The sequence below is a fragment of the Streptomyces cavernae genome (genome assembly GCF_004023625.1).
GTDB classification, from domain to species: Bacteria; Actinomycetota; Actinomycetes; order Streptomycetales; family Streptomycetaceae; genus Streptomyces; species Streptomyces cavernae.
On record NZ_RPDJ01000016.1, the window covers coordinates 172,110 to 227,091 of the forward strand.

Below are 54,982 nucleotides of genomic sequence, written 5' to 3' on the forward strand. Positions count from 1 at the left end.
GGAACTGGTTCCAGCTGCTCACGATGGCGAGGACGGACACCGTGCCGAGCGCTGGCCGGGCCAGCGGCAGCAGGATGCGCCAGAAGAACCCGAAGCGTGAGCAGCCGTCGAGGGTGGCCGCCTCCTCCAGCTCACCGGGGATCTCCCGGAAGAAGCCGCGCAGGATGATGATCGTCACCGGCAGGCCGAAAGCGGCCTCGGGGAGGATCACACCCCATGGGTTGTCCAGCAGCCCGAAGGTGCGCAGGAGGATGAACAGCGGCAGGATCGCCACCGCGAAGGGGAACATCAGCCCCATCGTGAACAGGGTGAACACCACCTCGCGGCCGCGGAAGGCGAAGCGCGCGAGGGCGAACGCCGCGAGCGCCGCCGTCGCCACCGTGAGCACGGTCGCGGCCACGGCGATGACCGCGCTGCTGCCCAGGGACCGCCAGAAGTCCGACGAGCCGAGCAGGGAGGTGTAGTTGGAGGTCACCCAGGGCGAGGGCAGCCCGAAGGTGTTGCCGGAGAGCTGCTTGGTGGACTTGAAGCCTGAGACGAGGGCGTACAGCAGTGGGGTGACCATGAAGACGCCGATCAGCCAGAGCACCGCGTACACGGGCAGGGTGCGCAGTCTCCGGCGCCGCCGCACGCTCTTCGGTACGGCCGGCTCGGAGTTCCGTCGCACCCGGGCCCGCCCGGCCGTCGGCGCGCTCATCGGTTGGCTCGCATGGTGGTGACGGCTCCTTCGGTGTCACGGCGCAGGACGAATCGCTGGTAGGCGAGGGCGAAGACCAGGCTGATCAGGAACATCACGACGCTGATGGCGCTGGCGTAGCCCATCTGGAAGCGCTTGAAGCCGTACTGGACCATGCTGACCGCCATCGTCTCCGAGGCGTGGTCGGGCCCGCCGGCGGTGGTCACCCAGACCATGTCGAAGAGCTGGATGGCGTAGATGACGGACAGGAACACGCTGATCCGCAGGGTGGGTGCGAGCAGCGGCAGCGTGATGTGGCGGAAGCGCTGCCAGGATCCCGCGCCGTCGATGCGCGCCGCCTCGTGCAGCACCGCCGGGATGCCCTGCAGGCCCGCCAGGTACAGCATCATGTGGAAGCCGAAGTACTTCCAGGTCATGACGAGGAAGAGCGTGGGCAGAACGGTGTCCCGGCCGGCGAACCAGTCCCCGCCGAGGCCGCCGAGGCCGACCGCGTCGAGGACCTTGTCTGCGAGCCCGTCCCCGGGCGCGAAGATCATGCCGAACAGCACGCCCGTGATGACCTCGGAGAGGATGTACGGCGCGAAGAACAGCATCCGGTAGACGGCCCGGCCGCGCAGCTTCTGGTTGAGCAGCACGGCCACGGCCAGGGCGAAGGGCAGTTGGAGGACGACGGAGAGGCCGATGAGCAGCCCTCCGCGCCACAGGTCCCCGAGGAAGACGGGGTCCTTGAATAGACGGGTGTAGTTGTCGAAGCCCACGGCGTCCGTCAGCGAACCGAATCCGCCCCAGTTGAAGAAGCTGATGTAACCGGCGTAACCCATCGGCACCAGCACCAGCAGCCCGAACAGGGTGAGTGCGGGCACCGTGAAGACGAAGGCCGACAGCCAGTCGCGCACTCGGTGCAGGACCGGCGCACGGGCGGGCCCGCCGGTGGGCACGGCGGGGTCGCCCGGGGACCTGCCGGTGCCCCACACGTGCTTCGTCGACGCCTTCGCGGAGGACGAAGGCGTCGAAGGCGTCAACGGTGTCGAAGACGTCGAGGGTGTCGAGGTCGGGTGCGTCATCGGCGACCGCTAGCTCTGCTCGCTCTTGGCCACCTGAGTGACCGAACGCGTCACCTGTTCGGGCGACTTGGAGCCCGCGATGAGCGCGGCCACGCTGTCGTTGATCTCCTGGCCGACGGCGGGGGCGTAGGCCTGGTCGAGGTAGAGCTGGAAGCCGGTGGCCTTGTTCAACTCGTCCGACACGGCGGTGAGGTTGGGGTCGGTCAGTGCGCCGCGCGCGCCCTTGGAGACGGGTATCAGTCCGGTCTCCTTGACGAGCTTCTCGGCGAACTGCTTCTCGGCGAAGAACTTCAGGAACTCCAACGCGGCGTCGGGCGCGCCCTTGCGCACCGCGTGACCGCCGCCCCCGCCGAACACCTCGGTGAGCGCGCCCTTTCCGCCCTCGACGGCGGGGAAGGGGAAGAAGCCGAGGTCGTCGCCGAGACCCTTCCCGGCGTCGTTCTCGACGACCGGCGCCCACTGGCCCATCAGCTCCATGGCCGCCTTGCCGTTGCCCATGGCGGCCGCCTGGCCGCTGGGCGTGGAGTAGGCCGCGCCCAGGAACCCCTTCTGGAAGGGGTTGAGTTTGACGAGGTCCTTGAGGTGCTGTCCGGCCGTGACGAAGCCCTCGGCGGTGAAGTCGGCGTCCTCGGCGGCCTTCCGCATCGCGTCGAGTCCGGCGACGCGCATCGAGAGGTACGCCCAGTAGTACATGCCGGGCCACTTCTCCTTGCCGGCCAGGGCGATGGGCGTGATCCCGGCGTCCTTGAGGGCTCCCACCGCATCGAGGTAGGCGGACCAGGTGGTGGGCGGGGAGGCGATGCCGGCCTTCTTGAAGAGCGCCTTGTTGTACCAGAAGCCGACCATGCCGATGTCGAAGGGAACGGCGTACGTCCTGTCGTCGAACCGGTAGGCCGTCAGGGACGCCGGCACGTAGTCGGCGGTCCAGGAGGAGACCTTGTCCGTGAGGTCCTCGACCAGTCCGGCGTCGATCTGCTGCTTGAGTACGCCGCCGCCCCAGGTGTGGTAGATGTCCGGCAGCTTCCCCGAGGTGGTCAGCGCGGTCATCTTCGACTTGTACGCCTCGTTCTCCAACGTGACGATCTTGATCGTCACATCGGGGTGCGCGGCCTCGAACTCCCTGGCGCGTTGCGCCCACAGTTTCTTCGCGGGCTGGGTGGTGGTGATGTTCCACCATTCGACGGTGGTCTTGCCGGAGCTGTTGCCGCTGTCGGAGGAGCCGCACGCGCTGAGCGCGGTCGCCCCCAGTCCGGCCGCCGCTGAGGCCGCCAGCAACCGGCGGCGGGAGAGAGAGGTGGTGCTCAACGCTAGAGAAGTGCTGCCCAACGCCTGCATCGCACACCTTCCGGAAGAGGGCCGAAAATTATCGGTTCAGTGCGCTCGGAAAGTACGGGTGCGAGACAGGCGTGTCAACGCTCTTAACAAATACTTCGGCCGGGACCTCAGGAAAGCGCCGCCGAACTCGCCCGCACCACGAGTTCGGTGGCCAGCTCGACACGGCGGGACGCCGGCTCCTCACCGGCCGCGAGCTGCAGCACCGTACGGGTGGCCAGCCTGCCCATGTCCGCCAGGGGCTGGCGCACGGTCGTCAGCGGGGGCGCGGACCAGCGCACCTCCGGCAGGTCGTCGAAGCCCACCACGCTCATGTCCTCGGGGACCCTGAGGCCGCGGCGGCGCAGCGCCTCGATCGCGCCGAGCGCCATCTGGTCGCTGGCGGCGAACACCGCGGTCGGCGGTTCGGCCAGGTCCAGCAGGACGCCCGCACCCTCGAAGCCGGACGCGTGGTAGAAGTCCCCGGGCACGGTCAGGGCCTCGTCGACGGCGAGGCCGGCGCCCTCGAGTGCGGCGCGGTAGCCGTCGAGCCGCGCCCGTGAGCACAGCAGCCGCTGGGGACCGGCGATGAAGCCGATCCTGCGGTGACCGAGACCGAGCAGATGGTCCGTGGCTGCCATCCCGCCGGCCCAGTTGGTGGCGCCGACGGTCGGCACGTCCAGGGACGGGGAGCCGGCCGGGTCGACCACGACGAGGGGCACGCCCAGGCGGCGCAGCTCCTCGTGCAGCCGGGGTTCGAGGACGGAGGTCACGAGGATCACCCCGTCCGAGGCGCGGGCGCGCAGGTTCTCCATCCACTGCAGCGCCGGGCGCGAGGCGCCGTGGATGGCGGACACCACCGTGCCCACGCCCGAGGCGTGCGCGACGTCCTCGACCCCGCGGATGATCTCCACGGCCCAGGGGCTGTCCAGGTCGTTGAAGACGAGGTCGATGAGGGCCGCCCGGGAACGGTCCGCGGGCTGCTTGCGCCGGTAGCCGTGCCGGCGCAGCAGGTCCTCGACCCGGGCCCGGGTCTCCGGCGACACGTCGGATCGGCCATTGACCACGCGGGACACCGTGGGCACCGAGACTCCCGCCTGTCGGGCGATCTCGGTGATGGTCACCTTGTTCGTCTCCTTGTTCCTGACGCCGCCGCCGGCGCTCTCCCGGGCCACGCGCCCACCTCCGTTGCCGAAACCTTGCAAAAACCTTCCGGAAAACCCGGGTTGGCGTGAAGGCTACAGGGGACCGGCACGGTCCAGGGTTGGCTCAGCCCAGGGCGCGGTCCAGATTGAAGGCCGCGCTGATCAGGGCCAGATGGGTGAAGGCCTGGGGGAAGTTGCCCTGCTGCTCGCCGGTCCGGCTGACCTCCTCCGCGTACAGACCGAGGTGGTTGGCGTAGGTGAGCATCTTCTCGAAGGCGAGACGGGCCTCGTCGACCCGCCCGGCCCGGGTCAGCGCCTCGACGTACCAGAACGAGCAGATGGAGAAGGTTCCCTCGTCGCCGTGCAGGCCGTCCGGGCTGGCCTCGGGGTCGTAGCGGTAGACGAGGGAGTCGGACACCAACTCCTGGGTGAGCGCGTCGAGCGTGGACAGCCACTTGGGGTCGGTGGGCGAGATGAACTTGGCCAGCGGCATCATCAGCACGGCGGCGTCGAGGACGCTGCCGTCCTCGTACTGCACGAACGCCCCGCGGTCGGCGGACCAGCCGCGGGTCATGATCCGCCGGTAGATCGTGTCGCGGGCCTGGCGCCAGCGCGGGAGCTCCGCCGGCAGGCCGCGCCGGTGAGCCATCCGGACGGCGCGCTCGATGGCCACCCAGCACATCAGCCGCGAGTACAGGAAGTCCTTGCGGCCGCCGCGGGTCTCCCAGATGCCTTCGTCGGGCTGGTCCCAGTGTTCGCGCACCCAGTCCACCAGTGCGCAGACGTCGTCCCACTGGTCGCTCGAGATGGGCTGGGCCCATTTGTCGTAGAGGTAGATCGAGTCGATGAGCGCGCCGTAGATGTCGAGCTGGAGCTGGCCGGCGGCGTCGTTGCCGACCCGGACCGGTGCGGAGCCCCGGTGGCCTTCCAGATGGTCGAGCTCGCGCTCGGGCAGGTCGGTTCGGCCGTCGATGCCGTACATGATCTGCAGCGGACCGGACGGGCCGCCGTCGCCGGGGCTGATGTGCCGGGCCAGGAACCCCATGAACGCCTCGGCCTCACCGGTGAAGCCCAGCCGCAGCAGCGCGTACACGCAGAACGCGGCGTCGCGGACCCATACGTAGCGGTAGTCCCAGTTGCGCTCGCCGCCGATCTGCTCGGGCAGGCTCGTCGTGGGCGCTGCCACGATCGCACCGGTGGGGGCGTAGGTGAGGAGCTTCAGGGTGAGCGCGGAGCGGTGCACCATCTCCCGCCACCGGCCGCGGTAACGGGAGGCGGACAGCCAGTGCCGCCAGTACGCCACCGTCGCCGTGAACTCCCGCTCGGCCTCGGCGCGGGCGCATCCGCGGGGCGCCACATCACCGCCGACCTGGTCGAGCGCGAACACCGCGGCCTCGCCCTCGGCCAGCTTGAACTCGGCCCGGACGTCGGCACCGTCGCACTCCACGGGCACCGTGGAGGTCAGCGCGAGCGTCAGCCGGGCGGATTCGAAGACCGCGACGTCGCCGGTGATCCGCAGGGTGTGCGGGTCGGCCCCGTAGGCGAAGCGGGGCGCGACGCGCACCCGGAACGGAAGGGTGCCGCGGACGCACAGCACCCGCCGGATCAGCCGGTGTCTCCCGGCCTCGTTCCCGCTCGCGCCCTTCGTGCTGCCGCCGGTGCCGCCCTCGCCGGTCACCGGCATGAAGTCCTGGACCTCGCCCACGCCGTCCTCGGTGAAGAACCGGGTGATCAGGACGTTGGTGTCGGGGAAGTAGAACTGTTTGGTCCGCGCGGGAACGGCCGCCGCCAGCTCGAAGCAGCCACCGCGCTCGGCGTCGAGGAGGGAGGCGAAGACGCTCGGCGCGTCGAAGGAAGGACAGCAGTACCAGTCGATCGTGCCGTTGCTGCCCACCAGGGCCACCGTCCGCAGATCACCGACGAGCCCGTGCTCGGCGATGGGCAGGTACGCGGTCGACTCCGCCATGGCAGCACCCTTTGTCAGGAGGCTCGGCTCGCCTGCGGGCGAGGGGCGGTTCCGGCCCCCGCCCGCCGACGTGTTTCCAGGTTACGGCCGCCGCGCCGGCTCAGCCCACGCCCGAGGCGGACTCCTCGCCCGAGCCGGGCTCCTCACCCAGCGACTCGAACCGCCACCGGTGCACCGCCCGCGTCACCAGATCCCCGGCCGGTTCCGGGAGTTCGGGGAGATCGGCGTCGTACGGCGCGTCCCACCAGGTGAGGACGAGGACCCGGTCCTGCGGAGCCCGCAGGGTCTCCCGGCGCAGGGGCCGCGCCGGGAGTCGCTGTGCCCGGGCCCAGGCCAGCAGCTCCTCGCCACGACCCGCGACCGCCCGTGCCTCCCACATCAGCGCGACGGTCACGAGTACAGGTTCTCCTTCGAGACCTCGTGCACATGGTCATGGGCGGCGGCCGTACCGGGCACATGCGGGTCCGTCACCGGCAGCGAGGAGTCCGCCGACAGGTCCCAGTCCGACGCGGCCCGCCCCCGGGCCACCATCTCCGCGCCCAGAGCCGCGACCATGGCGCCGTTGTCCGTGCACAGCTTGGGCCTCGGCACGCGGAGCCGGATCCCGGCCGCCTCGCAGCGCTCCTGGGCGAGGGCGCGCAGCCGGGAGTTGGCGGCCACACCGCCGCCGATCATCAGATGGTCGACGCCCTCGTCACGGCAGGCGCGCACGGCCTTGCGGGTCAGCACGTCCACCACCGCCTCCTGGAAGGAGGCCGCCACATCACGCACGGGTACCTCCTCACCCGCCGCGCGCTTGGCCTCGATCCAGCGGGCGACCGCGGTCTTCAGGCCGGAGAAGGAGAAGTCGTACACCGGGTCGCGCGGACCGGTCAGACCGCGTGGGAAGGCGATCGCGGCCGGGTCGCCCTCGCGCGCGTACCGGTCGATGACGGGACCGCCCGGGAAGCCGAGGTCGAGCACCCGCGCGATCTTGTCGAAGGCCTCGCCCGCGGCGTCGTCGATGGTCGAGCCCAGGGGCCGGACATCGGCGGTGATGTCCGTCGACAGCAGGAGGGAGGAGTGGCCGCCGGAGACCAGCAACGCCATCGTCGGCTCGGGCAGCGCGCCGTGCTCCAGCTGGTCCACACAGATGTGCGAGGCGAGGTGGTTGACGCCGTAGAGCGGCTTGCCCAGCGCGTACGCGTACGCCTTCGCCGCGGAGACGCCCACCAGCAGCGCGCCGGCCAGTCCGGGACCCGCGGTGACGGCGATCCCGTCCAGGTCGCGGGCGCTCACCCCCGCCTCCTTCAGCGCCCGGTCGATGGTGGGCACCATCGCCTCCAGGTGCGCACGGGACGCGACCTCCGGGACCACGCCACCGAACCGGGCGTGCTCGTCGACGCTGGAGGCGACCGCGTCGGCCAGCAGCGTGGTACCGCGGACGACGCCGACCCCGGTCTCGTCGCAGGAGGTCTCGATGCCGAGCACGAGAGGCTCATCGCGTGAGTCAGCCATGGATCTCTGTTCCTTGTGTTCCTTGTACGCCGTCGAGTCGGTCGGACGGGCCGGTCAGACGCATCACCAGGGCGTCCACGTTCCCCGGCTGGTAGTAGCCGCGGCGGAACCCGATGGGCTCGAAGCCGAAGCGCTCGTACAGCTTCTGCGCCCGGATGTTGTCGACGCGGCACTCGAGCATGACCTCGGCGCATTCGAAGGCGCTCGCGGCCCGCAGCAGTTCGGTGAGCAGCAGCGAACCGAGGCCCGTGCTCCAGTGGTCGCGGGCGACGGCGATGGTCTGGATGTCCCCCAGGTCGCCGGCCGCGGCGAGGCCCGCGTAGCCGACTATCCGTTGTTCGGAGGTCTCGGCCACCACATACCGCCGGGTCGCCTCGGGCCCGCGCGCGTGGGCCAGCTCGGACCAGAACATCCCGCGCGACCAGGCGTCCTCGGGGAAGAGATCCTTCTCCAGTTCCAGTACGGGATCGATGTCCCACCAGCGCATCTCGCGCAGTAGCACGGTCACTTCGGGGTGACCACCTTGTAGTTCTTGGGTACCTGGGCGTCCGGGCGGCGCAGATACAGGGGCCGGGGCGGTTCGAGTTCCTCGCCGCGCGCCAGCTTCTCGGCGGCGAGCGAGGCGAGCGCGGCGGCCGAGACGTGCTCGGGCTCGTGCGCGTTCGGGAAGGTGGCGGGGTAGAGCAGCGCTCCGGCGCCGACCGCGGGCAGATGGCCGACGTCCAGGTCCCCGGGGCGGTCGACGGCGGGGTCCGTGGCACGGGTCCTGCGGTCCTTGTACCGCGCCCAGTACACCTCCTTGCGCCGTGCGTCCGTCGCCACCACGAACGGTCCGTCGAGCCCGGAGGCGTAGGCGAGTCCGTCCAGGGTGCACAGACCGTGCACCGGTACCCCGAGCGCGAGCCCGAAGGTGTCGGCGGTCATCAGTCCGACACGCAGGCCGGTGTACGGGCCGGGGCCGATCCCGGCCACGATGCCGGTGACGGCGTCGAGCCGCAGCCCGGCCTCGGCGAGCACCCGGTCGACGGCGGGCAACAGCAGTTCCCCGTGCCGACGCGCGTCCACCTGACTCGACGAGGCGACGACGTTCGTCCCGTCGTGCAGGGCGACGGTCACGGCGGGGGTGGCGGTATCCAGAGCGAGCAAGAGCACGCGAACAGCCTACGGCGGTTCGGCCGGGGGCACTGTCGCCCCGGTCAGCCGGGTCCGTGCTGCTACCGTCACATCAATGACGTCATGTCCTTGACGTCCGGCAGCGAGAGGTGGCGCACAAGGTGGCTCGGAGCAGCTCGGGATTCGTGGCCGGGCTCACCGCGGCGGCGATCGCCGCAGTCGGATTCCTCGCCTACCAGGCGCAGGCGAGCGTGCCGGAGAACCTGGGCAAGCCGCAGCCGTCGAAGTCCCCTGCGGCCGTGAAGTCGAAGAAGCCCGGGAACGGTGCGCAGGCCACGGCGCTGCCCGGTCGCTCCGGCACGGGTGAGCGGGTGGTGTACTCGCTGGACGCGGACCGGGTCTGGCTGGTGGACGCCGGCGACAAGGTACGACGCACGTTCGAGGTGACCCCCGGAACCGTCGACCCGGCACCGGCCGCCTACGCCGTCACCTCCCGGTCCGACGCCATCACCGGATCGGACGGGGTGGCGGTCGAGCACGTGGTGCTGTTCGCCAGGGTGGACGGCGTACCGGTCGGCTTCAGCGCTGCGGTGAACGGCTCGACGCAGGCCCCGGACAGCACGAAGAAGCTGGGCGGAATCCGGGAGTCCCGCGCGGACGGCAACGCGATGTGGGAGTTCGCGCCGGTCGGCCGAAAGGTCGTAGTCGTCCCCTGACCCCGGGCTCACGCCCCTGTGGGAGGCACACTCCGGGGAGGCACCGCCGGGGCCCCATGCGCACCACCGATGCCCCGCGGGCACCGCCGACGCCCCACGGGCAGGCACCGCCGACGCCCCACGGCACCACCGACGCCCCACGGGCAGGCACCGCCGACGCCCCACGGCACCACCGACGCCCCACGGGCAGGCACCGCCGACGCCCCACGGCACCACCGACGCCCCACGGGCAGGCACCGCCGACGCCCCACGGCACCGCCGACGCCCCACGGGCAGGCACCGCCGACGCCCCACGGCACCGCCGACGCCCCACGGCACCACCGACGCCCCACGGGCAGGCACCACCGGACCGGGCTGGCACACACCTCCGTGGTCACTGCCCGATCGGCCCCGGCAGATGATGCGCGACGCCCACTGTGATTCGCCCCCTCCGCCCCTACCCGTCCCGTTCCCGGGGGCTGCGGCCCCCGGACCCAGGCTGTCGGCCTGAAGGGCCTCGTCCTCAAACGCCGGACAGCCTGAAACACCTTTCACGCGGCCTGTCGGCGTTCCTCCCGGACGACCGGTGGAGCCGGTGGGCGGGGTGGGGTGGAGACCGCGTTCGCGGCGGCGCACGACGCCAGCAGTTCGCTCATCGACACCTTGCGGGGACCCGCCGCAGCCCGCTTCTCGTCACGGTCTGGTGTCGACATGGCCGCCTCCTCGGGCTCCGGGAGCAGACGTGGTTAGGTAGACCTAACCACGCACTGCGTCCATGTGACCATGCCGAACGCGCCCGGCGCAACATTTTCCCGACGTCTTGTCGGAATGTTGGGGCGAATGTACGAACGCACGTATGACGCGGGCGGAAGCCGCGCTGATCAGGCGGAAAGCACCGAAAGGTCGACGGACGCCCAGCGTTCCCCGAACCCCGCGAGCCGGACCTGCCGCACCTCGTCGTCGGTGTCGCCCGTGGCGCGGTGGATGAGCACCTGCAACCGGTCCTCGGACAGTTCCTCGACCTTGCCCTCGCCCCACTCGACCACGATCACGGACTCGGGCAACGAGACGTCGAGGTCCAGGTCCTCCATCTCGTCCAGTCCGCCGCTGAGCCGGTAGGCGTCCACGTGCACCAGCGGCGGCCCGTCGCCGAGCGAGGGGTGGACCCGGGCGATCACGAACGTCGGCGAGGTCACCGCCCCCCGCACACCGAGCCCCTCGCCGAGCCCCCGCGTCAGCGTCGTCTTGCCCGCGCCCAGCTCACCGGTGAGCATCACCAGGTCGCCCGCGCGCAGCAGCTTGGCGAGCCGACGGCCCAGCTCGGTCATCTGGTCGGGAGAGCTGACGGTGATCTCAGCCCGGCTGTGCAGTGCTGCTTCCATAGCGACCAACGGTAGCCCCTGCCGGGACGGCTCCCACCCGGGTGAGCAGGTCGGCGAGCCGGTCGGTGACGACCTCCGGGTGCTCCAGCATCACCAGGTGCCCGGCGTCCGGTACGAGCACCAGTTCGGCGTCCGGAAGCAGGTCCGCGATCACCTCGCTGTGCTCGCTCGGCGTCACCAGGTCCCCGACCCCGGCCAGCACCAGCACCGGCAGCTCGGCGAAGCGCGCCAGCGCCTCCGTCTTGTCGTGGTCGTTGAAGGCCGGGTAGAACTCGGCGACCACGTCGATGGGCGTCGCCTCGATCATCCGCTCGGCGAACCGCTCGATCGCGGGATCGACGTCCTTGGACGCGAACGAGTACCGCTTGATGATCCCCGCGAACAGGTCGGAGGTGGCCCGCCGGCCGCGCTCCACCAGTTCGGCCCGCTGCCCCAGCGCCCTCAGCACTCCCGGGAGGACCCGCCGTACGGCGTTGACGCCCGCGACAGGCAGTCCGAAGTTGACCTCGCCGAGCCTGCCGGAGGAGGTGCCGACCAGGGCGACGCCGACGACCCGCTCCCCGACCAGCTCCGGGTACTGGTCGGCCAGCGCCATCACCGTCATGCCGCCCATCGAGTGCCCCACGAGCACGAGCGGCCCCTCGGGCGCCGCCGCGTCGATCACGGCCTTCAGGTCGCGCCCGAGCTGGTCGATGGTGACGGGGATGTCGTCCTGGTGCTGGGCGACACCGCGCCCGGAGCGGCCGTGGCTGCGCTGGTCCCAGTGCACGGTCCGGACGACCCCGCGCAGGGCGGCGCGCTGGAAGTGCCAGGAGTCCTGGTTGAGGCAGTAGCCGTGGCTGAAGACGACGGTGACCGGCGCGGGCGCCTTGCGGCCGAAGAGCCGGCGGCGGCGCGGGGCGAGGGGCGCGGTGTCCGTCTCCACCTCGTCGACCTCGTAGTACAGCTCCGTGCCGTCGTCGGCGTACGCCTTTCCGGGCATTCCGCGCAGCGCGCCGTACGGGCCGGTGGAGTCGAGGGCCAGGCGGGCCTTTCTGCGCATGCCGCGCCCCACGGTGAGCCGCTCGATGGCGACCCCGGCGGCGGCGCCCGCGGCGACCACGCCTATCGCCGCGCCGGCGATGCCCGCGATGCGCCAGCTCCCCGCGCCCGGGGCGCTGGACGCGGCCGAGGCCGCGGCGGCGGCCCGGGCGCCGGAGAAGGCCGCGGCCGCCTCCCGGGCGGTGGAGACGGCCGAGGCCGCGGCCCCGGCCGCATCCGCGACCGCCTCCGCGCTGGTCTCGCTCATTGCCGCTCCTCTTCGCCGGTTTCCCGGGGCCTTCGCTCCCGGCTGGTCGTTGGTCGTGGTCGTTCCTTCGCGCGTGTTGCCGCGCGTCCTGTCGTCCGCTGCTTTCTTCTGCCGCCGTCGTCCGCCACCGTCGTGTGCCGCCGCGGTTCGCTGTGCGGCACACCTTTCGGTTACCCGTCTTGTTCCGTATTCACGTAGACGCGCGGCACTCGGGTTCCGATGCGGGTGACGATTTCATAGGCGATCGTGCCCGCCGCCTGGGCCCAGTCCTCGGCGGTCGGCTCGCCCCGGTCGCCGGGTCCGAAGAGGACGGCCTCGGCGCCCGCCGCCGGTTCGTCCCCGCCGAGGTCGACCACGAACTGGTCCATGGCGACCCGGCCCGCCGCCGTCCGCCATTTACCGCCGATGAGCACGGGGCCGGTGCCGGAGGCGTGGCGCGGGATGCCGTCGGCGTAGCCCACCGGGACCAGGCCGAGGGTGGTGTCGCCGGCGGTGACGTAGTGATGGCCGTAGCTGACGCCGTGGCCCGCCGGGACATGCTTGACCTGGGCGAGCGACGCGATGAGCGACATCACCGGGCGCAGTCCGAAGTCGGCCGGGGAGCCGATCTCCGCGCTCGGCGAGACGCCGTACACCGAGATGCCGGTGCGCACCAGGTCGAAGTGGGTCTCAGGGAGGGTGAGCGTGGCCGGGGAGTTGGCGATGTGCCGCACCTCGGGGCGTACGCCCTGGTCCTCGGCGTACGTCACCATCTCGCGGAAGCGCGTGAGCTGAGCGGCGATGGAGGGATGGCCCGGCTCGTCGGCGCAGGCGAAGTGCGACCAGAGGCCGGTGACCCGCACCAGCCCGTCGCGCTCGGCCGCCAGGGCCGCGCGGACGAGGTCCGGCCAGTCGGCGGGCGTGCAGCCGTTGCGCCCGAGGCCGGTGTCCGCCTTGAGCTGGATGCGGGCGGGACGGCCACCTGCGGCGCGGGCCGCGGCGACGACCTCCTCCAGCGCCCAGAGCGCGCTGACACCCATGTCCAGCCCGGCCTCGATGCCCTGCCGCCAGGGTCCACCCGGCGTCCACAGCCAGCACATCACCGGCGCCTCGATGCCCGCCGCCCGCAGCGCGAACGCCTCGTCGGGGGTGGCGGTGCCGAGCCAGGCGGCGCCCGCGTCGAGCGCGGCCCGCGCGCAGGGCACCATCCCGTGCCCGTACGCGTCCGACTTCACCACGGCCATGAGGGCGGACCCGGGCGCCTGGGCGCGCAGGGTCCGTACATTGGCCCGCAGTGCGGCCAGATCGATCTCGGCGCGGGCGCGCAGTTGTTCGACGCCTTCGCGCGGCTGTGCTGTCTCAGTCATCGCAGACCCAGTGTCGCAGAGGGGCGCGACAGCACCGCCGAGCGCTCCGCCCTCACGCCAATTCAGCCGTGACACGGCAGGTCAGCCATCCCAGCCGGACACGCTCCGCCACGCCACCGGCCCTGCTCCCGTCACATCAGTCACGCCGTCGGCACCGCCCCGGTCACATCGGCCACGCCACCGGCATCGCCGCGCTCACACCCGCGCACAACCAGCACCGCCCCGCTCACACCCGCCACGCCACCGGCACCGCCTCCGTCCCACTTGTCACGCCGTCGGTACCGCCTCCGTCACGCTCCGCCACGCCGTCGGTACCGCTTCGGCAACCGTGAACGCCGCGGTGGGTGCCCCGTCCGCGGTGAAGCGGCCCGCCAGGCCGTGCAGATAGGCCGCCACCGAGCCGGCGTCGCGGGCGTCGAGTCCGGCCGCGAGCAGGGAACCGGCCAGTCCGGACAGCACGTCCCCGCTGCCGGCCGTGGCGAGCCAGGGCGTTCCGGTGGGGTTGACCCTGACCGGCAGTTCCGGCTCCGGCGCGGCGACCAGCGTGGTCGATCCCTTGAGCAGGACCGTCGCCCCGTACTTGGCGGCCAGTTCCCGAACGGACGCCAGCCGCGCCGACTCCACCTGCTCCCGCTGCACCCCGAGCAGCGCCGCCGCCTCACCGGCGTGCGGGGTCAGCAGCGTCTGTGCGGAGCGCGCCCGGACGGTCGCCGGGTCGAGTCCGCGCAGCCCGTCCGCGTCGATCAGCACCGGCACGTCGGAGGCCAGCACCTCGGCGACGCCGGGGCTGTCCCCCAGGCCCGGTCCGACCACCCACGCCTGCACCCGCCCGGCCTTCCGGGGCGGGCCCTGCGACACCAGCGTCTCCGGGAAGCGGGCGATCACCGCGTCGGCGGCCGGGCCCACATAGCGCACCGCTCCGGCCCCGCCGCGCAGTGCGCCCGCCACGGCCAGCACGGCCGCGCCCGGGTAGCGGGCCGACCCGGCGACGATCCCGGCGACCCCGCGCCGGTACTTGTCGCTCTCCGCCGCGGGGCGGGGCAGCCGGGCGGCCACGTCCGCGTGCTGCAGGACCTCCAGGTCGGGTGCGGCGGGCAGGACGGCGTCCAGGCCGATGTCCACGAGCCGGACGGCGCCGGCGTGCTCCCGGCCGGGGTCGATCAGCAGGCCCGGCTTGTAGGTGCCGAAGGTCACGGTCACATCGGCGCGCAGGGCTTCGCCGGTGATCTCGCCGGTGTCCGCCTCCACACCGCTCGGCAGGTCGACGGCGACGACGGTGGCGCCCGAATCGCGTGCGGCGCGTGCCACGGGGACGGCGGCGGGGCGCAGCCCGCCCTTTCCGCCGATGCCGGTGATCCCGTCGACGACGACATCGGCCTTGTCGAGGACCCCGTACGGGTCCTCGGCCACCCGCCCGCCGGCACGCAGCAGCGCCGCGAGCCCCGCGCGGTGCGCCCGGTCGGGCGCGAGCAGCACGGCGGAGACGCCGGCTCCGCGGCGGGCCAGGCGGGCGCCCGCGTAGAGGGCGTCGCCGCCGTTGTCGCCGCTGCCGACGAGCAGGACGACGCGGGATCCGTAGACCCGTCCCGGCAACGACGCACAGACCGCGGCGAGTCCCGCCGCGGCCCGCTGCATCAACGTCCCCTCGGGCAGCCGCGCCATCAGCGCACCCTCGGCGGCCCTCACCGTCTCCACTCCGTACGCAGTCCGCATGGGTCCGAGTCTCCCGTAAGTGGTCACCGGGCTCAGGTTTTTCGCCCCCACCGCCCCGGCCCCACGTCACCCCTCCGCCACCACCACCGCCGAAGCCACCCCCGCGTCATGGCTCAGCGACACATGCCACGACCGGACCCCGAGTTCCTCGGCCCGGGCCGCCACCGTCCCGGTGACCCTCAGTCGAGGGCGGCCCGAGTCCTCCACGTAGACCTCAGCGTCCGTCCAGTGCAGTCCCGGCGGCGCCCCCAGCGCCTTGGCCAGCGCCTCCTTCGCGGCGAACCGTGCCGCGAGGGAGGCGATGCCCCGGCGTTCGCCGCTCGGCAGATACAACTCGCTCCGCAGGAACAGCCGCCCGGCCATCCCCGGCGTGCGCTCCAGCGACGCCCGGAAACGGTCGATCTCCGCGACGTCGATCCCCACCCCGATGATCACAGCACCCCCAGCGAACTCACTCCACCGTCACCGACTTGGCCAGGTTCCGCGGCTGGTCCACCTCGTTGCCCCGCGCCGTGGCCAACTCGCAGGCGAAGACCTGCAACGGAACGGTGGCGACCAGCGGTTGCAGCAGGGTGGGCGTGGCGGGGACGCGGACCAGCCGGTCGGCGTACGGGACCACCGCCTCGTCGCCCTCCTCCGCGATCACGATCGTGCACGCCCCCCGGGCCCGGATCTCCTGGATGTTCGAGACCACCTTGTCGTGCAGCGGCGAGCGCGGGGAAGGGACGATCACCACCACGGGCAGGCCGTCCTCGATCAGAGCGATCGGCCCGTGCTTGAGCTCGCCCGCGGCGAAGCCCTCGGCGTGCATGTACGCAAGTTCCTTGAGTTTCAGGGCGCCTTCGAGCGCCACGGGGTACCCGACGTGCCGGCCCAGGAACAGCACGGTGTCCTGGTACGCCAGCGAGCGCGCCAGCTCCCGTACCGGCTCCATGGTCTCCAGCACGCGGTCCACCTCGTGCGGCATGCGGGACAGGTCGCGGATCACCTCCTGGACCTCGTCGGCGCGCTTGGTCCCCCGTACCTGGCCCAAATACAGGGCCACCAGGTAGCAGGCGACGAGCTGGGTCAGGAACGCCTTCGTCGAGGCGACCGCGACCTCCGGGCCCGCGTGCGTGTACAGCACGCCGTCCGACTCACGGGGAATGGTCGAGCCGTTGGTGTTGCAGATCGCCAGCACCTTGGAGCCCTGTCCACGGGCGTGCCGCACGGCCATCAGGGTGTCCATGGTCTCGCCGGACTGGGAGATGGCGATCACCAGCGAACGCTCGCCGAGGATGGGGTCGCGGTAGCGGAACTCGCTGGCCAGTTCCACCTCGCAGGGAATCCGGGTCCAGTGCTCGATGGCGTACTTGGCGATCATCCCGGCGTGGAAGGCCGTACCGCACGCCACGATCACCACCTTGTCGACCTCGCTCAGCTCGGAGTCGGTGATCCGCACCTCGTCCAGCGACAGCGACCCCGTCGCGTCGATCCGGCCGAGGAGCGTGTCGGCGACGGCCTTGGGCTGTTCGGCGATCTCCTTGAGCATGAAGTAGTCGTAGCCGCCCTTCTCGGCGGCGGATGCGTCCCAGTCCACGTGGTAGGTGCGCACCTCGGCGGGCATGCCGTCGAACCCGGTGACGGTCACCCCGTCCCGGCGCAGCTCCACCACCTGGTCCTGGCCCAACTCGATCGCGGCGCGGGTGTGGGCGATGAACGCGGCCACGTCGGAGGCGAGGAAGGACTCGCCCTCGCCGACGCCGACCACCAGCGGGGAGCTGCGGCGCGCCCCGACGACCAGGTCCGGCTCGTCCGCGTGCACCGCCACCAGGGTGAACGCGCCCTCCAGCCGTCGGCAAACCAGCCGCATCGCCTCCGCCAGATCGGCGCAGGAGGAGAACTCCTCCGCGAGCAGGTGCGCGACGACCTCGGTGTCCGTCTCGGACGCCAAGTGGTGTCCCCGGTCCGCCAGTTCGGCCCGCAGGGCGGCGAAGTTCTCGATGATGCCGTTGTGCACGACCGCGACCCGTCCCGCGTTGTCCAGGTGCGGATGGGCGTTGGCGTCCGTGGGGCCGCCGTGCGTGGCCCAACGGGTGTGCCCGATAGCGGTGTTCCCCGTGGGCAGCGGTCTCCGGCCCAGCGTCTTCTCCAGGTTGACCAGCTTCCCGGCCCGCTTGGCGGTGGCGAGACCGCCGTCGGCGAGGACCGCGACGCCCGCCGAGTCGTAACCCCGGTACTCGAGCCGCTTCAGGCCGCTCATGACGACCTCGAGCGCCGACTGCGAGCCAACGTATCCCACGATTCCGCACATGGCCCGCAGCCTACGGCCCGGACCGCCGCGCCCCGCTGATTGCCCGCTCGACGCCACCCGGGCGCCGCGCCCCTCCGGTGGCCCAGCGGTAGTGGCCCAGCGGTGGTGGCCTACGGCCGGTGGGACCGTGAGCGGCGGCCACCGGCAGGTGTCAGTGCCCGCGTTCGATGCGGTCGATCGCGTCCTGGACCATGCCCAGGTACTCGACCTCCTCGCAGCGCGGCTTGCTGCCCATCCGGTACATGTCGATGCAGTCGTAGAGGTACTCCGCCAGGTCCTCGTCCGGCAGGTCCAGGGACAGTTCGCTCTGGACGGCCCCCGCGAGGTCCCGTGACGACTCCGCCGGTCTGCGCTTGGCGAAAGCACGGATACGCATGGCCCCACTCCTTCGTCGGGCGGGAGGCCATTCGCTCCCGGCTGGCGGGAAACGTATCCCCGCACGACCGGTCGGTCCATAGCCCGCGCACAAGTGACGCAAAGACCGGCCGGCGCCAGAGGACGTCCGCGTGACCGAGCCCACGCCCCGCCCCGTTCAAACTCCCGTAACAATGAACAGGTGATCTCATCGGTCTCAACGCCGCCGAGGAGCGCCCACCGGCCCCGGCCGGAGGCGACTCCCTACGTCGACCTCACCCGTACCGAGTGGAGCGCGCTGCGCGACAAGACTCCGCTCCCGCTGACCGCCGAGGAGGTCGAGCGCCTGCGCGGTCTGGGCGACGTCATCGATCTGGACGAGGTCCGGGACATCTATCTGCCGCTGTCCCGGCTGCTGAACCTCTACGTCGGGGCGACGGACGGACTCAGAGGCGCCCTGAACACCTTCCTCGGCGAGCAGGGCTCCCAGTCGGGCACCCCGTTCGTGATCGGTGTCGCGGGCTCCGTCGCCGTCGGCAAGTCCACCGTAGCCCGCCTGCTGCAGGCACTGCTCTCGCGCTGGCCCGAGCACCCTCGCGTGGAGCGGGTCACCACCGACGGTTTCCTGCTGCCGACCCGGGAACTTCAGGCGCGCGGTCTGATGTCGCGCAAGGGGTTCCCGGAGTCCTACGACCGGCGCGCCCTGACCCGTTTCGTCGCCGACATCAAGGCGGGCAAGGACGAAGTCACCGCCCCCGTCTACTCCCATCTGATCTACGACATCGTGCCCGGTGAACGGCTGGTGGTGCGCCGCCCGGACATCCTCATCGTCGAGGGCCTGAACGTGCTCCAGCCGGCCCTGCCCGGCAAGGACGGCCGGACCCGGGTCGGTCTCGCCGACTACTTCGACTTCAGCGTGTACGTCGACGCCCGCCCCGAGGACATCGAGGCCTGGTACCTCAACCGCTTCCGCAAGCTGCGCGAGACCGCCTTCCAGAACCCCTCCTCGTACTTCCGCAAGTACACCCAGGTCTCGGAGGAGGAGGCCCTCGACTACGCCCGCACGACCTGGCGCACCATCAACAAGGTGAACCTGCTGGAGAACGTCACGCCCACCCGCGGGCGGGCCACCCTGGTCGTGCGCAAGGGCCCCGATCACAAGGTGCAGCGACTGAGCCTGCGCAAACTCTGATCGCCCGGGCTGTGACCGCCCCGCGCCCGCGACTACCCTGCGGGCATGCTGCATCTGCGTCTGATCACGCCCTCACAGCGCACCGACGAAGTGGTGCGGGTGATCGAGAAGACGGTCGGCACCACGCACCTGGTGGTGCTGCCGGGCGCCGCGCGCAACCCCCCCGGAGACGTCCTGATGTGTGACGTCGCGCGCGAGGCGGGCGACGAACTCCTCGGTGCGCTGCGCGCGTTGCACATCGACAAGACGGGTTCGATCGCGGTCGAGAACATCGATCTGTCGCTCTCCAAGCGCGCCGACAAGGCAGCGGAGGAGGCGCCGGGCGAGGGCGCGGACGCGGTGCTGTGGGAGCACCTGGCGGAGGCCACCCACGAGGAGTCCACGCTCTCCGTCACCTACGTGGCCTTCCTGACCCTGGCGACGATGATCGCGGCCTGTGGTGTGGTGCTGGACAGCGCGATCCTGATCGTGGGCGCCATGGCGGTGGGCCCGGAGTTCGGGCCGCTGGCCGGGATCTGCACGGCGCTGGTGCAGCGCCTGCCCCGGCTGGCCTGGCGGTCGGCGCTGGCGCTGATCGCTGGGTTCGCGGTGGCGATGGTCCTGACGACCGGCTTCGGCATGCTGATGGACGGGCTCGGGCTGTTCGAGCGGGGGCTGCTGGAGCGGGAACGTCCGCAGACCGACTTCATCTGGAGGCCGGACGAGTTCTCGTTCATCATCGCCCTGCTCGCCGGCGCGGCCGGCATGCTCTCGTTGACCTCGGCGAAATCCGGGGCGCTGGTGGGTGTGGCGATCTCGGTCACCACGGTCCCGGCAGCGGCGAACGCCGCGGTCGCCCTCGGCTACAGCGATTACGGCCAGGCCTGGGGCTCCATCGAGCAACTGCTGCTGAACCTGCTCGGCATCATCGTCGCGGGCACGCTCACGCTGCTGATCCAGAAGTTCTTCTGGGCACGGCAGACTGAGCGCGCGGCAACACAGGACGTGGTCTAGCCGAAGGAGGACGGCGGCCCAAGACCGACACCGGCCGGAAACCGGCACCGGCCGAAGGACGGACGGCGGCCGGCGACCGGCTCCGGCCGCCTCCGGCCGAGGGACGACGTGTCGGCCGAGGGACGTGCGGCCGAGGACCGGCTCCGACCGAAGGACGGACGGCGGCCGCAACCGTCACAGGCCGAGGGCCGGACCGCGGCCGCACACCGTCACAGGCCAAAGGACGGACCAAGGCCGCGAATCACCACCGGCCGAAGGACGGACCGAGGCCGGAGACCAGCTCCGGCCCAGGGTCGTATGGCGCTAGCCGAGTGCCGACTTCACCACGTCGGCCAGGCGGCTCGCGACCGAGCGGGCCTGGTCGATGTCGGCCGCCTCGACCATGACGCGGACGAGCGGCTCGGTCCCCGAAGGGCGCAGCAGCACCCGGCCGGTGGAGCCGAGTTCCCGTTCGGCGTCGGCGACCGCGGCGGACAGCTCGGGCGAGGAGCCGACCCGGGACTTGTCCACGTCCCGCACGTTGATCAGCACCTGCGGCAGCCGCTCCATCACGGAGGCGAGGTCCCTCAGGCTGCGCCCGGTCTCGGCGACCCGCGCCGCCAGCAGCAGCCCGGTGAGCGTGCCGTCGCCGGTCGTGGCGTGATCCAGAACGATGACGTGCCCGGACTGCTCGCCGCCGAGGGCGTAGCCGTGCTCCTTCATCTCCTCCAGGACGTAGCGGTCACCGACCGCGGTCTGCACCAGCTCCAGTCCCTCGCGCTCCAGCGCCAGCTTGAAGCCCAGATTGGACATGACGGTGGCGACGACGGTGTCGGAGCGCAGTTCGGAACGCTCCCGCATGGCCAGCGCGAGCACCGCGAGGATCTGGTCGCCGTCCACCTCCGCGCCCGTGTGGTCGACCGCGAGGCAGCGGTCGGCATCGCCGTCGTGGGCGATACCGAGTTCGGCGCCGTGCTCGACGACGGCGGCCTTCAGCTGCTCCAGATGGGTCGAGCCGCAGCCGTCGTTGATGTTGAGTCCGTCCGGCTCGGCGCCGATGGTGATGACCTCCGCCCCGGCCTGCTTGAAGGCCTCCGGCGAGACCCGGGCGGCGGCGCCGTGCGCCTCGTCGAGGACGACCTTCAGTCCGTCCAGCCGGTTCGGCAGGACGCCGAGCAGATGGGTGACGTACCGGTCGAACCCCTCGTCGTACGTCCGCACCCGGCCCACGCCGGCACCGGTCGGGCGGTCCCACGGGGCGCCTGTGCGGTGCTCCTCGTAGACGCCCTCGATCCTGTCCTCCAGCTCGTCGGCGAGTTTGTGCCCACCGCGGGCGAAGAACTTGACGCCGTTGTCGGGCATGGCGTTGTGGCTCGCCGAGAGCATCACACCGAGGTCGGCGCCGAGCTCCGCGGTGAGGTGGGCGACTGCCGGGGTCGGCAGCACGCCGACGCACAGCACGTCCACGCCGGCACTGGCGAGCCCGGCGACCACGGCGGCCTCCAGGAACTCCCCGGACGCGCGCGGGTCCCGCCCGACCACCGCCACCGGCTTGTGGCCCGCGAACGTACCCGCCTCGGCCAGTACGTGCGCCGCCGCGACGGAGAGGCCGAGTGCCATCTCCGCCGTGAGATCCGCGTTGGCGACACCGCGCACGCCGTCCGTGCCGAAGAGTCGTCCCACTGTGGTGTCCTCCGAATGTGCTGAAAATATGCGGCTCTTGCCGAGTGTCGGGGCTACGACCTCGTCCCGTACATCCCCTGTGCACCGGCTGTTCTCCGAGTGTCTCCCGGACGCCCCACCGGGCGCTCGCCGGGGCCCTTCGGCCGGTATGGACCAAGGCCGGCCGACCCGGGCCCGGTCATGGGGACGGTCGGGGTCGGACGTGAGGCGGGTCCAGCTCGGTCACGGTCTCCCGAGCCGGTCGCGGCACGGCCAGGCCACGATCCCCCAGGTCACACGGGTCACGAATGTCACCCGTCACCCGGGCCGCCGCTCGTGACGCCCGGCACGCCCCCGCCTGCCCCCGGCCCCGGCCAGCATGAGCGTGCGATAAACAACCGTTCGCCCGGAAACGAACCGCCCCGGCGGCACGGGTACGTGCCACCGGGGCGATCGCGTAGCGGCGAGCAGCGAGCGCGCTTAGCGCTTGCTGTACTGCGGCGCCTTGCGGGCCTTCTTCAGACCGGCCTTCTTCCGCTCGACCGCACGGTCGTCGCGGCGCAGGAAGCCGGCCTTCTTCAGCGGACCGCGGTTGTTGTCCACGTCCGCCTCGTTCAGCGCACGGGCGACACCCAGGCGGAGCGCACCGGCCTGGCCGGAGACGCCGCCACCCGCGATACGGGCGATGACGTCGTAGCGGCCCTCGAGCTCGAGCACCTTGAAGGGCTCGTTGACTTCCTGCTGGTGCACCTTGTTCGGGAAGTAGTCCTCGAGGGTGCGACCGTTGATCTTCCACTTGCCGGAGCCCGGGACGATCCGGACGCGGGCGATGGCGTTCTTGCGGCGGCCCAGGCCGGCGGCCGGCTGCGGGTCACCGAAACGGGACGCGAGGGACTCGGAGGTGTACTCGCCCTCCAGGGGCACCTCGGTCTCGGTGGTGTAGTTCTCGATGTCGACAGTCTCGTCGAGAGGCTGCTCAACGGTGGTCTCGGCCACGATTCTCCTCAGATTCTCTTCAGTCTTAGGGGGTGGCCGGACTTACTGCGCGACCTGGGTGATCTCGAACGGAACCGGCTGCTGCGCAGCGTGCGGGTGGTTCTCGCCCTTGTAGACCTTCAGCTTCGAGAGCATCTGACGGCCCAGGGTGTTCTTCGGGAGCATGCCCTTGACGGCCTTCTCGATGGCCTTCTCGGGGTTCTTCTCGAGCAGCTCGTCGTAGCGGACGGAGCGCAGACCACCCGGGTAGCCGCTGTGGCGGTACGCGAGCTTCTGGGTCCGCTTGTTGCCGGACAGGTGCACCTTGTCGGCGTTGATGATGATGACGAAGTCACCAGCGTCGACGTGCGGCGCGTAGATCGGCTTGTGCTTGCCCCGCAGAAGGGTGGCGGCGGTCGACGCCAGGCGGCCCAGGACGACGTCCCGGGCATCGATGACGTGCCACTGACGAGTGACATCGCCGGGCTTGGGGCTGTACGTACGCACGGTTCGTAGCCTTCGCTTCTTCAGTGAATGGTCCTGACAAGGTCACCGAAGACGATCACGACAGCCCTGACCGCACGGCGGCGACGCAAACCGCATGCTGATCGCTGGTCATCGGCCCGGTGGACCGGTGTAAGGGCCCCTCACGTGAGAATGAGCAAGCCAATACACATAACGAACTGGCAGAATACCCGCGCCGCCCCGGACGGGTCAAAACGGGGTGCCGACGGGCGCACTCGGCAGGTTCTCACCCCTCCCGGCCCACACCCGCACCCCACGTCCACCCAGTCCCCGACATCCCGTCCGGCCACTCCAACTTCCCGTCTAAGATGCGCCCATGAGCTTTGGGCAGGGGGGATCCCAGTGGGGTCCCGGGGGTTCAAGGCCCCCGTGGGGAAGCCAGACTCCGGACTGGGCGGCGCTGGCCGACGCGGCCGAGTCCCGTCAGCGGCGCCGCCGATGGCTGCTGATCGGCGGCGGCGCCCTGGCCACCGTGGCCATCGGCACGGCCGTCGCCGTGGCCGTGGTCTCCGCGAACAGCGGCAGTGACACGGCGGGGAACCAGCCGACCAGCCAGCTGCCCACGAACGCGGCCCTTCCGAGCGAGACCATCGAACCGGTCCCGTCCTTCGCACCGACCTCGGTCGCTCCCCCGCTGGACCCGAAGGACTTCATCTCCAGCGCGAAGAAGGACACCGCACCGCTCACCCCCGGCTCGCTCTTCCCCGGCAGCCAGCTCACCGTGGGCGAGACCGTGTACCAGAAGGGCGACATGACGTCCACGGGGAACTGCGCCTCGGCCGTGCAGGGTGCCACCCTCGGCAAGGTCCTCACGCAGAACGGCTGTCAGCAGCTGATCCGCGCCAGCTACATGAAGGACAAGATCGCGGTCACCGTCGGCGTCGCGGTCTTCGAGACCGAGGCCCAGGCCACCAAGGCCAAGCAGCAGGCCGACAGCAAGGACAACGTCACATCGCTCTCCGGAGGCGGCGTCGGCACCTTCTGCAGATCGGAGATCTGCCGCAAGACCACCAACTCCTACGGCCGTTACCTCTACCTCACCATCGCCGGGTTCATCAACGACAAGGACGTGGCGCAGAAGGACTCCGCCGTCTTCAAGATCGGCGACGACCTCCAGGTGTTCACCGTCCGCCAGATCCACCGGCGCGGCGAGGCCCAGGCGTCGGCGGCGGCCAACCAGTAACCGGCCGGCCGCCGCCCCCACCGACCCGTAACCGGGATCAGGCGTGCGGTCCCCGGCTCAGTGGTCCGGCCGGTGCTTCATGCGCAGTCGGATGGGCACCACGGCCGACTCCAGCTGGGTCCTCAGTGTCATCTTCGACACGCCCTCGGTGCGCTCCTCGAAGCGGATCGGGATCTCCACCGCGCTGTGCCCGGCCCTGACCGCCTTGTACTTCAGCTCGACCTGGAAGCTGTAGCCGGCACTGTCCAGCGTGGCCAGATCCACATCCCGCAGCGTCTGCGCCGACCAGAGGTTGAAGCCCGCCGTGATGTCCCGGATCTTCGTCCCCAGTACCGTCCGCGCGTACCGGTTGGCGAACCGCGAAAGCAACTGCCGGTGCACCCCCCACTCCTCGTCCAGTGACCCCCCTTCGACGTAGCGGCTGCCGACCACCAGACCGACCCGGTTGGCCTGCGCCGTGCCCACCATGCGCACCACCGCCTCCACCGGATGACTGCCGTCGGCGTCCATCTGCACGACGTAGTCGGCGCCCTCCGCCAGCGCGGCGCTCATGCCGGCCACGTAGGCCCGCCCCAGACCGTCCTTCTCCGTCCGGTGCAGCACCGACATCTTCCGCCGGCCACCGCTGTTGTACTTCTCGGCCAGCTCGTCCGCGATGCGCCCGGTTCCGTCCGGACTGGAATCGTCCACCACCTTCAGGTGGATCCCGGGAAGCGGTAACTGGAGCACCGCCTCCGCCATCCGCGGCAGATTGGCGGCCTCGTTGTACGTCGGCATCACCACGGTGACCGCCGCGTACGCCCCCATGTCGTACGTCATCCCATCCCCCATGTCATTCCCTCCCACCCCGGGCGCGGGCCTTCCCGCGCCCGGAAAACCACTAGGTGTGCGGCCAGTGCCCCGGCCGGTGCCCGACGGGCATCACGTGTGCACCTCGCGGTCGCCGGCGTCGCCGCCCGAGCCCGTCGTCCCGGTCTCCTTGCGGGACCGTTCCAGGAGCACCAGCCGGAGACTGGTCAGCTTCTCGGTCCGCACGATCCGGAAGCTCCGCTGGATCGCGGCGGCCGTCGTCTTCGGCATGCCGGTGAACGGCTGCCCGTCCTGCGTGGTGGCGACCAGCCACAGCCGTTCCGCCTTGGCCAGGCACTTCGCGGGCTGTGGGCACTCCAGAGCACCGAAGGACCCCAGCTCCTGCGGTGTCCGGTACATCAGCCAGTCGCGCGGTCGCCCGGCGTCGTCGCGCAGCTCGTAGTCCATGGCCCGGCGCTCGGCCAGCTCCCCGCTGAAGACGATGCCGTCGCCCTTCTTCTGCCGTGCCTCGATGTACCGCGCGGCGCCACGGAAGTCGGGCTCACCGAGTGCGTTGACCCGGGCCTCGCGGATGCCGGGCAGCGCCTGGAAGGTGAGCCCGGCGACGGACGCCGCGGCGAGCACCCAGCACAGGCCGCGCCGCACGGCCGCCCCGGACCCTGCCCTCGCCCCGGCCACCGGCCCGGCGAGCCGGCCCACGGCCACGGCCGCGAGCAGCACCCAGGCAGGCAGGGTGAAGAGCAGATAGCGGGGCAGGAACAGATGCAGCTGGGCGGCGGTGACATAGGTGGCCAGCGGCGGCAGAACGATCCACACGGCCAGCGGCAGCGCGCGCCGGCCGGCGAAGAACAGTCCGAGCGCGCCGAGCGCCATCACGGGCAGGGCGACGTCCCAGCTCCCGAAGAGGTTCTTCGGGAACTCGACGAGGTCCTTCGTCGTCGGGTTGTTCCAGGCGATCTGTCCGCTCTGCCCCGAGCCCTGGAGGGCCATCGGAAACACGAAGGCCATGCCGAGCGTGCCCGCCGCCCCGTACGCCCAGCCGGCGATCCTGTCCCCGCCGCGCCGGGCCAGTACGACGATCACCAGGTGCGCGCCGAGCACCGCCAGTGACGCCAGATGACTCCAGCCGATGAGCGGTACCGACAGCGTGTAGGCGACCCACACCTTGAACGAGGGCCGGTCCAGAGCCCTGACGAGCAGCAGCGTGGACAGCAGCACGGCCGCGACCGCGAAGGCGTACGGGCGGATCTCCTGCCCGTAGCGCGTCACCGCGGGGATGACGGCGAAGGCGAGGCCGGCGATCAGGCCCACCTGGGTGGTGAACATCCGGCGGCCGAGCAGGGCGAGCAGGCCGGCCGAGGCGGCCATCGCGGCGGCGCCCGGGATGCGCATCGCGGTCTCCGAGTCCCCGGCCACCGAGATCCACAGGTGCATCAGCACGTAGTACGGCGTGAAGACCACGTCGATGCTGCGGATCAGCAGGCTCAGGTCATGGAAGGAGAGCGTCGCCGCCCACCAGGTGGCGTGCTCGTCCCGCCACAGCTGGCGCTCGCCGATGTCCCGGGTGATCGGAACGAGCGCGGCGAGGGTGGGCACCAGGAAGACCAGGATCGTGCCGAACGCTCCGCCGCCCGGCCGTTCCCCCTGCCCGTCAGGGGTCTCGTCCGGCTCCTCCGGTCCCTCGGGCCGCTCCCCCTGCCCCTCGGGCCGGCCTCCCTGCTCGTCGGGCCGCGCTCCCTGATCGCCGGGCGGATCGTCCCGCCGCAGGAGCCGATCGCCCTGCCGGACCTGGCGCACCTGCATGGTCTGCTCGGCCTGCCTGACCTGCTGGGCCTGTTGGGCCTGTTGGGCCTGTTGGGCCTGTTGGGCCTGGTGCGACTGCTGGGCGTGGGCCTGGTGCGCCTGGTGGGCCTGGGCGTGGCGCGCCTGCTGGATCTGCTCGGCCGTGGTGGCCGTCGCGTGTGCGGGAGCGCTCCCGCGCGCTGCCGCGCCGGGCGGTACCGCCGCGGTCGCGGCATGCTGCCCACCGGGCGCCTGCCCATGGAACGTTTCAGCATCGCCGTACCCGTCGGCCCCGCCGACCGGATGTGACGTCCGGTTCACCGGCGGACCCCCGGCGCGGTTTCCGCCGTACCCGGAACGTGCCTCAGGACTCATCTCTTGACCCAAATCCGATAGGCGCTGTCGCCACCGCTCGTGGTGAAGGGCAGCACGGCGGCGAGGCGGTAGTGGGTGTTGCCCTTCAGACCCTGCTTGACCGCCGCGAACGTGTCGGGGCTGACGCGGCCGTGCATGACGATCGCGTCGAAGTAGCCGTCGCGCACGGCCTGCCGGAAGGCGTCCGGCCCGGACTTGCCCCGGTAGTCCAGCACGTAGGAGTTCTGCCACTGCTCCCAGCGCGTGACGTCCCGCAGGTAGTAGCCGGGCACCTCCTGCTCCTCCGCGAGGTAGCGGCCCTTCTTGTCGACCACGTCACGCATGAACGCGATCATCGGCGCGGAGTCGGGGAAGCTGTACGCCCGCTGCGCCTGCACCATCCCGAACACCAGCGTGAGGACGTAGAGCATGATCCCCAGCTGGGGATGGCGGAAGTGCGGGCCGACCAGCCGGGCCATGCCGAGACCGGCCATCGGAGCGGCGAAGAACAGGCCGAAGCCCACGTGCTTGTACAGCGAGATCTCGGTCTGCAGATGGATCTGGTACGCGGGCGCGAGGAGCGCGGTGCCCGTGAGCAGCACGCCCAGCGCGGCCCGGCGCCAGCGCCCCGGGGTGATGCCCGCGATCCACGGCATCTCGCCCATACGGCCGCGCAACGTGTACCCGATGGTGCCGAACAGCGCCGCCAGGAACACCAGCCCGCCCCATTCGGCGCTGTGCTGGAGCATGGTCGCCGCGGTGTCGGTGCCGCGCGCCCGGTCGGTGGTGGTGGAGCTGATGCCGCCGACCGGTCCGGCGAGGAAGTAACCGGCGCCCAGCAGCGCACCGATGCCGCCGCCCAGCACCACACCGCGTCCCAGCGCACCGACACCGCGGTGCCGGTGCGCGGTGATCACCGCGAGCAGCACCAGGGTCGGCAGATAGAGCCCGGAGGCGTACTTCACCGCGAACGCCAGCGCCGCCGGGGGTGCGGCCAGCAGCACGGCGGCCGATTTCATCCGGTCGGTGCGTACCACGGCGTAGGCCGAGAGCGCGAGCAGGAAGATCGCGGCGGCGTCGTAGGTGGCGAAGTTGCCGAGCACCATCGTGGACTGCAGGACGGAGAACAGCGCGGCGGCACCGAGCCCGGCCCGGAGGTTGAACAACCGCCGGGTCAGCGAGTACAGCAGCCCGGTGGCGGCCAGCATGAAGAGCAGGCTCATCACACGGACGCCGGTCAGCCCGAACTGGGTGTCCACCAACGCCGCGAGCACCGGGTACAGCTTGGGATGCCCGGAGAAGTAGGCGGCGAAGTCCACCGGCGTCTTGGTCCCGTTGACCAGGTTGTCCAGCTCGTAGTGGCCGGCCGCGATGTACAGCGCCTCGTCCTGGAAAGCGGTGCCCCGCAGCCGCAGGGAGAGGCCCGCCTGCACCATCAGGATGCACACCAGCACCCCGCGGCCGAGCAGCTTGGAGCGCCGGGTGTCCACGGACCAGGCGGACTCCGGGACTTCAGGAAGTGTGTACGAAGGTTCAGGTTCCGCTTTCGGCGCAGCAGGAGGCGCTTCCGGCTGACGATGGGCCGACGCCCGCGGCGCGGCCTCCGTCGGCCCGAGCGCGGCTCCCCGCGGCCCCGAGGCGGTGTCGGGCGGCCCGTACACGGTCTGCTGGACCCCTGCCTGGGCCTGCCGGGAAGCCAACGGAGCCTGCTGGGAAGCGAACGGAGCCTGCTGGGGAACGAACTGGGCCTGCTGGGACCCGAACTCGGCCTGGTGTGGCACGTCCACGGCCTGCTGCGGCTGTGCGTACGGGTCGTACTCCGCGTAGTAGGGCGGATACGTCTGATACTCCGGCCGGTAGGCCGACGTCGGATCCTGCTGCGCCACGTAGCCGGCCGGATGGGCGTACGAGTCCTGCGTCTCGTACTCGTACACCTCGGGGTCGCGGGCCCAGGAGGGGGTCTGCCGAGGATGGTTCATGGTTTGGTCACATCGAATCCGAAGCGGGCGCCCGCGGCCTGTTCCTTGAAGGTGCGCAGTGTCGCCGGGCCGCTCGTGATGCGCCAGTCGCTCTCCTTGTCGAAGTTGAACCAGACGAAGCCGATCACGTCGTCCCGCGCGGCCGTGCCCTGGAAGAGGTCCTTGATGTCGGAGGGTTTGCGCTCGCCCGCCTCGGCGGCCGTCTCGGCGATCAGGAACGGCTTCTTGGTGAACGCGCGCACCTGACGCATCGTCGGCTCGTACAGCGTCGCGTAGGTGGCGGCGCCGCCGCGGGCGTAGTAGCCGATGACGCCGACCCAGTCGACGTACTCCTCACCCGGCCAGAAAGGTTTCAGCTTCACGTTCGGCATCGGGTTGACGACATTGGGGCTCCACACCCAGATGACCTGGGTGGCGCCCTCCTGGGTGAAGACGTCGTGGATGTGCCGGTAGGCCTTGACGAAGTCCGCGGCGGTGGCCTTCTTGGTGCCCCACGGGTACCAGAAGCCGTTCATCTCGTGCGCGAAGCTGATGGCAACCGGGAGGTTGAGTTCCTTGACGGAGCGCGCGTATTCGCGGATGTACGCGTCCTCCTTGCCGGAGGCGATCCGCTTCAGGCTCTTGGTGAAGGGTTCCCAGGCAATGTAGGACAGCGCGCCGTAGTCCCAGGAGTTCTGCACCAGACGGGTCTCGTACTGGTCGCCCCAGGCGGAGTAGAACTCGACCACGTTGGGCTTTTTGCCGGCCTTCTTCGCGAAGTCCTCGACGGCCGTCATCTTCGCGGGCGCGCCCTCGGCGGCGACTCCGAAGTACTTCTTCTTCGGCTTCAGCAACGGCCTTACGTCATAGGGCGGTTCGGGCTTCTCGGCGGCGGACTCGGAGGGCCCGGTGCTCGGCTCCGCCGACTTGCCCTGGCTGCGGTTGTACTGGTCGCGGCCCTCCTCGGAGAAGGTGCCGCAGCCGGCGAGCAGGGCTCCGGCGAGCAGGACGGCGGCGGCGTTCCGCAGGGAACCCGCGGCGCTCCACCGGGAACGGCTGGGTAAGTGGCTCATGCGGTCTGCTCCCGGGGCTGTACGAGGACACGGCCGACGACCATCGCGTAGAACAGCCCGGCGGACAGCATCAGCGCGAAGTCCGGCGGATACAGCGTCAGCATCCGCCAGGCGGCGACGACCACCCACAGCACGGCGGTGCCGCCGGTCCAGACGATCATTCCGGTCCAGTACCGGCGCATGCCGTTCTTCTTGGCGCCCTGCGAACCGGTCGGCTTCCAGCCCATGGGCCGGCCGCGCAGCACGTCCCACACGGCGAAGACGTGCGACCAGCCGTACATCATCCGCACCGACCAGGCCTCCAGCCGGTACGGAGCCCGGTGCCACAGCGGCAGGACCAGCGTGACGTACGCGATGGACGGCAGCACCCACAACGAGGCCTCGGCACGCAGCAGGTCGGGGCGCAGGATCATCAAGGCGAGCGGGATGACCGGCAGCAGGAAGGTGGCCAGCGCGGTCTGCAGGTAGTAGAGGAAGCCGGAGACGTAGCACAGCCGCGTCTTGAACTTCAGGTCCATCTCCCAGAACCGCTTGCTGGTGAGCAGTTCGAGGGAGCCCATGCACCAGCGGTACTGCTGGTTGTGGAAGGCGCCGGCGGTGTCCGGGCAGACACCGGCGGACAGCGCGACCGGGACGTACTTGAGCTTCCAGCCCAGCGCCCGCAGGTCGAAGCCGGTGTACATGTCCTCGGAGTGCTCGATCAGCGAGATACCGCCGATCTGTTCCAGCGCGGCCCGCCGGTAGACGGCGCACGAGCCGACGCAGATGGAGCCGTCGAGGTCTTCCCGGGAGGTCTGCACGGAGCGGTAGAACTGCTCCTGCACCGCGCCCGCGCCGCGCTCGATCCAGTTCTGCCGGTCGATGATCCGGAAGAACTGCGGGGACTGCACGATGCCGATCCGGTCGTCGGCGTCCATGTGCGGCAGCAGTTCGTCGAGCAGGTCCGCGCGGGGCGCGAAGTCGGCGTCGAGGATGAGGATGTGGTCACCGTCGGTGATCCCGAAGGCGTGGTGCAGATTGCCGGCCTTCTTGAACCAGCCGCGGTTGGGCCGCACCACGTAGGTGAAACCGAAGTCGCGCGCCATGGCGCCGACTTCGTCGTCGGCTCCGTCGTCCAGGACGTAGACCTTCACGACGCCGTGGTAGGTGCCCGCGAGCCGGTTCACATGGACCCAGGTATTGTGCAGCACCTCGATCGGCTCCCCGCACACCGGCAGGAAGACGTCCACGCTCGGGTGGACGGCGGGCCGCCAGGCGCGTACGAGCTGCTTGTGCGCCTTGAGGTCGAAGTCCTTGCTGAGTCCGTCGAGATAGAGCGAGATCAGATAGTCCGCGACGACGAAGACCAGCAGCGGGAGCGTCAGCCAGAACCAGGGGCTGGACGCGGTGAACAGAATCTGGCTCACGCCCAGACAGGCGAAGCTGATGAGGGAGCCCAGGGTCAGCACCCACAGATGCCGTCTGGCGTACGAGTACTTCTCCGAATCGTCCGGTGGCTGCGGTAACAGCCCTTGGTGCTCCGGTCCGCGTCTGCGCTTGCGATTGGGCGCGACGCGCGTAATGCCCACTGCGGTCATAGTGATGTGAACCCCCGGGCCGAACGGCCCCTGTTACCCCACCCAAGGCCCGGCCAACCCCTAAATCGAACTCAAGGCCGGACTCGGTAACCATAACCGAGGTGCTCTCGTTGCGCCGGAACAATTGGGTTGCGCGCGTTACGCCGGAGTTTCACATCACCGCACATGGGACATACAGCTACTCCTCAGCAACACCCCGGTCCCGGCAGGGAGCGCCGGTTGCGCGCCTCCTTGTTCCGCGCGGCGAGCAGTTCGTCCGCGGGGTAACCGACCTCCTCGAGAGTCAGTCCGTGCGGCCGCACGACGTGCACGGCGGAATCCCGCACACGGGCGGCGAGCACCTTGCCCGGCCACTCCGGCCCGCGGTGCCCGTCCCCCACGAACAGCAGTGCCCCGATGAGCGAGCGCACCATGTTGTGGCAGAAGGCGTCGGCGCGGACAGTGGCGGTGATGATGCCGTCCGCGCCGCGCAGCAGACTCAGTTCCTGGAGCGTACGGATGGTGGTCGCGCCCTCGCGCTTCTTGCAGTACGCGGCGAAGTCGTGCTCGCCGAGCAGGTGGCGGGCGGCCTCGTTCATGGCGTCGACGTCGAGCGGCCAGTCGTGCCAGAGGACGTGGCCCCGCAGCAGGGGGTCGACTCCGCCGGGGTTGTCGGTGACGCGATAGGCGTACCGCCGCCAGATCGCGGAGAACCGCGCGTTGAAGCCCGTCGGCGCCTCCCGCAGAGCCCACACCCGCACATCCTTGGGCAGCCGCCCGGCGAGCCGTTTGAGCAGCTTCTCATGGTGCTCGCGCCAGACCGTCTCCGGCAGATCGACGTGCACCACCTGTCCCCGGGCATGCACGCCGGCGTCGGTCCGACCCGCCACGGTCAGCTCGTACGTCTCCCTGGACCGGGTGACCGTCCGCAGGGCGTCCTCCACCTCCCCCTGCACGGTCCGCCGCCCCCCGGCCTGCTTGGCCCACCCGGAGAACTCGGTCCCGTCGTAGGAAAGATCCATCCGCACCCGCACGAAACCGGGCTGTACTTCATCACTCACGGGAGGATCCTCTCAGCAAGGGCCTGTCTGGGGTTGTGATCTGGATCAGGGAGCGGGGTGTGGTGCATGCGATCGCAAGGCGCCGGGACGCCCTCGATGGGGGTGCCCCCGCTCGAGCGAAGTCGAAAGTGGGGGAGGAGCTACTAGGGCGTTTCGGCAACGCCGATGGGGGCCCCTGCTCATGGGGTCCCCCCGCTCGAGCGCAGCCGAGAGTGGGGGAGGAGCCGAGAGCTTGGGGGAATGCGTGCCACGCCCCGCGAGCCCAGATCACAACCCCAGACAGGCCCTAGGCGAGCCGCCACGGGAACGCGAAAGCGGGCCCACCCCACAGGGGCGGACCCGCTCAGTACCGCGAAGCGAACGCTCAGGCGTCCTTGCCGCTCTCGTCAGCCGCTTCGGCGGCCTCGGCCGGCTTGGCGTCCTCGACGACCTCGTCGGACTTGGCCGGGGCGGCCTCCTCCTTCTTCAGGGCGTCTTCCTTGACCGCACGCTTGGTGGCGGCCTCGGCCTCACCCACGGCGTTCTGCTGCACCGTCAGCGCCTCGACCAGCTCGATGACGGCCATGGGCGCGTTGTCGCCACGGCGGTTACCGATCTTGGTGATGCGGGTGTAGCCACCGGGACGGTTCTCGTACCGCGGGCCGATCTCGGTGAAGAGCGTGTGCACGACGCTCTTGTCCGTGATGACCTGGAGCACCTGACGGCGGTTGTGAAGGTCGCCCTTCTTCGCCTTGGTGACCAGACGCTCGGCGTACGGACGCAGGCGACGGGCCTTCGCCTCGGTGGTGGTGATACGGCCGTGCTCGAAGAGCGACTTCGCGAGGTTCGCGAGGAGCAGCTTCTCGTGCGCGGCACTGCCGCCCAGACGGGCACCCTTGGTGGGCTTCGGCATCTCTTTCTCCTGTGTGTCTGCCCCGGCCGTGTCAGGTACCGGGGTCAGTATCCGAGCAGGCGGTTACCTGTCGGAGATCCAGGCCCCCGAAGGGGCCTGGAAGGGGTGCGGGGTGGTGTCGATGCGACTCCGTCGCGTGGGCACGACCAGCCACTGCCGGCCCCGCACACGCTGTACGGCCTCCCCGCGGAGCGCTCAGTACTGCTCGGTCTCGACGAAGCCCGCGTCCGCGTCGTCGTCCGCGCCGAACGCGTCCGCCGCAGCGGTGGGGTCGAATCCGGGCGGGCTGTCCTTGAGGGCCAGGCCCATGCCGGCCAGCTTCGCCTTGACCTCGTCGATCGACTTCGCTCCGAAGTTGCGAATGTCGAGCAGGTCGGCCTCGGAGCGCGCGACCAGCTCACCCACGGAGTGGATGCCCTCGCGCTTGAGGCAGTTGTAGGACCGGACGGTGAGCTCGAGCTCCTCGATCGGCAGCGCGAGGTCGGCGGCGAGGGCGGCGTCCGTGGGGGACGGGCCCATGTCGATGCCCTCGGCGTCGATGTTGAGCTCGCGGGCGAGACCGAACAGCTCGACCAGGGTCTTACCGGCCGACGCCATGGCGTCGCGCGGACGCATGGCCTGCTTGGTCTCGACGTCGACGATCAGCTTGTCGAAGTCGGTGCGCTGCTCGACACGCGTGGCCTCGACCTTGTAGGTGACCTTGAGCACCGGCGAGTAGATGGAGTCGACCGGGATCCGGCCGATCTCCTGGCCCACCTGCTTGTTCTGAACGGCGGAGACGTAGCCGCGACCACGCTCGACGGTCAGCTCCATCTCCAGCTTGCCCTTGCCGTTCAGGGTCGCCAGCACGAGGTCGGGGTTGTGCACCTCGACACCGGCCGGGGGCGCGATGTCGGCGGCGGTGACCAGACCCGGGCCCTGCTTGCGCAGGTACATCACGACGGGCTCGTCGTGCTCCGAGGAGACGACCAGCTGCTTGATGTTGAGGATCAGGTCGGTGACGTCCTCCTTGACGCCCGGCACGGTGGTGAACTCGTGCAGCACGCCGTCGATCCGGATGGAGGTGACGGCGGCACCCGGGATCGAGGAGAGGAGGGTACGGCGCAGGGAGTTGCCGAGGGTGTAGCCGAAGCCCGGCTCCAGCGGCTCGATCACGAACCGGGAGCGGAACTCGTCGACGACCTCTTCGGTCAACGAGGGACGCTGAGCGATCAGCATGTGTGGATCAGATCCTTCATTCGTGGACGCCCGCTATTTGACGTCCGACGGAACCGCACCCGAGAGAGTGCGGGTACTGCAAGGGTACGGGCGATACGGCTCCGAGAAGAGCCGTACCGCCCGGCTGGTCCGTGTGGGGAGACCCCACACCCCCGAAACTGCCCGTGAGGCGGGCGTCCGGCGTCAGACGCGACGACGCTTCGGCGGACGGCAGCCGTTGTGCGGGGTCGGGGTGACGTCCTGGATGGAGCCGACCTCGAGACCCGTGGCCTGCAGGGAACGGATCGCGGTCTCACGACCGGAACCCGGGCCCTTGACGAACACGTCGACCTTGCGCATGCCGTGCTCCTGGGCGCGGCGAGCAGCCGACTCGGCGGCCATCTGCGCGGCGAACGGCGTGGACTTCCGGGAGCCCTTGAAGCCGACGTGGCCGGCGGAGGCCCAGGAGATCACGTTGCCCGAGGGGTCGGTGATCGAAACGATGGTGTTGTTGAACGTGCTCTTGATGTGCGCGTGGCCGTGAGCGACGTTCTTCTTTTCCTTGCGGCGCACCTTCTTGGCAGCGCCCTGGCGTCCCTTGGGGGGCATGTATCGAACTCCTACGGGAGGTGGTCGGTCCTACAGCGAAGACCGCTGGACGGCGAGGTCCGCTGAGGACTACTTCTTGCCCGGCTTCTTCTTACCGGCGATGGCGCGACGCGGGCCCTTGCGGGTGCGGGCGTTGGTGCTGGTGCGCTGACCACGGACCGGCAGACCGCGGCGGTGACGCAGACCCTGGTAGCAGCCGATCTCCACCTTGCGGCGGATGTCGGCCTGGATCTCACGACGGAGGTCACCCTCGGTCTTGATGTTGTTGTCGACGTACTCGCGGATCCGGACCAGCTCCTCCTCGGAGAGGTCACGGACACGGGTGTCGGGGTTCACGCCGGTCTCGGCCAGCGTCTGCTGCGAGAGGGTCCGGCCGATGCCGAACACGTAGGTGAGGGCGACCTCCACGCGCTTTTCGCGCGGGATGTCGACACCGGAAACGCGTGCCACTTAATGGCTCCAGTTGATCGTCGGAGGTCTTCCGCAGAACCGGCTCCCGGCCGCCGTGTCAGGTACGAACCGGGTCCCCGGCCTCCGACCGGGGGTGTCGGACCACCGATAGATGATCCGGGTCCTGCGTATTTGCATATTCAGCTTGCGTCGCGCGAATGTCTGCGGATGCAGAGGTTCGGTCGTGCGTCAGCCCTGGCGCTGCTTGTGGCGCGGGTTCTCGCAGATGACCATGACCCGGCCGTGACGGCGGATCACCCTGCACTTGTCGCAGATCTTCTTGACGCTCGGCTTGACCTTCATGGGTGTGAGGTTCTCCGGGTCAGTGCCGCCCCGCCAACCGGGCCGGGGAAGCGATGAAAAGATCTACTTGTAGCGTTGGAGTTCTCTTCCCGAGGGAACAGGAAGACTCCCCTGGATCACTCCGGGGAGTTTGACAGGACGAGCCTGCCCGGCGACGACCCTCCCGGCCGCCGGGGCGAGTACGAGACCCGCCCGAGCTCACTTGTACCGATAGACGATGCGGCCACGCGTCAGGTCGTACGGAGACAGCTCCACCACGACCCGGTCGTCAGGGAGGATGCGGATGTAGTGCATACGCATCTTGCCGCTGATGTGTGCCAGGACCTGGTGGCCGTTCTGGAGCTCGACCTTGAACATGGCGTTCGGCAGAGACTCGACGACAGTGCCCTCGATCTCGATGGCACCTTGCTTCTTGGCCACGCTTCGCCCTTCGAATCGACTACCTTGATCGACCCTGCTCACCGCACGTGGACATGCGGATACACGAGAGCCGACGAGTCAGTCTACGTCAGTGCCCTCGGAAAGACGAATCGAGGAAGTTTGCCCGAGGTGAAAGATCACTAAGCGCCCGTCCTGTGACGGTTACGGGGCGCACCGGCGCGCGCCCACAGAGTGAGCACACCGGCCCGCCCCCCACGGCCGCTCCGACGCCGGGGCCATGCCCGGTGCGAGAGGGGTCCTGGACCAGCCGACGACCAGCCCGGGACCACCCTTGGGCCAGTCCCGGGCCAAGTCCTAGGCCAGTGGATCCGGAGCGGCGGTGACGCCGTACTCGGCGAGCTTCGCGCGGCCCCCGTCGGGAGCCGTCAGCACCAGCGGGCCGGCCTCCGTGAGGGCGACCGAGTGCTCCCAGTGCGACGACCACGTGCCGTCCGTGGTGATGACCGTCCAGTCGTCCGACAGGACCTTCGTCTTCGGCGTCCCCAGCGACACCATCGGCTCGATCGCGAGGCAGAACCCGGGCACCAGCTTCGGCCCCTTGCCGCGCTTGCGCTCGACGTAGTTCAGCAGATGCGGGTCCATGTGCATCTCGGTCCCGATGCCGTGGCCGCCGTAGTCCTCGATGATCCCGTACCGCCCGCCGCCGGGCTTCGGCTGGCGACGGATATAGGTCTCGATGGCGCGCGAGACGTCGACCAGCCGGTTACCGGTCTTCATGGCGGCGATGCCGGCCCACATCGATTCCTCGGTCACCCGGGAGAGCTCGATCAGCTCCGCGGAGTGGCCGGAGCCCACGAACGCGGTGTACGCGGCGTCGCCGTGCCAGCCGTCGACGATGGCGCCGCAGTCCACGGAGATGACGTCACCGTCCTTCAGGACGACGTCCTCGGACGGGATGCCATGGACGACGACCTCGTTCACCGAGGTGCAGATCGTGGCGGGGAAACCGCCGTACCCGAGGAAGTTCGGCTTGGCCCCGTGCTCCGCGAGGACCTTGCGGGCGACGTCGTCCAGATCCTTCGTACTCGCCCCTGGCACCGCGGCCTCACGGGTCGCCCGGTGAATAGCGGCGACGACAAGTCCCGCCGCACGCATCTTGGCGATCTGCTCGGGGGTCTTGATCTGCACCATGGGGGCCTGCGCTCTCCGTAATCTCCACAACCGGCTAGTACACAACAGTACGGCCGCGGCGCCCGTTGTAAGGCTCCGCGGCCGTGGCAGCACAACTGTCAACGACTACTTGTCGCCGTCGTCCTTGGGGTGCAGCGCCTCCAGGGCGCGCTGGGTGACCTCTTCCACCTTGCCCATCGCCGTGATCGTGACCACCAGGCCCTGGGCCTTGTAGTAGTCGATGATCGGCTCGGTCTGGGTGTGGTAGACCTCCAGCCGCTTGCGCACGGTCGCCTCGGAGTCGTCCTCGCGCTGGTACAGCTCGCCACCGCAGACGTCGCAGACGCCTTCCGACTTCGGCTTCTTGTACTCGACGTGGAAGACGTGCGCGGAGTCGTTGCGGCAGGTACGGCGGCCCGCGATGCGCTTGACCACCTCTTCCTCCGGGACCTCCAGGTCCAGCACCGCGTCCAGCTTCATGCCCTCGGCCTTGAGCATCTCGTCCAGCGCCTCGGCCTGCTTCACGTTGCGCGGGAAGCCGTCCAGCAGGAAGCCGTTCTCGGCGTCCGACTGCGACATGCGGTCCTTGGCCATCGCGATGGTGACCTCGTCCGGCACCAGCTCGCCCTTGTCCATGTAGGACTTGGCGAGTTTCCCGAGCTCCGTCTGCTGACTGATGTTGGCGCGGAACAGGTCGCCCGTGGAGATGTGCGGGATCGACAGCTTCTTGGCGAGGAACGCGGCCTGCGTTCCCTTGCCGGCCCCGGGCGGCCCGACGAGGACGATTCGCATCAGCGGAGGAACCCTTCGTAATTGCGCTGCTGAAGCTGGCTCTCGATCTGCTTCACGGTCTCCAGGCCCACACCCACGATGATGAGGATGCTGGTCCCGCCGAACGGGAAGTTCTGGTTTGCCCCGAAACCAACCAACGCCATCGTCGGTACGAGAGCGATCAACCCCAGGTACAGCGAACCCGGCCAGGTGATCCGGTTGAGTACGTAGCTCAGGTACTCAGCGGTCGGTCGGCCAGCCCGGATGCCCGGGATAAAGCCACCATACTTCTTCATGTTGTCCGCGACTTCCTCGGGGTTGAACGAGATGGCCACGTAGAAGAAGGCGAAGAACACGATGAGGACGAAGTACGTCGCGATGTAGTACGGGTGGGTGCCCGTCACGAAGTGCTTCTCGATCCATGTCTTCCAGCCCGAGGTGCCGCTGGAGAACTGGGCGATCAGGGCCGGGATGTAGAGCAGCGACGAGGCGAAGATCACGGGGATGATGCCCGCCTGGTTGACCTTCAGCGGGATGTAGGTCGAGGTCCCGCCGTAGGAGCGGCGGCCGATCATGCGCTTCGCGTACTGGACCGGGATGCGCCGCTGGGCCTGCTCGACGAAGACCACCAGCGCGACCATGACCAGGCCGACGATGATCACGGTGCCGAACTCGATCCAGCCGTCCGCGAGGTCGCCCTGCTGCTTGATGGCCCACAGCGCGGACGGGAAGGTGGCGGCGATCGAGATGAACATCAGGATCGACATGCCGTTGCCGATGCCACGGTCGGTGATCAGCTCACCGAGCCACATGACGACGGCGGTACCGGCGGTCATGCAGATGACCATCGTGATGGTCGTGAAGATCGACTGGTCAGGGACGATCTGGCTGGCGACCGGGCAGTTCTGGAACAGCGCGCCGCTGCGGGCGGTGGCCACCAGACCGGTGCCCTGGAGGATGGCGAGCGCCACCGTGAGGTACCGGGTGTACTGGGTGATCTTCGCCGTACCGGCCTGGCCCTCCTTCTTGAGGGCTTCGAGGCGCGGGATCACCACGGTCAGCAGCTGCAGAATGATGCTCGCTGTGATGTACGGCATGATGCCGAGCGCGAAGACCGTGATCTGCAACAGCGCGCCACCGCTGAACATGTTGACGAGGCCGAACAGCCCCTGGTTGCCCTGTGACGCCGCGTCGATACAGGTCTGGACGTTCCTGTAGTCGACACCGGGAATCGGGATGTGGGTACCGACCCGGTAGACCACGATGATGCCGAGCGTGAAGAGCAGCTTCTTGCGCAGGTCGGGCGTCTTGAACGCCCGGGCGAACGCGGTGAGCACGGTGCCTCCTGCGACCCCCGCGCTACTGCGTCAGAGGTGACGGTCTTGAGGTTCGACGAATAAGTATCTAACAGCTAACCAACAGCCAATCGCCGTCCGGAGTTCCGCCGGGGCACATCCGAACGAAAAATTGGCAGTGCAGGCCACCTTACCGGCGACCTCGCCCCCTAGGAACGACCAACCGGGGATGCCCCTTTTGTGGGGCACCCCCGGTGGGATCGTTCAAGTCATCGGCACACCTGAGAGTTTCAGATGAGCTCGGTGACGCTGCCGCCGGCGGCGGTGATCTTCTCCTTGGCGGAGCCGGAGACGGCGTCGACCGTCACCTGCAGCGCCACGGAGATCTCGCCCTGACCGAGGACCTTGACCAGGCTGTTCTTGCGAACGGCGCCCTTGGCCACGAGCGACTCGACGGTGACCTCGCCACCCTCGGGGTACAGCGCGGCCAGCTTGTCGAGGTTCACGACCTGGTACTCGGTCTTGAACGGGTTCTTGAAGCCCTTCAGCTTCGGGAGGCGCATGTGCAGCGGCATCTGGCCGCCCTCGAAGCGCTCCGGAACCTGGTAGCGGGCCTTGGTGCCCTTGGTACCACGACCGGCCGTCTTACCCTTCGACGCCTCACCACGACCGACACGGGTCTTGGCGGTCTTGGCGCCCGGGGCGGGACGGAGGTTGTGGATCCTGAGCGGGTTCTGCTCCGCCATGATCAGTCGACCTCCTCGACCGTCACGAGGTGGCGGACGGTGTGCACCATGCCGCGGAACTCGGGACGGTCCTCCTTGACGACCACGTCGTTGACCCTCTTCAGGCCAAGCGAGCGAAGGGTCTCACGGTGGTTCTGCTTGCTGCCGATGTACGACTTCACCTGCGTGATCTTGAGCTGTGCCATGTCAGACACCAGCCCCGGCACGCGCACGCAGCAGAGCCGCGGGGGCGACGTCCTCGAGCGGCAGACCACGGCGGGCCGCGATCTCCTCGGGACGCTGCAGACCCTTCAGGGCCTCCACGGTCGCGTGCACGATGTTGATCGCGTTGTCGGAGCCGAGCGACTTCGACAGGACGTCGTGGATACCGGCGCACTCGAGCACGGCACGCACCGGGCCACCGGCGATAACACCGGTACCGGGCGACGCGGGCTTGAGCAGCACGACACCGGCAGCCTTCTCACCCTGAATCGGGTGCGGGATGGTGCCCTGGATCCGGGGGACCTTGAAGAAGTGCTTCTTGGCCTCCTCAACGCCCTTGGCGATGGCGGCCGGCACCTCCTTGGCCTTGCCGTATCCGACACCCACGGTGCCGTCACCGTCGCCCACCACGACCAGCGCGGTGAAGCTGAAGCGACGACCACCCTTCACAACCTTGGCGACGCGGTTGATCGCGACGACGCGCTCAACGTACGCGGTCTTCTCGGCGGCAGCTGCGCCGCCGTCACGGCCCTTCCGGTCCCGCCGCTCGCCGCCACCGGCACCGCCACCGCGGCGCTGGGGTCCAGCCATTGGATTACCTCTCTCTTTCCGCTAGCTACAAGCGGCTCAGAACTTGAGCCCGGCTTCGCGGGCGGCGTCGGCGAGAGCCGCGATGCGACCCGCGTACCGGTTACCACCACGGTCGAACACGACGGCCTCGACGCCCGCGGCCTTGGCACGCTCGGCGACCAGGGCGCCGACCTTGCCGGCCTGCGCGGACTTCTCGCCCTCGCCGCGGATCGACGCGTCCAGGGTCGACGCCGACGCCAGGGTGTGACCCTTGATGTCGTCGATGACCTGGGCCACGATGTGGCGGTTCGAGCGCGTCACGACCAGGCGGGGACGCTCGGCCGTGCCGGAGACCTTCTTGCGGATCCGGATGTGGCGGCGCTTGATCGCGGCGCGCTTGTAGGCGTCACCCTTGGCGATCTTCGTACCGTATGCCATGGCTTACTTACCCGCCTTTCCGACCTTGCGGCGGATGACTTCGCCCTCGTACTTGACGCCCTTGGCCTTGTACGGGTCGGGCTTGCGGAGCTTGCGGATGTTGGCCGCGACCTCGCCGACCTTCTGCTTGTCGATGCCCTCGACCGAGAACCGGGTCGGAGCCTCGACCTTGAAGGTGATGCCCTCAGGGGCCTCGACGGTGATCGGGTGGCTGTAGCCGAGCGCGAACTCGAGGTTCGAACCCTTGGCCTGCACGCGGTAACCGACACCGCTGATCTCGAGCTTCTTCACGTAACCCTGGGTCACGCCGGTGATCATGTTCGCCACCAGCGTGCGGGACAGGCCGTGCAGGGCCTTGTTCTGACGCTCGTCGTTGGGGCGGGTGACGTTCAGGACGCCGTCCTCACCCTTGGCGATCTCGATCGGCGCCGCGACGGTGTGGGTCAGCGAGCCCTTGGGGCCCTTGACCGAGACCGTACGGCCGTCGATGGTGACGTCCACGCCGGCGGGAACCGTGATGGGGAGCTTGCCAATACGCGACATAGCTGTTTCCTCCGTTCCCTTCCGCTACCAGACGTAGGCGAGGACTTCCCCACCCACGCCCTTCTTGCCGGCCTGCTTGTCGGTGAGGAGCCCGTGCGACGTGGAGATGATCGCCACGCCGAGGCCGCCGAGCACCTTCGGCAGGTTGGTGGACTTCGCGTACACCCGGAGACCGGGCTTGGAGATCCGCTTGATGCCCGCGATGGAGCGCTCACGGTTGGGGCCGAACTTCAGCTCCAGGACGAGGTTCTTGCCGACCTCGGCGTCCTCGACCTTCCAGCCCGTGATGAAGCCCTCCTGCTGGAGGATCTCCGCGATGTGCGACTTGATCTTCGATGCCGGCATCGTCACGGAGTCGTGGTATGCCGAGTTCGCGTTCCGCAGACGCGTAAGCATGTCTGCGATCGGATCAGTCATGGTCATGAATTGGCCTTCGGCCTCTCTCGCCGGGGTTTCCTGGTGCGCCATCCCTCTCCCCGATCCGAGACGGGACGGGTGCGGCGCGGTGGACCTACGGCGTAGTAAGTCGTCTGGGCGTCAGGCGCCCAACCCTCCTAGCCTAAGCCATGGAGGGCGGGGCACCTGACCGAGCCCTTTACTTACCGAGAGCTTCCGGGATCCCGAATTACCGGGATTACCAGGAGCTCTTGGTGACGCCCGGCAGCTCGCCACGGTGAGCCATCTCACGAAGGCACACGCGGCAGAGGCCGAACTTGCGGTAGACGGAGTGCGGACGGCCACACCGCTGGCAGCGGGTGTAGCCGCGCACGGCGAACTTCGGCTTACGAGCAGCCTTCGCGATCAGAGCCTTCTTCGCCATCTCGCTCACGCCTCCTTGAACGGGAAGCCGAGGTGACGGAGAAGGGCGCGGCCCTCTTCGTCGTTGGTCGCCGTGGTGACCACGGTGATGTCCATACCCCGGACACGGTCGATCTTGTCCTGGTCGATCTCGTGGAACATGACCTGCTCCGTGAGACCGAAGGTGTAGTTGCCACGGCCGTCGAACTGCTTGGGGGACAGACCACGGAAGTCGCGGATGCGCGGCAGCGCGAGCGACAGGGTGCGGTCCAGGAACTCCCACATGCGGTCGCCACGGAGCGTGACGTGGGCACCGATCGGCTGGCCCTCACGCAGCTTGAACTGCGCGATGGACTTGCGGGCCTTGGTGACGGCCGGCTTCTGACCGGTGATCGTGGTGAGGTCGCGGATGGCGCCCTCGATCAGCTTGGAGTCGCGGGCGGCGTCGCCCACACCCATGTTGACCACGATCTTGACGAGGCCCGGCACCTGCATGATGTTCTCGTACTGGAACTGCTCACGCAGCTTGCCGATGATCTCCTCGCGGTACTTCGTCTTCAGGCGCGGAGTGATGGTGGTGGTCGTCATCAGATGTCCTCACCAGTCCGCTTGGCAACGCGGATCTTGTTGCCTTCGTCGTCGAAGCGGTAACCGACGCGGGTCACGACCTTCTTGCCGTCCTTCTCCACGACCAGCTGAACGTTGCTGACGTGGATGGGGGCCTCGGTGGTCACGATCCCGCCGGCCTGCGAACCCTTGGCGGTCGGGCCGGCCTTGGTGTGCTTCTTGACCCGGTTGACACCCTCGACCAGGACGCGCTCGTCGCGCGGGTAAGCGGCAATGACCTTGCCCTGCTTGCCCTTGTCCTTACCGGTGATGACCTGGACCAGGTCGCCCTTCTTGATCTTCATGCTTACAGCACCTCCGGCGCGAGCGAGATGATCTTCATGAACTTCTTCTCGCGCAGCTCACGGCCGACCGGGCCGAAGATACGGGTGCCGCGAGGGTCGCCGTCGTTCTTGAGAATGACGGCGGCGTTCTCGTCGAAGCGGATGTACGAGCCGTCCGGACGGCGGCGCTCCTTGACGGTGCGAACGATGACCGCCTTGACGACGTCACCCTTCTTCACGTTGCCACCGGGGATCGCGTCCTTGACGGTGGCGACGATGACGTCACCGATGCCCGCGTAGCGGCGACCGGAGCCACCGAGCACACGGATGCAAAGGATTTCCTTCGCACCAGTGTTGTCGGCGACACGCAGTCGCGACTCCTGCTGGATCACGTCTATCTCCTGGTTGTCTGCCGGTTCCCGCAGGGCCCTTTCGGACGAACCTGCGAGCCTGGCGGAACTGTCCTGCGGATGGTCCCCGCAGGAATTACAGGCCGGGGCCCGCCCCGCCGACCCGGGGGTCTGGGGGCGGAGCCCCCAGCGGGGGTCAGCGGGGGCTCAGGGCCCCCGCTTGATTACTTCGCCTTCTCGAGGATCTCGACGACGCGCCAGCGCTTGGTCGCGGACAGCGGCCGGGTCTCCATCAGGAGGACGCGGTCGCCGACACCCGCGGCGTTCTGCTCGTCGTGTGCCTTGAGCTTGTTGGTACGGCGGATGACCTTGCCGTACAGCGCGTGCTTCACGCGGTCCTCGACAGCGACGACGACGGTCTTGTCCATCTTGTCGCTGACGACGAGACCCTCACGGGTCTTGCGTGCGCCGCGCGCCTCGGTCGTCTCTTCAGTCACATTGCTCTCGCTCATCAGGCGCTCTCCACCGTCTCGATGCCCAGCTCACGCTCGCGCATCAGGGTGTAGATCCGCGCGATGTCCTTGCGGACCGCCTTGAGACGGCCGTGGTTCTCGAGCTGTCCGGTCGCCGCCTGGAAGCGGAGGTTGAACAGCTCTTCCTTGGCCTCGCGGAGCTTGTTGAGGAGCTCCTCGTTGCCCAGCTCGCGCAGCTCGGACGCCTTGGTACCGGCCGACATCACGCTTCACCTGCCTCGCGCTTGACGATCTTGCACTTCATCGGCAGCTTGTGAGCCGCACGGGTCAGGGCCTCGCGCGCGATCTTCTCGTTCGGGAAGGACAGTTCGAACATCACCCGTCCGGGCTTGACGTTCGCGACCCACCACTCCGGCGAACCCTTACCGGAACCCATGCGGGTCTCGGCAGGCTTCTTGGTCAGCGGGCGGTCCGGGTAGATGTTGATCCAGACCTTGCCGCCACGCTTGATGTGACGGGTCATGGCAATACGAGCCGCCTCGATCTGGCGGTTCGTCACATAGGCCGGGGTGAGCGCCTGGATGCCGTACTCACCGAACGCAACCTGCGTACCGCCCTTGGCAGCGCCGCTGCGCTTCGGGTGGTGCTGCTTGCGGTGCTTGACCCTACGGGGGATCAGCATTTCGGTCAGGCCTCCGTTCCGGTGCTCTCAGCCGGAGCGGCGGCGGGAGCGTCGGCCTTGGGGGCCTCGGCAGCCGGAGCCTGCTGCGGCTTGCGACCGCGACCGCCACGCTCGCCACCGCGGCCACCACGGGCCGGGCGGTCGGCACCGCCACGGGCCGGACGGTTGCCGGCGCGGGCAGCGGCGTTCTCGGCGCGGACCTCGGCGATGTTCTTGACGTCGCCCTTGTAGATCCAGACCTTCACACCGATGCGGCCGAAGGTCGTCTTGGCCTCGAAGAAGCCGTAGTCCACGTTCGCGCGGAGCGTGTGCAGGGGCACACGGCCCTCGCGGTAGAACTCCGAGCGGGACATCTCGGCGCCGCCGAGGCGGCCACCGCACTGGATCTTGATGCCCTTGGCGCCCGCCTTCATCGCCGACTGCATGCTCTTGCGCATGGCGCGGCGGAAGGAGACGCGGGAGGAGAGCTGCTCGGCAACGGCCTGGGCCACGAGCTGAGCGTCCGTCTCGGGGTTCTTGACCTCGAGGATGTTCAGCTGGACCTGCTTGCCCGTGAGCTTCTCGAGGTCGCCGCGGATGCGGTCGGCCTCGGCGCCACGGCGGCCGATGACGATGCCCGGACGCGCGGTGTGGATGTCCACGCGGACGCGGTCACGGGTGCGCTCGATCTCGACCTTGGAGATGCCGGCGCGCTCCATGCCGGACGTCATCATCCGACGGATGGCGACGTCTTCCTTGACGTAGTCCTTGTACAGCTTGTCGGCGTACCAACGCGACTTGAAGTCGGTCGTGACACCGAGCCGGAACCCATGCGGGTTTACCTTCTGGCCCATTACCGGGTTCCTTCCTTGCTGCTGACGACCACGGTGATGTGGCTGGTCCGCTTGCGGATCCGGTAGGCGCGGCCCTGGGCACGCGGACGGAACCGCTTCAGGGTCGGGCCCTCATCGACGTAGGCCTCGGAGATGAAGAGGCTGTCGACATCGGTGTGGTCGTAGTTGTGCGCGGCGTTGGCGATGGCGCTGTCCAGCACCTTGCCGACCGGCACGCTCGCGGCCTGCGGGGCGAAACGCAGGACCGCCTGAGCCTCCGCGGCGTCCATGCCACGGATGAGGTCCACCACGCGGCGGGCCTTCATGGGCGTGACGCGGATGTACCGCGCCTGGGCCCTGGCTTCCATGGTTGTCCTTCCAGTGTCTGTCATGGTCATTCCACCCCGCGCTTAGCGGCGCTTCGACTTCCGGTCGTCCTTGACGTGACCCCGGAAGGTGCGCGTCGGCGAGAACTCGCCGAGCTTGTGGCCGACCATCGACTCGGTGACAAACACCGGAATGTGGGTCTTGCCGTTGTGCACCGCGATCGTGTGACCCAGCATGGCCGGGATGATCATCGAGCGACGGGACCAGGTCTTGATGACGTTCTTGGTGCCGGCTTCGTTCTGGGCGTCCACCTTCTTGATCAGGTGGTCGTCGACGAAGGGCCCCTTCTTGAGACTGCGCGGCATCTAAACCCGCTCCTAGCGCTTCTTGTTCGTCTTGCGGCGGCGGACGATGTACTTGTTCGAAGCCTTCTTCGGCGAACGAGTACGACCTTCCTTCTGACCCCAGGGGCTGACCGGGTGGCGACCACCGGAGGTCTTGCCCTCACCACCACCGTGCGGGTGGTCAACCGGGTTCATCGCCACACCGCGAACGGTCGGGCGGACGCCCAGCCAGCGCTTGCGGCCGGCCTTGCCCCAGTTGATGTTGCTCTGCTCGGCGTTGCCGACCTCACCGACGGTGGCGCGGCAGCGCACGTCGACCAGACGGATCTCACCGGACGGCATGCGGAGGTGGGCCATCGAGCCCTCCTTCGCGAGCAGCTGCACGGAGGCACCGGCGGAGCGCGCGAACTTGGCGCCGCCACCGGGACGGATCTCGATCGCGTGGATCGTGGTACCGACCGGGATGTTGCGCAGCGCCAGGTTGTTGCCCGGCTTGATGTCGGCCCCGGGACCGTTCTCCACCCGGTCGCCCTGCTGCAGGTTGCGCGGGGCGAGGATGTAGCGCTTCTCGCCGTCCGCGTAGTGCAGCAGCGCGATGCGCGCGGTGCGGTTGGGGTCGTACTCGATGTGCGCGACCTTCGCCGGCACGCCGTCCTTGTCGTGACGACGGAAGTCGATCACGCGGTAGGCGCGCTTGTGGCCGCCGCCCTGGTGGCGGACGGTCACACGACCCGAGTTGTTACGGCCGCCCTTGCTGTGCAGGGGGCGGACCAGCGACTTCTCCGGCGTGGACCGCGTGACCTCGACGAAGTCGGCGACGCTGGAGCCACGACGGCCCGGAGTCGTCGGCTTGTACTTGCGGATACCCATTTCTCAGTCCTCGTCCGATATCGGACCAGGGCGCTCCGTTAGGAGGCCTGGCCGAAGATGTCGATACGGTCGCCCTCGGCGAGGGTCACGATCGCGCGCTTGCTGTCCGCACGCTTGCCGAAGCCGGTGCGGGTGCGCTTGCGCTTGCCCTGGCGGTTGATCGTGTTGACCCCGGTGACCTTGACCGAGAAGACCGCCTGGACGGCCTCCTTGATCTGGGTCTTGTTGGCACGCGGGTCGACGATGAACGTGTACTTGTTCTCGTCGAGGAGCGCGTAGCTCTTCTCGGACACGACCGGCTTCAGCAGGACGTCACGGGGGTCCGTGTACGCCTTGCTCGCCGGGGTGACGACGGTGTTCTTGCCCTCGGTGGCGTGGCGACGCGCCTTGGCGACGCGCGCGGCCTTGGCGGCCTTGGCCGCCTTCGAGGCGATGCTGGGGTGACGCGTAGCCATCAGGCCTCGCTCCCTTCGGTGTCGTTGGCCTTCTTCGGGCCGGCGACGAAGGACTCGAGAGCGGCCTGGGTGAAGACCACGTCCTCGGAACGAACCACGTCGTACGTGTTCAGCTGGCCCGGCTCCAGGATGTGGACCTGGGGCAGGTTGCGGGCGGACAGCCACCCGGCCTCGTCGGCGCGCTCGACGACCAGGAGCAGGTTCTTGCGCTCCGAGATCTTGCCGAACAGCGTCTTGGCGGCCTTGGTGGACGGGGTGTCGCCCTCGACCACGCCGGTGATGACGTGGATGCGGTCGTTGCGGGCCCGGTCGGTGAGGGCGTGGCGCAGGGCCGCGGCCTTCATCTTCTTCGGGGTCCGCTGCGAGTAGTCGCGCGGCACGGGACCGTGCACGACGCCACCGCCGGCGAACTGCGGCGCACGGGTCGAACCCTGGCGCGCGCGGCCGGTGCCCTTCTGGCGGTACGGCTTCTTGCCGCCACCACGGACTTCACCGCGGGTCTTGGTCTTGTGCGTGCCCTGGCGGGCAGCTGCGTTCTGCGCGACGACGACCTGGTGGATCAGCGGAATGCTGACCTTCTCCACGCCGAAGATCTCCGCGGGGAGCTCGACGGTACCGGCCTTCTCGCCTGCAGGCGAAAGGATGTCAACAGTGCTCATCGGTTACCTCAGGCCCCCTTGGCCGCGGTGCGGACCAGGACGAGGCCGCCGTTCGGACCGGGGACCGCGCCCTTGATGAGCAGCAGACCCTTCTCCGCGTCAACGGCGTGGACGGTCAGGTTCTGGGTGGTGACGCGCTCGTTGCCCATGCGACCCGCCATGCGGAGGCCCTTGAACACACGGCCCGGGGTGGCGCAGCCACCGATGGAACCGGGAGAGCGGTGCTTGCGCTGGGTGCCGTGCCCGGCGCCGAGGCCACCGAAGTTGTGGCGCTTCATGACACCGGCGAAGCCCTTGCCCTTGCTCTTGCCGGTCACGTCGACCTTGACGCCGGCCTCGAACACCTCGGCGGTGATCTCCTGGCCGAGCGTGTACTCGGAGGCGTCCGCCGTGCGGATCTCGACGAGGTGACGACGGGGGGTGACGTCGGCCTTGGAGAAGTGGCCCTTGAGGGGCTTGTTCACCTTGCGCGGGTCGATGTCGCCGAAGGCGATCTGGACGGACTCGTAGCCGTCGACGTCGTTCGTACGGACCTGGGTGACGACGTTGGGGCCGGCCTTGACGACGGTGACGGGAACAACGCGGTTGTTCTCGTCCCACACCTGCGTCATGCCGAGCTTCTCGCCCAGGATGCCCTTGATCTGCTTAGCCATCTTCAGATCACCGCGCCTCAGAGCTTGATCTCGATGTCGACACCGGCCGGGAGGTCGAGTCGCATCAGAGAGTCAACGGTCTTGGGCGTCGGGTCGAGGATGTCGATCAGGCGCTTGTGGGTGCGCATCTCGAAGTGCTCGCGCGAGTCCTTGTACTTGTGCGGCGACTTGATGACGCAGTACACGTTCTTCTCAGTGGGCAGCGGCACCGGGCCCGCGACCGACGCACCAGTGCGGGTCACCGTTTCGACGATCTTCTTCGCCGAGGAATCGATGACCTCGTGGTCGTAGGCCTTGAGCCGGATGCGGATCTTCTGTCCCGCCATGGCTACTTCGTAGTCCTGTCTCTCGTAACGCTCTGGAACCCGGCTTCTTCGTGCCTCTTCTCCGACCCACGCGGTCGGGCGTGTCGCGCTCCCGCTGACATGGATGTCCCATCTGGTACATCCCTGCTTGGGAAGTGCGGGCCCTTCCGGAACCGCGGACCGGGGACGGCTGCATCCATGTGCGGCACGTGCCCACCGGGCGCCTGGCCGGTACCCCGCTGACACTTCCCGGAAGATTCCCGTACGTCCAGCTCACACGGAGCTGACGAGTACTGTGGGACTCGCTTCCGGTCCTCCCGGCGGGAGGCGCGCAGCATCGGCACTCGACCGAGCAACCCCGCTAGTCTGCCATACGGGGCATGGGGCTGGCCAATCGAGCCGAAGAGAGTACCCCGGGGGTGACGTGGGTCAAACCGGGGGCGCCGTTCACCGTAGCGAGGGGTGTTTCCCGACGTACGGTCCACGCGTCCGGGCCCCCGTCGACACCACTGTCGACCAGCGCACGCGCGACGCGCACTGCTCGCCACCCACCTGGTGCTCACCGCCCACCGGGTGCCTGCTTCATGGAGGCCACGGAGCGAGCAGGAAGAGCTTGCGTCAGCGCGTCGCCGTGTCAGCGCACGTCGATGTAGTCCGCCGCGCTGGTCGCGGGACCGGTCGTGGTGTTGCCGTAGTAGACCCAGCGGAAGGAGCCGTCGGCGGAGGCGGTGACCGTGGTCTTGAGTGCGCCGGTGCTGCTGGTGGTGGCCTTCTTGACCGTCTTGAAGGTGTCGGTGCCCTTCTCGCGGAACTGGAGGCTGACCGTGCGGCCGCCGTAGGCGCCGTACTTCTTGGTGCTCCAGTTCGCACGGGTCAGCTTGCCCGTGACGGTGATCTTCTTGCCCTTGGTGACCGGCTCCGGCGAGGCGTTGACGGTGGCCTTCGCCGCCCGCTTCAGCCGGACGATCATGGACCGCGTCTCGTACTCCTCGGCCTTGAGGCCGCCGTCGGCCTTGAACAGGCGCAGCGACACGGCGACCTTCCACGTGGTGGCATCGCTGTTGGAGTCGACGTGTTCCTGGCTCGGGTGCGGATCGATGTAGAGATTGCCCTCGCAGCTCGCCTTCTTGGAGCTCTGCTCGTAGCAGGTGTAGACGCCCGGCCCTATGTAGTTCTCCCCGGTGTCGGTCGCCGTCCTCAGGCCGCCGCGGTAGATGAAGGGATACGCGTCGTACCGGAACGGGTCATCGGTGCTGTAGCCGGACGGCAGGGTGACGTTGAAGCTGAGGGACGGCTTCACCTCCTGCGACGTGCCCACCACGATCGGCTTGCCGCCGTTGATGACGATGTCCGACACGGTGATGCCCGTGTCCGCCGCCTGGGCTGCCGGGGCGTTGAGCGCCGAGAGAGCCAGCGCTCCCGCCAACGCGGTCACAGCGAGCGTTCGTCTGCCTGTTCTCATTCACACCTCTTCCTGGGGTGCCTGCATGAAGGGCGGCAGACTATCCAGTGACAAGATCATGTCTGCGCGGGGGTCCGGGATCCCGGGGTTCGGCCGCGGTCACGTCGGCGAGGAGCATCACCGTGGGGCCGACGGAGGCTGCCGTCGCCCGCCGTACAGGCCGGTATCGCCACCGGCCTGCCGGGGAGCACCACGATCGCTGCCCTGGACGAGCACCACGCGCCTGCGGTCGGCGGTGTGTGCCACGTCACATTCCTTCATGTCACATCACGCCGCCCCGTTCCGTCAGGGATGTGTAACCGCCTTCCTAGGAACGGGAGTTCACCATGGACGCTCGCTTGAACCTCTTCGGCAACCCGGCCGCGGCCAAGTTCTTCCGGTACATCAATTCGGCGGGCAAGGTGATCGGGGACTCGACGCTGCCGGCCGCGACGCAGGAGCTGGTGAAGATCCGAGCCAGTCAGATCAACGGCTGCGGTTTCTGCACCGACATGCACACCAAGGACGCCGCGCACGCCGGGGAGACCTCGATCCGCCTCAACCTGGTCGCGGCCTGGCGGGAGGCCAAGGTGTTCACCGATGCCGAGCGAGCGGCCCTGGAGCTGACCGAGCAGGGCACCCGCATCGCCGACGCGGCCGGTGGCGTCACGGACGAGGCCTGGGCGAACGCCGCCAAGCACTACGACGAAGACCAGCTCGCCGCCCTGGCCTGCCTCATCGCCCTCATCAACGCCTACAACCGGGTGAACGTCATCGTCCAGCAGCCCGCCGGTGACTACCAGCCCGGCCAGTTTGGATAGCCGCCGGACCCCCGGGCCGGGCCCCCTTGCCGGGCCCGGGGGCCAGCCCACCGGGCCCCTTGCCGGGCCCCACCCTCAGTCCACGCCCCTCCCCCATCAACCGGCTGACCGAAAATGCACGCACACTCCGCCGGGAATCAGCCATTCCCCGACATGATCAAGCCACTAGCTGTCCGGAAGTTATGCGCCTCCTGCGTATATCGGGCACCTTGAGGCGACCGAAAATGACTGTTACCCGGGGGAACATGTGAAACGCAGAGTGCCTGGCACAAGAACCAGCGCCGCGACGGTCGCTGCCGCGTTGGCCGTACTGGGCCTTGGTGCCCCGGCCTTCGCCGAGGACGCAGCGCCGCAGTCGGCTTCCAGCGCGTCCGAGAGCACACCCGACAGCGCGGCACTGAAGCAGACCGCGGAAGCGTACTTGCAGACGCGTGCGGAGACGGTGACCACCGCTTCGGGCCCTCGCCCCTTCCAGGCGACCGGGGCGCCCAGTGTGCTGAGTGCCGCCACAGCACCCATGGCCGCCAGACTCCGCAGCGAATTCGCCGCGTTGGCCCAGAAGGGCCAGAAGTACAAGGAAGCCGACGGCGGTTACACCAAGGCCGAAGTCGACGTCACGGTGACCGACGCGACGACGGACGGCGACACGAGCACCGTGAACATCGTCGAGGACGGCCGCCTCTACCTGCCGTTCACGCAGGAGGAGGTGGCCGCGGGAGCTCCGGAGTACGAGGAGTACTCGCTGCCCCACACCCTGAAGTTCAACCGGGCCGCCGACGGCAAGTGGCTTCTCGCCTCGGACAAGGCCCACACGAGCGGTGGCGTGGTGCCGAGCACCCAGGTCACGGAGCCGGTCGTGGTCGAGGAGGACGGCGGCGGCACGCCCGAGGAGGACGAGGGGGAGAAGGAGGGCCGCTCCACCCCGATGTCGCCGATGGTCAGCGTCACCCCCAAGGCCGCCGGCGCGCGCTACAACTACAACAAGATGGTCGCCTACGCCGACAAGCACTGGAGGAACTACAACGACGCGTTCCGCAAGTACTCCACCGACTGCACGAACTTCATCTCCCAGGTCGTGTACGCGGGCGGCTGGGACCCCAAGGGCGGCGCCCTGATCGACCGCAAGAAGAACAAGTACTGGTTCTACGGCCCGACGACGTTGTGGACCAGCTACACCTGGGCGGGCGCCGAGAACTGGTACTGGTTCGCCAAGAAGCACTCGAAGCGCACGAAGATCCTCGGCAGCATTTGGCACATGGGTATCGCGGACGTTCTGCAGGCCGACTTCAACCGCGACAACACCATCGACCACACGATGGTCGTCACCAAGCTGTACCGAGGGATCCCCTACCTCACGTATCACACCTCGAACACGCACAACAAAAGCCTGAAGAAGATCGTCGCCGACTACAGCGGCTCCTGGTGGTATGCCCACCGCACCTGAGCGGGGACGATGGCCCCGACGCAACGCCACCCAGGGAGGGGAAGTGCAGCGCAGATGGCTGCTCGGCGCCGTGGTCGCCATGACGATCACGGCCACCGGGTGCGGATCGGACGAGCCGGCCACGGCAGACGACAACGGGGCCCGGCAGGCGGTGGAGTCCTACGTGGACGCCCTCAACTCCCGCGACGCCACCGGACTGATGCGCATCGGCGGCGTCCCGGAGGATCAGCGGGCGAAGGAGGAAGCCCAGCGGATCCTCGCGAAGAAGGGCGGCCGGGATCTGAGGATCGTCGATCTGAACGTCGACTACGACTTCGGCCCGGACGTGGGCTCGGCCAAGCTGGTGGCGGAGGCCAAGGCCGGAGAGGACCTTCGGGAAACGGTGACCGTCACGCGGGAAGGCGGCGCGTGGCATGTGGCGATCTTCGCCGACCGACCGTCTGACAAGTCGTCATCGGCGACTTGACGAACCCGCTTGATGCCCGGGCCCCGACGACAACACCGTCGGGGCCCGGCCTCGTTGTGTACCCACCCAACCCACTCGACGACGGCACCCACCCCCGCACTCCCCGGCCCGACGCCACCCCACGCCGCCCCACGTGCGAGTGAACTCCACATGTCCGGCATGGAACCTTCACCCCCTGACGGCCCTCTTCTGTGGTGATCAAAGGTGATCAGAACCTGAGGACGGCAGCGCCCCGAACCGCTGCGGGGAGCGGATGGAGTGCTGCGGCATGGGAGAGAGGTCTGTTCGGCGTGTCCGAACAGCGCGGGGGCGGACGCTCTGGGGGAGGACGGTCCAGGCACGGGCCGCAGTGAGCGAGGCCGTGGAGAACGGGACCGCACAGAGCAGCGCTGCAGGGAGCACTACTCCACAGAGCAGCGCAGCACAGAGCAGGACCGTACAAAGCAGCGCCGCACAGAGCAGTACCGCACAGAGCAGTACCGCACAGAGCGGGGCGGCCCACGGCGCGGCCGCACACAACACGTCAGCGGGTGGCAGTCGGACACCCAGCGGTAGCAGTCGGCGCGCGCTCCTGTTCGGGGGAGCCGTCGCCGCGGCCGCGGCCGCCGTGGGATGCGTGCCGGCGGCCCGCATCGCCTCGCGCACCGCCGCACCCGCAC

65 protein-coding genes (2 of these 65 only partly in view) are annotated in these 54,982 nt (G+C 69.2%); 8 read left to right on the plus strand and 57 right to left on the minus strand.

Annotated features, from left to right (window positions below):
- The 9 genes from EF387_RS26835 to tsaB all read right to left on the minus strand — a co-directional run.
- On the minus strand, positions 1-697 hold the 5' portion of the coding sequence (locus EF387_RS26835) for a carbohydrate ABC transporter permease (protein ID WP_420802623.1). It extends 200 nt beyond the left edge of the window; only the first 697 of its 897 coding nucleotides appear in the window; it begins with the start codon at positions 695-697; the stop codon falls past the left edge of the window.
- On the minus strand, positions 694-1,635 hold the full coding sequence (locus tag EF387_RS26840; RefSeq protein ID WP_238431718.1) for a carbohydrate ABC transporter permease: 942 nt from the start codon (positions 1,633-1,635) through the stop codon (positions 694-696). Before EF387_RS26840 ends, EF387_RS26835 begins: the two co-directional genes overlap by 4 nt.
- A 135-nt stretch (positions 1,636-1,770) precedes the next feature.
- Positions 1,771-3,096, minus strand: a complete 1,326-nt coding sequence (locus EF387_RS26845) for an extracellular solute-binding protein (protein WP_420802624.1) — start codon at positions 3,094-3,096, stop codon at positions 1,771-1,773.
- Between the two features lie 107 nt (positions 3,097-3,203).
- On the minus strand, positions 3,204-4,247 hold the full coding sequence (locus tag EF387_RS26850) for a LacI family DNA-binding transcriptional regulator (protein WP_128379173.1): 1,044 nt from the start codon (positions 4,245-4,247) through the stop codon (positions 3,204-3,206).
- Between the two features lie 94 nt (positions 4,248-4,341).
- Positions 4,342-6,183: a glycoside hydrolase family 15 protein gene (locus EF387_RS26855; protein ID WP_128379174.1), complete on the minus strand. Its 1,842-nt coding sequence runs from the start codon at positions 6,181-6,183 to the stop codon at positions 4,342-4,344.
- A 100-nt stretch (positions 6,184-6,283) separates the two neighbouring features.
- Positions 6,284-6,577, minus strand: a complete 294-nt coding sequence (locus EF387_RS26860) for a hypothetical protein (RefSeq protein ID WP_128379175.1) — start codon at positions 6,575-6,577, stop codon at positions 6,284-6,286.
- Positions 6,574-7,680: a tRNA (adenosine(37)-N6)-threonylcarbamoyltransferase complex transferase subunit TsaD gene (gene tsaD / locus EF387_RS26865; protein WP_128379176.1), complete on the minus strand. Its 1,107-nt coding sequence runs from the start codon at positions 7,678-7,680 to the stop codon at positions 6,574-6,576. The genes EF387_RS26860 and tsaD overlap by 4 nt, the downstream gene beginning before the upstream one ends.
- Entirely contained in the window at positions 7,673-8,167 is a 495-nt protein-coding gene (rimI, locus tag EF387_RS26870) for a ribosomal protein S18-alanine N-acetyltransferase (protein WP_128379282.1), read from the minus strand. Before rimI ends, tsaD begins: the two co-directional genes overlap by 8 nt.
- Before the next feature lie 17 nt (positions 8,168-8,184).
- Positions 8,185-8,832, minus strand: coding sequence for a tRNA (adenosine(37)-N6)-threonylcarbamoyltransferase complex dimerization subunit type 1 TsaB (tsaB, locus tag EF387_RS26875; protein ID WP_128379177.1), 648 nt, complete (start codon positions 8,830-8,832; stop codon positions 8,185-8,187).
- A gap of 122 nt (positions 8,833-8,954) precedes the next feature.
- Between tsaB and EF387_RS26880 the strand changes: the two genes are divergently transcribed.
- Entirely contained in the window at positions 8,955-9,509 is a 555-nt protein-coding gene (locus EF387_RS26880) for a hypothetical protein (RefSeq protein ID WP_128379178.1), read from the plus strand.
- A 530-nt stretch (positions 9,510-10,039) separates the two neighbouring features.
- On the opposite strand, the gene EF387_RS47570 is transcribed toward EF387_RS26880, so the two are convergent.
- The 8 genes from EF387_RS47570 to EF387_RS26915 all read right to left on the minus strand — a co-directional run bounded on the left by EF387_RS47570 (position 10,040) and on the right by EF387_RS26915 (position 17,886).
- Positions 10,040-10,201, minus strand: a complete 162-nt coding sequence (locus EF387_RS47570) for a hypothetical protein (RefSeq protein WP_202918378.1) — start codon at positions 10,199-10,201, stop codon at positions 10,040-10,042.
- A 168-nt stretch (positions 10,202-10,369) separates the two neighbouring features.
- Complete coding sequence (gene tsaE, locus EF387_RS26885; RefSeq protein ID WP_128379179.1) at positions 10,370-10,870, minus strand: tRNA (adenosine(37)-N6)-threonylcarbamoyltransferase complex ATPase subunit type 1 TsaE; 501 nt, start codon at positions 10,868-10,870, stop codon at positions 10,370-10,372.
- Entirely contained in the window at positions 10,842-12,158 is a 1,317-nt protein-coding gene (locus EF387_RS26890) for an alpha/beta fold hydrolase (protein WP_128379180.1), read from the minus strand. The genes tsaE and EF387_RS26890 overlap by 29 nt, the downstream gene beginning before the upstream one ends.
- A gap of 170 nt (positions 12,159-12,328) precedes the next feature.
- Positions 12,329-13,504 carry an alanine racemase gene (gene alr, locus EF387_RS26895; protein ID WP_128379181.1) on the minus strand — a complete coding sequence of 392 codons (1,176 nt, stop codon included), beginning with the start codon at positions 13,502-13,504 and terminating at the stop codon, positions 12,329-12,331.
- A gap of 267 nt (positions 13,505-13,771) precedes the next feature.
- Entirely contained in the window at positions 13,772-15,217 is a 1,446-nt protein-coding gene (locus EF387_RS26900) for an NAD(P)H-hydrate dehydratase (protein WP_128379182.1), read from the minus strand.
- Positions 15,218-15,283: 66 nt separating this feature from the next.
- The gene (locus tag EF387_RS26905) at positions 15,284-15,652 is read right to left on the minus strand and encodes a holo-ACP synthase (RefSeq protein ID WP_128379183.1); all 369 of its coding nucleotides are present in this window, start codon (positions 15,650-15,652) and stop codon (positions 15,284-15,286) included.
- Positions 15,653-15,668: 16 nt separating this feature from the next.
- Positions 15,669-17,510: a glutamine--fructose-6-phosphate transaminase (isomerizing) gene (glmS, locus tag EF387_RS26910; RefSeq protein ID WP_128379184.1), complete on the minus strand. Its 1,842-nt coding sequence runs from the start codon at positions 17,508-17,510 to the stop codon at positions 15,669-15,671.
- Between the two features lie 151 nt (positions 17,511-17,661).
- A complete protein-coding gene (locus tag EF387_RS26915) occupies positions 17,662-17,886 on the minus strand; it encodes a hypothetical protein (protein WP_128379185.1) in 225 nt (74 codons plus the stop codon).
- A 180-nt stretch (positions 17,887-18,066) separates the two neighbouring features.
- Here EF387_RS26915 and coaA point away from each other — a divergent pair, with 180 nt between their 5' ends.
- The gene (gene coaA, locus EF387_RS26920; protein WP_128379186.1) at positions 18,067-19,056 is read left to right on the plus strand and encodes a type I pantothenate kinase; all 990 of its coding nucleotides are present in this window, start codon (positions 18,067-18,069) and stop codon (positions 19,054-19,056) included.
- 45 nt (positions 19,057-19,101) lie between these two features.
- Entirely contained in the window at positions 19,102-20,049 is a 948-nt protein-coding gene (locus EF387_RS26925; protein ID WP_128379187.1) for a DUF389 domain-containing protein, read from the plus strand.
- A 303-nt stretch (positions 20,050-20,352) separates the two neighbouring features.
- Here the strand turns inward: EF387_RS26925 and glmM are convergent, their stop codons facing one another.
- The 3 genes from glmM to rplM all read right to left on the minus strand — a co-directional run bounded on the left by glmM (position 20,353) and on the right by rplM (position 23,172).
- Entirely contained in the window at positions 20,353-21,711 is a 1,359-nt protein-coding gene (gene glmM / locus EF387_RS26930) for a phosphoglucosamine mutase (RefSeq protein ID WP_128379188.1), read from the minus strand.
- A 459-nt stretch (positions 21,712-22,170) separates the two neighbouring features.
- Complete coding sequence (gene rpsI, locus EF387_RS26935; protein ID WP_128379189.1) at positions 22,171-22,686, minus strand: 30S ribosomal protein S9; 516 nt, start codon at positions 22,684-22,686, stop codon at positions 22,171-22,173.
- 42 nt (positions 22,687-22,728) lie between these two features.
- Positions 22,729-23,172, minus strand: a complete 444-nt coding sequence (rplM, locus tag EF387_RS26940) for a 50S ribosomal protein L13 (RefSeq protein WP_128379190.1) — start codon at positions 23,170-23,172, stop codon at positions 22,729-22,731.
- 334 nt (positions 23,173-23,506) lie between these two features.
- Here rplM and EF387_RS26945 point away from each other — a divergent pair, with 334 nt between their 5' ends.
- Positions 23,507-24,373, plus strand: coding sequence for a hypothetical protein (locus EF387_RS26945; RefSeq protein WP_128379191.1), 867 nt, complete (start codon positions 23,507-23,509; stop codon positions 24,371-24,373).
- Between the two features lie 57 nt (positions 24,374-24,430).
- Here EF387_RS26945 and EF387_RS26950 read toward each other — a convergent pair whose 3' ends face one another.
- The 37 genes from EF387_RS26950 to EF387_RS27135 form a co-directional block, all read right to left on the minus strand.
- Positions 24,431-25,192, minus strand: a complete 762-nt coding sequence (locus EF387_RS26950) for a polyprenol monophosphomannose synthase (protein ID WP_128379283.1) — start codon at positions 25,190-25,192, stop codon at positions 24,431-24,433.
- 102 nt (positions 25,193-25,294) lie between these two features.
- Positions 25,295-27,286: a glycosyltransferase family 39 protein gene (locus tag EF387_RS26955; RefSeq protein WP_238431719.1), complete on the minus strand. Its 1,992-nt coding sequence runs from the start codon at positions 27,284-27,286 to the stop codon at positions 25,295-25,297.
- 50 nt (positions 27,287-27,336) lie between these two features.
- The gene (locus EF387_RS26960; RefSeq protein WP_238431720.1) at positions 27,337-29,298 is read right to left on the minus strand and encodes an ArnT family glycosyltransferase; all 1,962 of its coding nucleotides are present in this window, start codon (positions 29,296-29,298) and stop codon (positions 27,337-27,339) included.
- Positions 29,295-30,350 carry a glycoside hydrolase family 26 protein gene (locus tag EF387_RS26965; RefSeq protein WP_128379192.1) on the minus strand — a complete coding sequence of 352 codons (1,056 nt, stop codon included), beginning with the start codon at positions 30,348-30,350 and terminating at the stop codon, positions 29,295-29,297. The genes EF387_RS26960 and EF387_RS26965 overlap by 4 nt, the downstream gene beginning before the upstream one ends.
- The gene (locus tag EF387_RS26970) at positions 30,347-31,918 is read right to left on the minus strand and encodes a glycosyltransferase family 2 protein (RefSeq protein ID WP_238431721.1); all 1,572 of its coding nucleotides are present in this window, start codon (positions 31,916-31,918) and stop codon (positions 30,347-30,349) included. The genes EF387_RS26965 and EF387_RS26970 overlap by 4 nt, the downstream gene beginning before the upstream one ends.
- A 194-nt stretch (positions 31,919-32,112) precedes the next feature.
- Positions 32,113-32,967, minus strand: coding sequence for a tRNA pseudouridine(38-40) synthase TruA (gene truA, locus EF387_RS26975; protein ID WP_128379194.1), 855 nt, complete (start codon positions 32,965-32,967; stop codon positions 32,113-32,115).
- Between the two features lie 364 nt (positions 32,968-33,331).
- Positions 33,332-33,859 carry a 50S ribosomal protein L17 gene (gene rplQ / locus EF387_RS26980; RefSeq protein ID WP_128379195.1) on the minus strand — a complete coding sequence of 176 codons (528 nt, stop codon included), beginning with the start codon at positions 33,857-33,859 and terminating at the stop codon, positions 33,332-33,334.
- A gap of 195 nt (positions 33,860-34,054) precedes the next feature.
- On the minus strand, positions 34,055-35,077 hold the full coding sequence (locus tag EF387_RS26985; protein ID WP_003966937.1) for a DNA-directed RNA polymerase subunit alpha: 1,023 nt from the start codon (positions 35,075-35,077) through the stop codon (positions 34,055-34,057).
- Positions 35,078-35,260: 183 nt separating this feature from the next.
- The gene (gene rpsK / locus EF387_RS26990) at positions 35,261-35,665 is read right to left on the minus strand and encodes a 30S ribosomal protein S11 (protein WP_003956432.1); all 405 of its coding nucleotides are present in this window, start codon (positions 35,663-35,665) and stop codon (positions 35,261-35,263) included.
- 69 nt (positions 35,666-35,734) lie between these two features.
- Entirely contained in the window at positions 35,735-36,115 is a 381-nt protein-coding gene (gene rpsM, locus EF387_RS26995) for a 30S ribosomal protein S13 (protein ID WP_128379196.1), read from the minus strand.
- Between the two features lie 189 nt (positions 36,116-36,304).
- Positions 36,305-36,418, minus strand: a complete 114-nt coding sequence (rpmJ, locus tag EF387_RS27000; protein WP_003998809.1) for a 50S ribosomal protein L36 — start codon at positions 36,416-36,418, stop codon at positions 36,305-36,307.
- Positions 36,419-36,616: 198 nt separating this feature from the next.
- Positions 36,617-36,838 (minus strand): translation initiation factor IF-1, encoded by a 222-nt coding sequence (gene infA / locus EF387_RS27005; protein ID WP_003948620.1) that lies wholly within the window; start codon positions 36,836-36,838, stop codon positions 36,617-36,619.
- Between the two features lie 315 nt (positions 36,839-37,153).
- On the minus strand, positions 37,154-37,990 hold the full coding sequence (map, locus tag EF387_RS27010) for a type I methionyl aminopeptidase (RefSeq protein ID WP_128379197.1): 837 nt from the start codon (positions 37,988-37,990) through the stop codon (positions 37,154-37,156).
- A gap of 105 nt (positions 37,991-38,095) precedes the next feature.
- Positions 38,096-38,761 carry an adenylate kinase gene (locus EF387_RS27015; RefSeq protein ID WP_128379198.1) on the minus strand — a complete coding sequence of 222 codons (666 nt, stop codon included), beginning with the start codon at positions 38,759-38,761 and terminating at the stop codon, positions 38,096-38,098.
- Positions 38,761-40,077, minus strand: coding sequence for a preprotein translocase subunit SecY (gene secY / locus EF387_RS27020; protein ID WP_128379199.1), 1,317 nt, complete (start codon positions 40,075-40,077; stop codon positions 38,761-38,763). The genes EF387_RS27015 and secY overlap by 1 nt, the downstream gene beginning before the upstream one ends.
- A gap of 248 nt (positions 40,078-40,325) precedes the next feature.
- On the minus strand, positions 40,326-40,781 hold the full coding sequence (gene rplO, locus EF387_RS27025) for a 50S ribosomal protein L15 (protein WP_128379200.1): 456 nt from the start codon (positions 40,779-40,781) through the stop codon (positions 40,326-40,328).
- Positions 40,782-40,783: 2 nt separating this feature from the next.
- The gene (gene rpmD / locus EF387_RS27030; RefSeq protein ID WP_128379201.1) at positions 40,784-40,966 is read right to left on the minus strand and encodes a 50S ribosomal protein L30; all 183 of its coding nucleotides are present in this window, start codon (positions 40,964-40,966) and stop codon (positions 40,784-40,786) included.
- Position 40,967: 1 nt separating this feature from the next.
- A complete protein-coding gene (gene rpsE / locus EF387_RS27035) occupies positions 40,968-41,573 on the minus strand; it encodes a 30S ribosomal protein S5 (RefSeq protein ID WP_004984517.1) in 606 nt (201 codons plus the stop codon).
- A gap of 36 nt (positions 41,574-41,609) precedes the next feature.
- Positions 41,610-41,990 (minus strand): 50S ribosomal protein L18, encoded by a 381-nt coding sequence (gene rplR / locus EF387_RS27040; protein WP_128379202.1) that lies wholly within the window; start codon positions 41,988-41,990, stop codon positions 41,610-41,612.
- Between the two features lie 3 nt (positions 41,991-41,993).
- Positions 41,994-42,533, minus strand: a complete 540-nt coding sequence (gene rplF, locus EF387_RS27045; RefSeq protein WP_128379203.1) for a 50S ribosomal protein L6 — start codon at positions 42,531-42,533, stop codon at positions 41,994-41,996.
- Positions 42,534-42,557: 24 nt separating this feature from the next.
- Positions 42,558-42,956 carry a 30S ribosomal protein S8 gene (gene rpsH / locus EF387_RS27050; protein ID WP_007384075.1) on the minus strand — a complete coding sequence of 133 codons (399 nt, stop codon included), beginning with the start codon at positions 42,954-42,956 and terminating at the stop codon, positions 42,558-42,560.
- A 211-nt stretch (positions 42,957-43,167) separates the two neighbouring features.
- A complete protein-coding gene (locus EF387_RS27060) occupies positions 43,168-43,353 on the minus strand; it encodes a type Z 30S ribosomal protein S14 (RefSeq protein ID WP_049567381.1) in 186 nt (61 codons plus the stop codon).
- Between the two features lie 5 nt (positions 43,354-43,358).
- Positions 43,359-43,919: a 50S ribosomal protein L5 gene (rplE, locus tag EF387_RS27065; protein ID WP_128379204.1), complete on the minus strand. Its 561-nt coding sequence runs from the start codon at positions 43,917-43,919 to the stop codon at positions 43,359-43,361.
- Positions 43,919-44,242, minus strand: coding sequence for a 50S ribosomal protein L24 (rplX, locus tag EF387_RS27070; RefSeq protein WP_128379205.1), 324 nt, complete (start codon positions 44,240-44,242; stop codon positions 43,919-43,921). Before rplX ends, rplE begins: the two co-directional genes overlap by 1 nt.
- A 2-nt stretch (positions 44,243-44,244) precedes the next feature.
- Complete coding sequence (rplN, locus tag EF387_RS27075) at positions 44,245-44,613, minus strand: 50S ribosomal protein L14 (protein ID WP_003998823.1); 369 nt, start codon at positions 44,611-44,613, stop codon at positions 44,245-44,247.
- Positions 44,614-44,795: 182 nt separating this feature from the next.
- Complete coding sequence (gene rpsQ, locus EF387_RS27080) at positions 44,796-45,083, minus strand: 30S ribosomal protein S17 (protein ID WP_128379206.1); 288 nt, start codon at positions 45,081-45,083, stop codon at positions 44,796-44,798.
- Entirely contained in the window at positions 45,083-45,307 is a 225-nt protein-coding gene (rpmC, locus tag EF387_RS27085; protein ID WP_010036720.1) for a 50S ribosomal protein L29, read from the minus strand. Before rpmC ends, rpsQ begins: the two co-directional genes overlap by 1 nt.
- Complete coding sequence (rplP, locus tag EF387_RS27090) at positions 45,307-45,726, minus strand: 50S ribosomal protein L16 (RefSeq protein WP_128379207.1); 420 nt, start codon at positions 45,724-45,726, stop codon at positions 45,307-45,309. The genes rpmC and rplP overlap by 1 nt, the downstream gene beginning before the upstream one ends.
- 5 nt (positions 45,727-45,731) lie before the next feature.
- A complete protein-coding gene (gene rpsC / locus EF387_RS27095; protein ID WP_055570325.1) occupies positions 45,732-46,559 on the minus strand; it encodes a 30S ribosomal protein S3 in 828 nt (275 codons plus the stop codon).
- Positions 46,559-46,906: a 50S ribosomal protein L22 gene (gene rplV, locus EF387_RS27100; protein ID WP_030420835.1), complete on the minus strand. Its 348-nt coding sequence runs from the start codon at positions 46,904-46,906 to the stop codon at positions 46,559-46,561. Before rplV ends, rpsC begins: the two co-directional genes overlap by 1 nt.
- 42 nt (positions 46,907-46,948) lie before the next feature.
- On the minus strand, positions 46,949-47,230 hold the full coding sequence (gene rpsS / locus EF387_RS27105) for a 30S ribosomal protein S19 (protein ID WP_033528345.1): 282 nt from the start codon (positions 47,228-47,230) through the stop codon (positions 46,949-46,951).
- A 12-nt stretch (positions 47,231-47,242) separates the two neighbouring features.
- Complete coding sequence (gene rplB, locus EF387_RS27110) at positions 47,243-48,079, minus strand: 50S ribosomal protein L2 (RefSeq protein WP_128379208.1); 837 nt, start codon at positions 48,077-48,079, stop codon at positions 47,243-47,245.
- Positions 48,080-48,117: 38 nt separating this feature from the next.
- Positions 48,118-48,534 (minus strand): 50S ribosomal protein L23, encoded by a 417-nt coding sequence (gene rplW, locus EF387_RS27115; RefSeq protein WP_128379209.1) that lies wholly within the window; start codon positions 48,532-48,534, stop codon positions 48,118-48,120.
- Positions 48,534-49,193 carry a 50S ribosomal protein L4 gene (gene rplD, locus EF387_RS27120; RefSeq protein WP_128379210.1) on the minus strand — a complete coding sequence of 220 codons (660 nt, stop codon included), beginning with the start codon at positions 49,191-49,193 and terminating at the stop codon, positions 48,534-48,536. Before rplD ends, rplW begins: the two co-directional genes overlap by 1 nt.
- An 8-nt stretch (positions 49,194-49,201) precedes the next feature.
- Entirely contained in the window at positions 49,202-49,846 is a 645-nt protein-coding gene (rplC, locus tag EF387_RS27125) for a 50S ribosomal protein L3 (protein ID WP_128379211.1), read from the minus strand.
- 17 nt (positions 49,847-49,863) lie between these two features.
- On the minus strand, positions 49,864-50,172 hold the full coding sequence (rpsJ, locus tag EF387_RS27130; RefSeq protein WP_003948644.1) for a 30S ribosomal protein S10: 309 nt from the start codon (positions 50,170-50,172) through the stop codon (positions 49,864-49,866).
- Positions 50,173-50,785: 613 nt separating this feature from the next.
- A complete protein-coding gene (locus EF387_RS27135) occupies positions 50,786-51,613 on the minus strand; it encodes a hypothetical protein (RefSeq protein WP_128379212.1) in 828 nt (275 codons plus the stop codon).
- A gap of 326 nt (positions 51,614-51,939) precedes the next feature.
- Here EF387_RS27135 and EF387_RS27140 point away from each other — a divergent pair, with 326 nt between their 5' ends.
- The 4 genes from EF387_RS27140 to EF387_RS27155 all read left to right on the plus strand — a co-directional run.
- The gene (locus EF387_RS27140; protein WP_128379213.1) at positions 51,940-52,413 is read left to right on the plus strand and encodes a carboxymuconolactone decarboxylase family protein; all 474 of its coding nucleotides are present in this window, start codon (positions 51,940-51,942) and stop codon (positions 52,411-52,413) included.
- A 259-nt stretch (positions 52,414-52,672) separates the two neighbouring features.
- Complete coding sequence (locus tag EF387_RS27145) at positions 52,673-53,857, plus strand: amidase domain-containing protein (RefSeq protein ID WP_128379214.1); 1,185 nt, start codon at positions 52,673-52,675, stop codon at positions 53,855-53,857.
- 43 nt (positions 53,858-53,900) lie between these two features.
- Complete coding sequence (locus EF387_RS27150) at positions 53,901-54,323, plus strand: hypothetical protein (RefSeq protein WP_128379215.1); 423 nt, start codon at positions 53,901-53,903, stop codon at positions 54,321-54,323.
- Between the two features lie 607 nt (positions 54,324-54,930).
- Positions 54,931-54,982: the 5' end (the start) of a PIG-L family deacetylase gene (locus tag EF387_RS27155; protein WP_420802625.1), read on the plus strand. It continues 1,952 nt past the right edge of the window; 52 of the gene's 2,004 nt are visible here — the first part of the coding sequence; its start codon is at positions 54,931-54,933; its stop codon lies beyond the right edge, outside the window.

Coding starts and splice junctions, on each gene's coding strand:
- EF387_RS47570 (WP_202918378.1), bottom strand. CDS start 10,201: ATGTCGACACCAGACCGTGACGAGAAGCGGGCTGCGGCGGGTCCCCGC.
- alr (WP_128379181.1), bottom strand. CDS start 13,504: ATGACTGAGACAGCACAGCCGCGCGAAGGCGTCGAACAACTGCGCGCC.
- map (WP_128379197.1), bottom strand. CDS start 37,990: ATGGTGCAGATCAAGACCCCCGAGCAGATCGCCAAGATGCGTGCGGCG.
- EF387_RS26845 (WP_420802624.1), bottom strand. CDS start 3,096: ATGCAGGCGTTGGGCAGCACTTCTCTAGCGTTGAGCACCACCTCTCTC.
- rpmJ (WP_003998809.1), bottom strand. CDS start 36,418: ATGAAGGTCAAGCCGAGCGTCAAGAAGATCTGCGACAAGTGCAGGGTG.
- rpsE (WP_004984517.1), bottom strand. CDS start 41,573: ATGGCTGGACCCCAGCGCCGCGGTGGCGGTGCCGGTGGCGGCGAGCGG.
- EF387_RS26900 (WP_128379182.1), bottom strand. CDS start 15,217: ATGCGGACTGCGTACGGAGTGGAGACGGTGAGGGCCGCCGAGGGTGCG.
- rplB (WP_128379208.1), bottom strand. CDS start 48,079: ATGGGTATCCGCAAGTACAAGCCGACGACTCCGGGCCGTCGTGGCTCC.
- EF387_RS26985 (WP_003966937.1), bottom strand. CDS start 35,077: ATGCTGATCGCTCAGCGTCCCTCGTTGACCGAAGAGGTCGTCGACGAG.
- rplQ (WP_128379195.1), bottom strand. CDS start 33,859: ATGCCGAAGCCCACCAAGGGTGCCCGTCTGGGCGGCAGTGCCGCGCAC.
- rplD (WP_128379210.1), bottom strand. CDS start 49,193: ATGAGCACTGTTGACATCCTTTCGCCTGCAGGCGAGAAGGCCGGTACC.
- rplO (WP_128379200.1), bottom strand. CDS start 40,781: ATGGCGGAGCAGAACCCGCTCAGGATCCACAACCTCCGTCCCGCCCCG.
- rpsJ (WP_003948644.1), bottom strand. CDS start 50,172: ATGGCGGGACAGAAGATCCGCATCCGGCTCAAGGCCTACGACCACGAG.
- rpsS (WP_033528345.1), bottom strand. CDS start 47,230: ATGCCGCGCAGTCTCAAGAAGGGGCCCTTCGTCGACGACCACCTGATC.
- EF387_RS26890 (WP_128379180.1), bottom strand. CDS start 12,158: ATGAGCGAGACCAGCGCGGAGGCGGTCGCGGATGCGGCCGGGGCCGCG.
- rpsQ (WP_128379206.1), bottom strand. CDS start 45,083: ATGAGCGAGAGCAATGTGACTGAAGAGACGACCGAGGCGCGCGGCGCA.
- tsaD (WP_128379176.1), bottom strand. CDS start 7,680: ATGGCTGACTCACGCGATGAGCCTCTCGTGCTCGGCATCGAGACCTCC.
- EF387_RS27015 (WP_128379198.1), bottom strand. CDS start 38,761: ATGCGAATCGTCCTCGTCGGGCCGCCCGGGGCCGGCAAGGGAACGCAG.
- EF387_RS26915 (WP_128379185.1), bottom strand. CDS start 17,886: ATGCGTATCCGTGCTTTCGCCAAGCGCAGACCGGCGGAGTCGTCACGG.
- EF387_RS26950 (WP_128379283.1), bottom strand. CDS start 25,192: ATGACGTACGACATGGGGGCGTACGCGGCGGTCACCGTGGTGATGCCG.
- EF387_RS27060 (WP_049567381.1), bottom strand. CDS start 43,353: ATGGCGAAGAAGGCTCTGATCGCGAAGGCTGCTCGTAAGCCGAAGTTC.
- EF387_RS27140 (WP_128379213.1), top strand. CDS start 51,940: ATGGACGCTCGCTTGAACCTCTTCGGCAACCCGGCCGCGGCCAAGTTC.
- rplW (WP_128379209.1), bottom strand. CDS start 48,534: ATGGCTACGCGTCACCCCAGCATCGCCTCGAAGGCGGCCAAGGCCGCC.
- EF387_RS26855 (WP_128379174.1), bottom strand. CDS start 6,183: ATGGCGGAGTCGACCGCGTACCTGCCCATCGCCGAGCACGGGCTCGTC.
- EF387_RS26925 (WP_128379187.1), top strand. CDS start 19,102: ATGCTGCATCTGCGTCTGATCACGCCCTCACAGCGCACCGACGAAGTG.
- rpmC (WP_010036720.1), bottom strand. CDS start 45,307: ATGTCGGCCGGTACCAAGGCGTCCGAGCTGCGCGAGCTGGGCAACGAG.
- rpsK (WP_003956432.1), bottom strand. CDS start 35,665: ATGCCCCCCAAGGGACGCCAGGGCGCTGCCAAGAAGGTGCGCCGCAAG.
- rplR (WP_128379202.1), bottom strand. CDS start 41,990: ATGGCATACGGTACGAAGATCGCCAAGGGTGACGCCTACAAGCGCGCC.
- EF387_RS26945 (WP_128379191.1), top strand. CDS start 23,507: ATGAGCTTTGGGCAGGGGGGATCCCAGTGGGGTCCCGGGGGTTCAAGG.
- rimI (WP_128379282.1), bottom strand. CDS start 8,167: ATGCGCTGGTGGGACATCGATCCCGTACTGGAACTGGAGAAGGATCTC.
- rpsC (WP_055570325.1), bottom strand. CDS start 46,559: ATGGGCCAGAAGGTAAACCCGCATGGGTTCCGGCTCGGTGTCACGACC.
- rplV (WP_030420835.1), bottom strand. CDS start 46,906: ATGGAAGCCAGGGCCCAGGCGCGGTACATCCGCGTCACGCCCATGAAG.
- EF387_RS26965 (WP_128379192.1), bottom strand. CDS start 30,350: ATGAGCCACTTACCCAGCCGTTCCCGGTGGAGCGCCGCGGGTTCCCTG.
- rplC (WP_128379211.1), bottom strand. CDS start 49,846: ATGGCTAAGCAGATCAAGGGCATCCTGGGCGAGAAGCTCGGCATGACG.
- rpsH (WP_007384075.1), bottom strand. CDS start 42,956: ATGACCATGACTGATCCGATCGCAGACATGCTTACGCGTCTGCGGAAC.
- EF387_RS26960 (WP_238431720.1), bottom strand. CDS start 29,298: ATGAACCATCCTCGGCAGACCCCCTCCTGGGCCCGCGACCCCGAGGTG.
- rpmD (WP_128379201.1), bottom strand. CDS start 40,966: ATGGCACAGCTCAAGATCACGCAGGTGAAGTCGTACATCGGCAGCAAG.
- rplP (WP_128379207.1), bottom strand. CDS start 45,726: ATGCTGATCCCCCGTAGGGTCAAGCACCGCAAGCAGCACCACCCGAAG.
- rplF (WP_128379203.1), bottom strand. CDS start 42,533: ATGTCGCGTATTGGCAAGCTCCCCATCACGGTTCCCGCCGGCGTGGAC.
- glmS (WP_128379184.1), bottom strand. CDS start 17,510: ATGTGCGGAATCGTGGGATACGTTGGCTCGCAGTCGGCGCTCGAGGTC.
- rplE (WP_128379204.1), bottom strand. CDS start 43,919: ATGACGACCACCACCATCACTCCGCGCCTGAAGACGAAGTACCGCGAG.
- EF387_RS27135 (WP_128379212.1), bottom strand. CDS start 51,613: ATGAGAACAGGCAGACGAACGCTCGCTGTGACCGCGTTGGCGGGAGCG.
- rplX (WP_128379205.1), bottom strand. CDS start 44,242: ATGAAGATCAAGAAGGGCGACCTGGTCCAGGTCATCACCGGTAAGGAC.
- tsaE (WP_128379179.1), bottom strand. CDS start 10,870: ATGGAAGCAGCACTGCACAGCCGGGCTGAGATCACCGTCAGCTCTCCC.